The organism is Halomonas sp. BC1, assembly GCF_002078135.1.
GTDB classification, from domain to species: Bacteria; Pseudomonadota; Gammaproteobacteria; order Pseudomonadales; family Halomonadaceae; genus Vreelandella; species Vreelandella stevensii.
Map to the genome: position 1 here is coordinate 88,120 of NZ_LFGS01000008.1, position 55,825 is coordinate 143,944.

At 61.1% G+C, this 55,825-nt stretch carries 52 protein-coding genes, 2 tRNA genes and 1 pseudogene; 31 read left to right on the forward strand and 24 right to left on the reverse strand.

Features of this window, described 5'->3' with window-relative positions; all coding sequences use genetic code 11:
- The coding region (gene smpB, locus B7L72_RS07690) for an SsrA-binding protein SmpB (RefSeq protein WP_081193531.1) at nt 1-493 on the reverse strand (493 nt) is incomplete at its 3' end.
- Between the two features lie 127 nt (nt 494-620).
- On the opposite strand from smpB, the gene B7L72_RS07695 reads away from it, so the two are divergent.
- Both B7L72_RS07695 and B7L72_RS07700 read left to right on the forward strand, forming a co-directional pair.
- A complete protein-coding gene (locus B7L72_RS07695; RefSeq protein ID WP_016915902.1) occupies nt 621-1,055 on the forward strand; it encodes a type II toxin-antitoxin system RatA family toxin in 435 nt (144 codons plus the stop codon).
- Nucleotides 1,045-1,356: an RnfH family protein gene (locus B7L72_RS07700; RefSeq protein WP_016915903.1), complete on the forward strand. Its 312-nt coding sequence runs from the start codon at nt 1,045-1,047 to the stop codon at nt 1,354-1,356. Before B7L72_RS07695 ends, B7L72_RS07700 begins: the two co-directional genes overlap by 11 nt.
- A gap of 3 nt (nt 1,357-1,359) precedes the next feature.
- On the opposite strand, the gene B7L72_RS07705 is transcribed toward B7L72_RS07700, so the two are convergent.
- A complete protein-coding gene (locus B7L72_RS07705) occupies nt 1,360-1,827 on the reverse strand; it encodes an outer membrane protein assembly factor BamE (RefSeq protein WP_016915904.1) in 468 nt (155 codons plus the stop codon).
- Between the two features lie 72 nt (nt 1,828-1,899).
- Between B7L72_RS07705 and fur the strand changes: the two genes are divergently transcribed.
- On the forward strand, nt 1,900-2,352 hold the full coding sequence (fur, locus tag B7L72_RS07710; protein ID WP_016915905.1) for a ferric iron uptake transcriptional regulator: 453 nt from the start codon (nt 1,900-1,902) through the stop codon (nt 2,350-2,352).
- A gap of 151 nt (nt 2,353-2,503) precedes the next feature.
- On the opposite strand, the gene recN is transcribed toward fur, so the two are convergent.
- Complete coding sequence (recN, locus tag B7L72_RS07715; RefSeq protein ID WP_081193533.1) at nt 2,504-4,177, reverse strand: DNA repair protein RecN; 1,674 nt, start codon at nt 4,175-4,177, stop codon at nt 2,504-2,506.
- 200 nt (nt 4,178-4,377) lie between these two features.
- Here recN and grpE point away from each other — a divergent pair, with 200 nt between their 5' ends.
- The 3 genes from grpE to dnaJ all read left to right on the forward strand — a co-directional run bounded on the left by grpE (nt 4,378) and on the right by dnaJ (nt 8,354).
- Nucleotides 4,378-5,007 carry a nucleotide exchange factor GrpE gene (gene grpE, locus B7L72_RS07720; protein WP_081193535.1) on the forward strand — a complete coding sequence of 210 codons (630 nt, stop codon included), beginning with the start codon at nt 4,378-4,380 and terminating at the stop codon, nt 5,005-5,007.
- A gap of 151 nt (nt 5,008-5,158) precedes the next feature.
- The gene (dnaK, locus tag B7L72_RS07725; RefSeq protein WP_081193537.1) at nt 5,159-7,093 is read left to right on the forward strand and encodes a molecular chaperone DnaK; all 1,935 of its coding nucleotides are present in this window, start codon (nt 5,159-5,161) and stop codon (nt 7,091-7,093) included.
- A gap of 109 nt (nt 7,094-7,202) precedes the next feature.
- Nucleotides 7,203-8,354 carry a molecular chaperone DnaJ gene (gene dnaJ, locus B7L72_RS07730; RefSeq protein ID WP_081193538.1) on the forward strand — a complete coding sequence of 384 codons (1,152 nt, stop codon included), beginning with the start codon at nt 7,203-7,205 and terminating at the stop codon, nt 8,352-8,354.
- Nucleotides 8,355-8,421: 67 nt separating this feature from the next.
- Here the strand turns inward: dnaJ and B7L72_RS19095 are convergent, their stop codons facing one another.
- On the reverse strand, nt 8,422-8,751 hold the full coding sequence (locus B7L72_RS19095; RefSeq protein WP_446718561.1) for an HNH endonuclease: 330 nt from the start codon (nt 8,749-8,751) through the stop codon (nt 8,422-8,424).
- The gene (locus B7L72_RS07735) at nt 8,637-9,368 is read right to left on the reverse strand and encodes a hypothetical protein (protein ID WP_081193540.1); all 732 of its coding nucleotides are present in this window, start codon (nt 9,366-9,368) and stop codon (nt 8,637-8,639) included. The genes B7L72_RS19095 and B7L72_RS07735 overlap by 115 nt, the downstream gene beginning before the upstream one ends.
- A 172-nt stretch (nt 9,369-9,540) precedes the next feature.
- On the opposite strand from B7L72_RS07735, the gene B7L72_RS07740 reads away from it, so the two are divergent.
- From B7L72_RS07740 to greA, 5 genes are all read left to right on the forward strand, one after another.
- Entirely contained in the window at nt 9,541-9,822 is a 282-nt protein-coding gene (locus B7L72_RS07740; RefSeq protein WP_081193542.1) for a DUF2218 domain-containing protein, read from the forward strand.
- Nucleotides 9,823-9,935: 113 nt separating this feature from the next.
- Nucleotides 9,936-10,742, forward strand: a complete 807-nt coding sequence (gene dapB / locus B7L72_RS07745) for a 4-hydroxy-tetrahydrodipicolinate reductase (protein WP_081193544.1) — start codon at nt 9,936-9,938, stop codon at nt 10,740-10,742.
- Between the two features lie 387 nt (nt 10,743-11,129).
- Entirely contained in the window at nt 11,130-12,275 is a 1,146-nt protein-coding gene (carA, locus tag B7L72_RS07750) for a glutamine-hydrolyzing carbamoyl-phosphate synthase small subunit (RefSeq protein WP_176212854.1), read from the forward strand.
- Nucleotides 12,276-12,350: 75 nt separating this feature from the next.
- The gene (gene carB / locus B7L72_RS07755) at nt 12,351-15,581 is read left to right on the forward strand and encodes a carbamoyl-phosphate synthase large subunit (RefSeq protein WP_081193546.1); all 3,231 of its coding nucleotides are present in this window, start codon (nt 12,351-12,353) and stop codon (nt 15,579-15,581) included.
- Nucleotides 15,578-16,054: a transcription elongation factor GreA gene (gene greA / locus B7L72_RS07760; protein ID WP_039181387.1), complete on the forward strand. Its 477-nt coding sequence runs from the start codon at nt 15,578-15,580 to the stop codon at nt 16,052-16,054. The genes carB and greA overlap by 4 nt, the downstream gene beginning before the upstream one ends.
- Nucleotides 16,055-16,183: 129 nt before the next feature.
- On the opposite strand, the gene yhbY is transcribed toward greA, so the two are convergent.
- On the reverse strand, nt 16,184-16,510 hold the full coding sequence (gene yhbY / locus B7L72_RS07765) for a ribosome assembly RNA-binding protein YhbY (protein ID WP_016915916.1): 327 nt from the start codon (nt 16,508-16,510) through the stop codon (nt 16,184-16,186).
- A 114-nt stretch (nt 16,511-16,624) separates the two neighbouring features.
- Between yhbY and rlmE the strand changes: the two genes are divergently transcribed.
- The 16 genes from rlmE (at nt 16,625) to B7L72_RS07845 (ending at nt 33,574) form a co-directional block, all read left to right on the forward strand.
- On the forward strand, nt 16,625-17,272 hold the full coding sequence (gene rlmE, locus B7L72_RS07770; protein ID WP_016915917.1) for a 23S rRNA (uridine(2552)-2'-O)-methyltransferase RlmE: 648 nt from the start codon (nt 16,625-16,627) through the stop codon (nt 17,270-17,272).
- Between the two features lie 213 nt (nt 17,273-17,485).
- Nucleotides 17,486-19,480, forward strand: coding sequence for an ATP-dependent zinc metalloprotease FtsH (gene ftsH, locus B7L72_RS07775; RefSeq protein ID WP_081193548.1), 1,995 nt, complete (start codon nt 17,486-17,488; stop codon nt 19,478-19,480).
- A 99-nt stretch (nt 19,481-19,579) separates the two neighbouring features.
- Entirely contained in the window at nt 19,580-20,491 is a 912-nt protein-coding gene (gene folP / locus B7L72_RS07780) for a dihydropteroate synthase (protein WP_081193550.1), read from the forward strand.
- Nucleotide 20,492: 1 nt separating this feature from the next.
- A complete protein-coding gene (gene glmM, locus B7L72_RS07785) occupies nt 20,493-21,857 on the forward strand; it encodes a phosphoglucosamine mutase (protein WP_081193552.1) in 1,365 nt (454 codons plus the stop codon).
- Between the two features lie 77 nt (nt 21,858-21,934).
- Nucleotides 21,935-22,684 carry a triose-phosphate isomerase gene (tpiA, locus tag B7L72_RS07790; RefSeq protein WP_016915921.1) on the forward strand — a complete coding sequence of 250 codons (750 nt, stop codon included), beginning with the start codon at nt 21,935-21,937 and terminating at the stop codon, nt 22,682-22,684.
- 4 nt (nt 22,685-22,688) lie between these two features.
- Nucleotides 22,689-23,048 carry a preprotein translocase subunit SecG gene (gene secG / locus B7L72_RS07795; RefSeq protein ID WP_016915922.1) on the forward strand — a complete coding sequence of 120 codons (360 nt, stop codon included), beginning with the start codon at nt 22,689-22,691 and terminating at the stop codon, nt 23,046-23,048.
- A 30-nt stretch (nt 23,049-23,078) separates the two neighbouring features.
- Nucleotides 23,079-23,165 (forward strand) — tRNA-Leu (locus tag B7L72_RS07800).
- Nucleotides 23,166-23,274: 109 nt separating this feature from the next.
- Nucleotides 23,275-23,351, forward strand: a tRNA-Met gene (locus B7L72_RS07805).
- Nucleotides 23,352-23,633: 282 nt separating this feature from the next.
- Entirely contained in the window at nt 23,634-24,095 is a 462-nt protein-coding gene (gene rimP, locus B7L72_RS07810) for a ribosome maturation factor RimP (protein ID WP_081138051.1), read from the forward strand.
- Nucleotides 24,096-24,163: 68 nt separating this feature from the next.
- A complete protein-coding gene (nusA, locus tag B7L72_RS07815) occupies nt 24,164-25,678 on the forward strand; it encodes a transcription termination factor NusA (RefSeq protein WP_026001951.1) in 1,515 nt (504 codons plus the stop codon).
- Nucleotides 25,679-25,705: 27 nt separating this feature from the next.
- A complete protein-coding gene (gene infB / locus B7L72_RS07820) occupies nt 25,706-28,246 on the forward strand; it encodes a translation initiation factor IF-2 (RefSeq protein ID WP_081193554.1) in 2,541 nt (846 codons plus the stop codon).
- 17 nt (nt 28,247-28,263) lie between these two features.
- Nucleotides 28,264-28,677, forward strand: coding sequence for a 30S ribosome-binding factor RbfA (rbfA, locus tag B7L72_RS07825; protein WP_016915926.1), 414 nt, complete (start codon nt 28,264-28,266; stop codon nt 28,675-28,677).
- Nucleotides 28,677-29,597: a tRNA pseudouridine(55) synthase TruB gene (truB, locus tag B7L72_RS07830; protein WP_016915927.1), complete on the forward strand. Its 921-nt coding sequence runs from the start codon at nt 28,677-28,679 to the stop codon at nt 29,595-29,597. Before rbfA ends, truB begins: the two co-directional genes overlap by 1 nt.
- A 118-nt stretch (nt 29,598-29,715) precedes the next feature.
- Nucleotides 29,716-29,985, forward strand: a complete 270-nt coding sequence (rpsO, locus tag B7L72_RS07835; RefSeq protein ID WP_016915928.1) for a 30S ribosomal protein S15 — start codon at nt 29,716-29,718, stop codon at nt 29,983-29,985.
- A 137-nt stretch (nt 29,986-30,122) separates the two neighbouring features.
- Nucleotides 30,123-32,285 carry a polyribonucleotide nucleotidyltransferase gene (gene pnp / locus B7L72_RS07840; protein ID WP_081193556.1) on the forward strand — a complete coding sequence of 721 codons (2,163 nt, stop codon included), beginning with the start codon at nt 30,123-30,125 and terminating at the stop codon, nt 32,283-32,285.
- 119 nt (nt 32,286-32,404) lie between these two features.
- Entirely contained in the window at nt 32,405-33,574 is a 1,170-nt protein-coding gene (locus B7L72_RS07845) for an MFS transporter (protein ID WP_016915930.1), read from the forward strand.
- Nucleotides 33,575-33,637: 63 nt separating this feature from the next.
- On the opposite strand, the gene B7L72_RS07850 is transcribed toward B7L72_RS07845, so the two are convergent.
- The 11 genes from B7L72_RS07850 to dksA form a co-directional block, all read right to left on the reverse strand.
- Nucleotides 33,638-34,816 carry an acetyl-CoA C-acetyltransferase gene (locus B7L72_RS07850; RefSeq protein WP_016915931.1) on the reverse strand — a complete coding sequence of 393 codons (1,179 nt, stop codon included), beginning with the start codon at nt 34,814-34,816 and terminating at the stop codon, nt 33,638-33,640.
- Nucleotides 34,817-35,040: 224 nt separating this feature from the next.
- Nucleotides 35,041-35,421 carry an aspartate 1-decarboxylase gene (panD, locus tag B7L72_RS07855; RefSeq protein ID WP_016915932.1) on the reverse strand — a complete coding sequence of 127 codons (381 nt, stop codon included), beginning with the start codon at nt 35,419-35,421 and terminating at the stop codon, nt 35,041-35,043.
- 32 nt (nt 35,422-35,453) lie between these two features.
- Nucleotides 35,454-36,314 carry a pantoate--beta-alanine ligase gene (panC, locus tag B7L72_RS07860; protein ID WP_016915933.1) on the reverse strand — a complete coding sequence of 287 codons (861 nt, stop codon included), beginning with the start codon at nt 36,312-36,314 and terminating at the stop codon, nt 35,454-35,456.
- 21 nt (nt 36,315-36,335) lie between these two features.
- Nucleotides 36,336-37,127: a 3-methyl-2-oxobutanoate hydroxymethyltransferase gene (gene panB / locus B7L72_RS07865; protein WP_016915934.1), complete on the reverse strand. Its 792-nt coding sequence runs from the start codon at nt 37,125-37,127 to the stop codon at nt 36,336-36,338.
- A gap of 147 nt (nt 37,128-37,274) precedes the next feature.
- Nucleotides 37,275-37,799 (reverse strand): 2-amino-4-hydroxy-6-hydroxymethyldihydropteridine diphosphokinase, encoded by a 525-nt coding sequence (folK, locus tag B7L72_RS07870; protein WP_081193558.1) that lies wholly within the window; start codon nt 37,797-37,799, stop codon nt 37,275-37,277.
- Nucleotides 37,796-39,181: a polynucleotide adenylyltransferase PcnB gene (gene pcnB / locus B7L72_RS07875; RefSeq protein ID WP_081193560.1), complete on the reverse strand. Its 1,386-nt coding sequence runs from the start codon at nt 39,179-39,181 to the stop codon at nt 37,796-37,798. The genes folK and pcnB overlap by 4 nt, the downstream gene beginning before the upstream one ends.
- Nucleotides 39,182-40,001: 820 nt before the next feature.
- Entirely contained in the window at nt 40,002-41,387 is a 1,386-nt protein-coding gene (locus tag B7L72_RS07880) for a sigma-54-dependent transcriptional regulator (RefSeq protein ID WP_016915937.1), read from the reverse strand.
- Nucleotides 41,365-44,310: an ATP-binding protein gene (locus B7L72_RS07885; protein WP_081193562.1), complete on the reverse strand. Its 2,946-nt coding sequence runs from the start codon at nt 44,308-44,310 to the stop codon at nt 41,365-41,367. Before B7L72_RS07885 ends, B7L72_RS07880 begins: the two co-directional genes overlap by 23 nt.
- Entirely contained in the window at nt 44,300-44,476 is a 177-nt protein-coding gene (locus B7L72_RS18530) for a hypothetical protein (RefSeq protein WP_016915939.1), read from the reverse strand. Before B7L72_RS18530 ends, B7L72_RS07885 begins: the two co-directional genes overlap by 11 nt.
- Nucleotide 44,477: 1 nt before the next feature.
- Complete coding sequence (gene gluQRS, locus B7L72_RS07890) at nt 44,478-45,377, reverse strand: tRNA glutamyl-Q(34) synthetase GluQRS (protein WP_081193564.1); 900 nt, start codon at nt 45,375-45,377, stop codon at nt 44,478-44,480.
- Between the two features lie 120 nt (nt 45,378-45,497).
- On the reverse strand, nt 45,498-45,935 hold the full coding sequence (dksA, locus tag B7L72_RS07895) for an RNA polymerase-binding protein DksA (RefSeq protein ID WP_016915941.1): 438 nt from the start codon (nt 45,933-45,935) through the stop codon (nt 45,498-45,500).
- 201 nt (nt 45,936-46,136) lie between these two features.
- On the opposite strand from dksA, the gene B7L72_RS07900 reads away from it, so the two are divergent.
- Together B7L72_RS07900 and sfsA are read left to right on the forward strand one after the other, a co-directional pair.
- On the forward strand, nt 46,137-47,297 hold the full coding sequence (locus tag B7L72_RS07900; protein WP_081193566.1) for a pyridoxal phosphate-dependent aminotransferase: 1,161 nt from the start codon (nt 46,137-46,139) through the stop codon (nt 47,295-47,297).
- On the forward strand, nt 47,294-48,022 hold the full coding sequence (sfsA, locus tag B7L72_RS07905) for a DNA/RNA nuclease SfsA (RefSeq protein ID WP_081193568.1): 729 nt from the start codon (nt 47,294-47,296) through the stop codon (nt 48,020-48,022). Before B7L72_RS07900 ends, sfsA begins: the two co-directional genes overlap by 4 nt.
- Here sfsA and B7L72_RS07910 read toward each other — a convergent pair.
- The 6 genes from B7L72_RS07910 to B7L72_RS07935 form a co-directional block, all read right to left on the reverse strand.
- Nucleotides 48,019-48,480 (reverse strand): DUF4426 domain-containing protein, encoded by a 462-nt coding sequence (locus B7L72_RS07910; RefSeq protein ID WP_081193570.1) that lies wholly within the window; start codon nt 48,478-48,480, stop codon nt 48,019-48,021. The genes sfsA and B7L72_RS07910 overlap by 4 nt on opposite strands.
- A 12-nt stretch (nt 48,481-48,492) precedes the next feature.
- Nucleotides 48,493-49,092, reverse strand: a complete 600-nt coding sequence (gene metW, locus B7L72_RS07915) for a methionine biosynthesis protein MetW (protein WP_081193572.1) — start codon at nt 49,090-49,092, stop codon at nt 48,493-48,495.
- The gene (gene metX / locus B7L72_RS07920; RefSeq protein ID WP_081193574.1) at nt 49,092-50,288 is read right to left on the reverse strand and encodes a homoserine O-succinyltransferase MetX; all 1,197 of its coding nucleotides are present in this window, start codon (nt 50,286-50,288) and stop codon (nt 49,092-49,094) included. The genes metW and metX overlap by 1 nt, the downstream gene beginning before the upstream one ends.
- Nucleotides 50,289-50,343: 55 nt before the next feature.
- Entirely contained in the window at nt 50,344-50,937 is a 594-nt protein-coding gene (locus B7L72_RS07925) for a YggT family protein (protein ID WP_081193576.1), read from the reverse strand.
- 87 nt (nt 50,938-51,024) lie between these two features.
- Nucleotides 51,025-51,852: a pyrroline-5-carboxylate reductase gene (proC, locus tag B7L72_RS07930; RefSeq protein ID WP_081193578.1), complete on the reverse strand. Its 828-nt coding sequence runs from the start codon at nt 51,850-51,852 to the stop codon at nt 51,025-51,027.
- Nucleotides 51,853-51,919: 67 nt separating this feature from the next.
- Nucleotides 51,920-52,618, reverse strand: a complete 699-nt coding sequence (locus B7L72_RS07935; RefSeq protein WP_081193580.1) for a YggS family pyridoxal phosphate-dependent enzyme — start codon at nt 52,616-52,618, stop codon at nt 51,920-51,922.
- Between the two features lie 34 nt (nt 52,619-52,652).
- On the opposite strand from B7L72_RS07935, the pseudogene B7L72_RS07940 reads away from it, so the two are divergent.
- Nucleotides 52,653-52,988: pseudogene (locus tag B7L72_RS07940) on the forward strand (ATPase, T2SS/T4P/T4SS family); the annotation flags it as partial.
- Between the two features lie 99 nt (nt 52,989-53,087).
- On the opposite strand, the gene B7L72_RS07945 reads toward B7L72_RS07940, so the two are convergent.
- Nucleotides 53,088-54,230 carry an anhydro-N-acetylmuramic acid kinase gene (locus B7L72_RS07945; RefSeq protein ID WP_081193591.1) on the reverse strand — a complete coding sequence of 381 codons (1,143 nt, stop codon included), beginning with the start codon at nt 54,228-54,230 and terminating at the stop codon, nt 53,088-53,090.
- A 115-nt stretch (nt 54,231-54,345) separates the two neighbouring features.
- Between B7L72_RS07945 and tyrS the strand changes: the two genes are divergently transcribed.
- A complete protein-coding gene (tyrS, locus tag B7L72_RS07950) occupies nt 54,346-55,545 on the forward strand; it encodes a tyrosine--tRNA ligase (protein WP_081193582.1) in 1,200 nt (399 codons plus the stop codon).
- Nucleotides 55,546-55,825: the final 280 nt, after the last annotated feature.

The following is a 55,825-nucleotide window of genomic DNA, read 5'->3' on the forward strand; positions in this document are numbered from 1 at the left end:
CCTTGTTATGTTCCCGCATAATTCGGCCTTTCTGGCGATTCCAGTCGCGGTCCTTCTCGGTGGCGCGCTTGTCATGGATCTTCTTGCCCGTCACCAGCGCCAGCTCGCACTTCACCTTGTTGCGCTTCCAGTACAGCTTGAGCGGTACACAGGTGTGGCCCTTGTCCTGCGTGACCGAAAAGATCTTGGCGATCTCCTTACGGTGCAACAGCAGTTTTCGGGTGCGGGTGGGGTCGGCTATTTCGTGGGTGCTGGCCGTGTTCAGTGGCGTCACATGGCTGCCCAGCAGGTATGCTTCGCCGTTGCGAATCACAATATAGGTGTCGGTGAGCTGCGCTTTTCCGGCGCGCATGCTTTTGACTTCCCAGCCTGCCAGTGCCAGACCCGCTTCGAAGGTTTCGTCGATATGGTATTCAAATCGCGCCTTCTTGTTCTGGGCAATCACGCTGCTGCCGGGGCCCTTGCTGTTACCTTTTTTAGTTTTAGTGGCCATGGAACCTCATCGTTGATCTGTCGTGCGGACCCCCTTCGTTATGCGGGGAGGCGTGATACTATTCAAGGTCTGTAACTATAATTTCCCATGATACGCTTTGGGCACTGTGAAGTCAGCGGAGAGGTCAATGCCAACCGTCAATCGTACCGCTTTGGTGCGCCATACCCCCCAGCAAATGTTCGACCTGGTCAATGACTTCGAACGCTATCCCGAGTTTCTGCCGGGATGCCGCCGCGCGCGTTTGCTGGAGAGAGACGAGCTACATCTGGTCGGAGAAATGACCCTGGGCCGGGCGGGGGTCGAGCAAACCATCACTACGCGCAACGACCTGCATGCTCCAGAGCGGATCGAGCTTTCGCTGGTCAAAGGGCCCTTCAAGCAGCTCAAAGGTCGCTGGCTGTTTATCCCCATGGGGGATGATGCTTGCAAGGTTAGTCTGGAAATGGAGTTCGTTTTCGCCAATCGATTACTAAGCATGGCGTTTGGCAAGCTGTTTCAACAAATCGCCGGGCAACTGGTCGATGCCTTCACCAAGCGCGCCAACGAACTGTATGGCCGTTGATGACATTGCCGTCGAGGTGGCCTTCGCGCTGCCTCACAAGCAGCGTATCGTCGCGCTGAAGGTACCCAGCGGCACCACTGCCAGAGCAGCCGTTGCCATGGCCGACCTGCCCAGCCTGTTTCAGGAACTGCCCGCCGAGACCTTCGAGCAGGCGCCGCTGGGCATCTTCGGCAAGGCGTTGCGCCACCCCGATAAGGAGCCGCTGCGCGAAGGCGACCGGGTAGAAGTCTACCGGCCGCTGCAGATCGACCCCAAGGCGGCCCGCCTGGAGCGGGCCAAACGTCAGGCCAGCGGCCAGTAGCCGTTACTGAGCAATCGGTACTGGCTGGGGCTCGGGGGCGGTCTCAGGCGTGGGGGCCTGCTGGGTTGGCTGCATGCTGTCCATTGGGTCAGTGCCTTCGACGGCAGGCCCCATGCCACGGTCAGAGCTGACCGGCAGGTCGCCAGAAAGGTCGCCTTGCTGCTCGACGTTCACCAGTCGGCCAGCGTTATCGAAGGTGAGCGTGACGCGACGCTGTTCCACGCCCCCGTACGCTTTATCGAGGCGGTATACATAGTCCCACTGGCGGGCATCGAAGGGCGCTTCCAGCAGCGGCCTGCCCATCACATAGGTAACCTGTTCCTGGGTCATGCCCGGCTGGAGCTGGCTGACCATCTCCTGGGTGACCAGGTTGCCCTGAGGGATGTCGCGCTTGTACACGCCGACGTAACTGCAGCCGCTAACGACGGTCAGGGCAACGGAAAGAGTAATGATACGAGTCAATTTTTGCATTTGAGCCTGTTCTTCACTATCGTGGTTTCGGTCGATGATACCCGACCTAACCTGTTACTGCGAAGAGCAACCATGGCCGATCAGAACCATGAACTACGCAAAGCCGGGCTGAAAGTGACCCTGCCGCGCGTCAAGATCCTGCAGATTCTCGAAAATGCTTCGGGCCAACACCACCTTAGCGCAGAAGAAGTGTATAAAACACTGATTGATGCGGGCGAGGATGTTGGTCTGGCGACCGTCTACCGCGTGCTGACTCAGTTCGAGTCGGCAGGCCTTGTGATTCGTCACAATTTCGACGGTGGCCATGCGGTCTTCGAGATGACCCAAGAAGACCACCATGACCACATGGTGTGTCTGGAAAGCGGTGAAATCATCGAGTTCGTCGATGACATCATCGAGCGTCGCCAGCAAGAGATCGCCGAAGAGCACGGCTACGAGCTAGTGGACCACGCTCTGGTGCTGTACGTACGCCCCCGTGGGTCGGACGTCACGCGCCAGGACAGTGGCCCCACGAACCGCAAGTAGTCCGCTGCTACATGAAAACGCCCCTGGGGTGCCAGAGATGACTGTCTGGCGCCCCAGGGGCGTTTTTTTAGGCAAGATGTGGATGAAAGGCGCTGCCTTCACCCGGCGAAGGGCAAAGGCTTGGCGTGAGTTTGGTTGAGTTTGGTTGAGCCTAGTGAGGAGGGCGCTGGCTGGCGTGCAGCATCTCACGGGCATGGGCCAGGGTCTGGTCGGAAAGCGTGACTCCGCCCAGCATGCGGGCCAGCTCGCTGATGCGGCCTCGCTCATCCAGCAGTGCCATATGGGTCAGAGTGGTATCGCGTTTGGCGCGTTTTTCGATGTGCAGATGCTGATGTGCCTGGGCGGCCACCTGCGGCAGGTGGGTCACGGTCATCACCTGGCCGTTTTCGCCCAGCTTGCGCAGCAGCTGGCCGACGATTTCGGCCGTCGCACCGGAAATGCCCACGTCCACTTCATCGAAGACCAGGCTGGGAATGGTAGAGTGCGAGGCCGCCACGACCTGAATGGCCAAACTGATACGCGACAGTTCACCGCCGGATGCCACTTTCGCCAGCGGGCGCGCAGGCTGGCCAGGGTTGGCGCTGATCAGGAACTGGACGTGATCCAGCCCTTCTGGGGTGGGCGTGTCGCGAGGGGTAACGTCGACATCGAAACGCGCCTTGCCCATGGCCAGAAAGGCCAGCTGCTGCTGAACTTCCTTGCCTAGCCGCACCGCCGCCTTTTGGCGAGCTTCACTGAGCAGCTTGGCATTGCTGCGGTAGCGCTCCCGGTAGTCGGCCACCTGGCTGCTCAGGGCTTCCAGGTCATCGTCACTGGCTTCCAGTTGCGCCACTTCCTGACGTAGCTGGGCATGCAGGGCGCAGATTTCTTCCGGGGCGACATGGTGCTTGCGCGCAATGCGGTGCACGTCGCCCATGCGCTCCTCGACCCAGGCCAGTCGCTCGGGGTCCAGTTCGGTGGTGCTGGCCAGGCGCTGCAGCTCGCTGGCGGCTTCTTCTACCTGAATGCGCGCATCGCTGAGCATGGCCAGGGTGTTGGCCAGCGTGCCCTTATCGCTGCCGGGCAGGGCGCTCAAGTGTGCGTAGGCCTGGTTCAGCAACGACAGCGCACCGCCCTCATCGTTTTCACAGCAGTCGGCGGCAAACTGGGTTTCTCGCAGGGTCTCTTCCGCGTGGGCCAGCGTGTGTTGCTCTTCTTCCAGGGTTTGCAGTTCGCCTTCGGCGAGGCCCAGCTGGTCGAGCTCTTCCACCTGATAGCGCAGCAGCTGGCGCTTGGCCTCTACCTCGCTGCCCTCTTCACTGAGCTTTTTCAACCGACGACGGGCATTGCGCCATTCACGGTAAGTCTCGGCCAGCTGCTGGCTGCGCTCACGAAGCCCGGCGTAGTCATCCAGTAGCGCCAGGTGGGTTTCTTCGCGCATGAGCGCCTGGTGGGCGTGCTGGCCATGAATTTGAATCAGCTGTTCGCCCAGCGATTTCAGGTCGGCAATGGTGGCCGGGTGGCCGTTGATCCATGCTTTGGAGCGCCCGCTGGCGGTAACGACGCGGCGTAACAGGCACTCGTCGGTAGGCAGTTCCCGGGCCTGCAGCCACTCGATGGCGGCGGGCAGGTGTTGAATGTCGAAGCGGGCGGAAAGGTCGGTGCGCTCGCAGCCGTGGCGCACGCTGCCTGCGTCGGCGCGCTCGCCCAGGCAGAGCCCTAGCGCGCCCAGCAGTATGGATTTACCCGCCCCGGTTTCCCCCGTGATGGCGGTCATGCCACGGCTGAGGTCGAGTTCAAGGCGGTCAACAATCGCGTAATCCTGGATCGCTAGCTGTGTCAGCATGAGGCCTCCTGAGGCGGTGCATCCCGAGTGCTGGATACTTATCCAATAATTGTTGTTTTATACAGTAGTCGATAACTCACTTCAATGCCCCTCTTGAGATGGCTTCGATGGCCCCCATATAGCTTTTATCCGTGGTCTAAATCCCGCGAATCAACTCAGGTGGCCGCCAACGGCACCGCTACGTATTTCAGGAGCAAGGCATGGCTAAAGAACCGCAAACCCCGTTGGATGAAGAGCTGGCGCGTCAGGAGCAGGAAGCCGAAGTCACGGAGCCAACGGCAGAAGAGCGCCTGGTAGAAGGTGAGCTGGAAGGGCTGATCGACGACGAGCCGGTGGCGGACGCAAACATAGGTAACCCTGAAGCCGACGTGCTGGCCGCCCGGGTAGAAGAGCTGGAGCAGAGCCTGGCCCAGGCCAAGGACCAGGCCCTGCGCGCCGCCGCTGAAGCACAGAACGTGCGCCGTCGCGCCGAGCAAGAGGCCGAGAAGGCGCGCAAGTTTGCGCTGGAGAAGTTCGTCAAGGAGCTGCTGCCCGTGGTGGACAGCCTGGAGAAAGCCCTGGAAAGCATGCAGCAAGACGCTTCCGACGTGCATCGCGAAGGCGTCTCCATGACCCTGAAGATGCAGCTGGACGTGCTGGCCAAGTTTGGCGTCGAAAGCATCGAGCCCCAGGGCGAGCCCTTCGACCCGCAGATGCATGAAGCCATGGCCATGGTGCCCAATCCCGAGCTGGAGCCCAATACGGTAATGGACGTCATGCAGAAGGGCTACTCCCTGAATGGCCGTCTGGTGCGTCCCGCGATGGTGGTGGTCAGCCAGAAAGCCGGTTAATCCGATGACGCATTGCAGAAAAAAGCCCTTGAAATGCGCCAGCCGGCCCCCAAATAAAGGGCAACCCGCGAGAATGCTCGCAAACGCCTTAAACAGTTTTGACGGCGTAAACCACTAGTTTTTTGTTTCAACCGAATTCGAGGTTTTTGCTATGGGACGCATTATTGGTATCGACCTGGGCACCACAAACTCTTGTGTAGCCGTGCTCGATGGTGACAGCGCTAAAGTCATTGAAAACGCCGAAGGCGGTCGTACCACGCCTTCCATCATTGCCTACACCGATGACGGCGAAACCCTGGTAGGTCAGGCGGCCAAGCGTCAGGCCGTGACCAACCCGGAAAACACCCTTTACGCCATCAAGCGTCTGATCGGTCGTCGTTTCAAGGACGACGTCGTTCAAAAAGACATCAAGATGGTGCCGTACAAGATTGCCGAAGCCGACAACGGTGACGCGTGGGTAGAAGTCAAAGGCAAGAAGATGGCTCCCCCGCAGGTCAGCGCCGAAGTGCTGAAGAAGATGAAGAAGACCGCCGAAGACTACCTCGGCGAGCCGGTGACCGAAGCGGTCATCACCGTACCGGCCTACTTCAACGACAGCCAGCGTCAGGCCACCAAGGATGCGGGCCGTATTGCCGGTCTGGACGTCAAGCGCATCATCAACGAGCCGACTGCCGCAGCGCTTGCCTACGGCATGGACAAGTCGCGTGGTGACAAGACCATCGCGGTCTACGACCTGGGCGGCGGTACCTTCGATATCTCCATCATCGAAGTCGCCGACGTTGACGGTGAAACCCAGTTCGAAGTACTGGCCACCAACGGTGACACCTTCCTGGGCGGTGAAGATTTCGACCTGGCGCTGATCAACTACCTGGTCGACCAGTTTAAAACCGACAGCGGCATTGATCTGTCGGGCGACAACCTGGCCATGCAGCGCCTGAAGGAAGCCGCCGAGAAAGCCAAGATCGAGCTTTCCAGCGCTCAGCAGACCGACGTCAACCTGCCGTACATCACGGCAGACAACACAGGCCCGAAACACCTGAACGTCAAGGTGACTCGTGCCAAGCTGGAGTCGCTGGTAGAAGACCTGGTGCAGCGCTCTCTCGAGCCATGCAAAACGGCTCTGAAAGATGCTGGCCTGTCCGCGTCTGAAATCGACGAAGTGATCCTGGTCGGCGGCCAGACTCGCATGCCGATGGTTCAGAAGAAAGCGGCAGACTTCTTCGGTAAAGAAGCCCGTAAAGACGTCAATCCCGATGAAGCCGTCGCCGTAGGTGCCGCAATTCAGGGTGGCGTACTGGGCGGCGACGTGAAAGACGTTCTGCTGCTGGACGTCACGCCGTTGACCCTGGGTATCGAAACCATGGGTGGCGTCATGACGCCGCTGATCGACAAGAACACCACCATCCCCACCAAGAAGACTCAAACCTTCTCGACGGCGGATGACAACCAGACGGCGGTGACCATTCACGTCGTGCAGGGCGAGCGCAAGCAAGTGTCGCAGAACAAGTCGCTGGGTCGTTTCGACCTCTCCGACATTCCGCCGGCACCGCGTGGCGTACCGCAAATCGAAGTGGCTTTCGATCTGGATGCCAACGGTATCCTGAACGTATCGGCCAAGGACAAGGCGACGGGCAAAGAGCAGTCCATCGTGATCAAGGCGTCCAGCGGCCTGACGGAAGAAGAGATCGAGCAGATGGTTCGCGACGCCGAAGCCCACGCCGACGAAGACAGGAAGTTCGAAGCGCTGGTGCAACTGCGCAACCAGGCGGACGGCATGATTCACGCCACCCGCAAGACCGTGCAGGAAGCAGGTGACAAGGCCACCGATGACGAGAAACAAGCCATCGAGACGGCCATCGCCGAACTGGAAGAAGCGGTCAAGACCGATGACCAGGACAACATCCAGAAGAAACTGGATGCGCTGACCGAAGCCTCCGGCCAGCTGGCGCAGAAGATGTACGCCGAGCAGGCAGACGCTGCCCAGCAGGCGGGCGCAGAAGGCGCGGAAAGCACCAACGCCAAGCAGGACGACGACGTGGTTGACGCCGAGTACGAAGAAGTCAACGACGAGCAGAAGAAGCAGTAACCCACCTCTTTCTGCCAAGGAAAGCGGTGACGCGGGAGGCAACTCCCGCGTTGCTGTTTCCGCGGCCGAGACGCCAATAGTGCGTAGCTAACCAGGAGGCGTAGGACCCATGTCCAAGCGCGATTATTACGAAGTCCTGGGTGTCGAAAAAGGGGCCGATCAGAAAGAGATCAAAAAGGCCTATCGCCGTCTGGCGCAAAAATTCCACCCTGATCGAAACCCGGACGATAACACCGCAGCGGAAAAATTCCGTGAGGTGTCTGAAGCCTACGAAGTCTTGAGCGACGGCGAAAAGCGCGCCGCCTATGACCAGTTTGGTCATGCCGGTGTGGATGGCCAGGGCGGTGGCTTTGGTGGCGGCGGCTTCGGCGGCGGAGCCGGTGATTTTGGCGACATTTTTGGCGATGTGTTCGGCGACATCTTCGGGGGCGGCGGTGGCCGTCGGCGGGGCCCCAATGCGCCCGCGCGAGGGTCCGACCTGCGCTACAACCTGGAGCTGGACCTCGAAAGCGCCGTGGCCGGTACCACGGTGGATATTCGCGTTCCGCGCCATATCGAATGTGACCGCTGTGACGGTGGCGGTGCCGAGCCAGGCTCCTCCAAGGAAACCTGCCCCACGTGCCACGGCCATGGCCAGGTACGCATGCAGCAGGGCTTCTTTGCGGTTCAGCAGACCTGCCCCACGTGCCATGGCAGCGGCCAGCACATCAAAGTGCCGTGCCACAAATGTAATGGCGAAGGGCGTGTACGCGAAACCCGCACTCTCTCGGTGAAAATTCCGCCGGGTGTCGATACCGGTGATCGCATTCGCCTCAATGGCGAAGGCGAAAGCGGCGTGAATGGCGGCCCAGCGGGCGACCTGTACGTACAGGTGTCCATCAAACCTCACCATATCTTCCGCCGCGACGGCAAACACCTGCAGTGCGACGTGCCGATCAATTTCGTGGACGCCGCGCTGGGAGGCGAGCTGGAAGTGCCGACGCTGGATGGACGCGTGAAGCTGAAGATCCCACCGGAAACCCAAACCGGCAAGCTCTTCCGCCTGCGCGGCAAAGGCGTGAAGCCCGTTCGTGGCGGCACCCCCGGCGACCTGCTGTGCAGGGTAGTGGTGGAAACGCCCGTCAATCTCAACGACGAGCAGAAAGACCTGCTTCGCCAGCTGCAAAAGAGCTTTGATGACAGCAATAGTCATAGCCACTCGCCGAAGAAGACTGGCTTCTTCGACAGCGTGAAGAAGTTCTTTGAAGAGATGAAGCCGTAAGGGCGTATAGCGTCACTACGTAAAATGCCTCAGCACTTCAGTGTGCTGGGGCGTTTTTGTATCTGCTTCAGCGCAAAAGGTGATCCATTCGCCACGCTAAGGCCTGTTGATCGGGCTGCCAGCGTTTGGCTCGGGGCAGCACCACCGCTTGACCATGCAACTGCTGAAGCCATGCGTTATCTGGCATAAAGTCATCAAGAGTTGGGCTGACATGCCATTTATGGTCCGGCCCCGGCGCGATCAATCGGTTATCCATCGCCCAGTGTAAATTGGGCGTCAGTGCTAAGCCATTTGTAGGGCGGTCGTCGTAGCTTTCGGAGAGAAAGGAATTAAGTGGGCGGCTTCTACCAGATAACGGTAGTCTGGCGTGATAAAGCGCAAACGAGTGGCGGCACAGCGGTAGTCGTAGGCTTCCAATACCAGAGTGCGAAAAGCGGCTGAGCGTGCCTGCTGTTGATGTGTCTCCTTAACTTTGCCCACTAAGCTATCGGGGTGCTTTTCGTAATCGCCGCTCTCTAGTGCATTGGCTAAATAGGTGTTCAGCGCGTGCTGCTGAGGGTCTTCAGCGAAATAGTGAGCCACGATCAGTGCGCTGGCGTTATGAGCCATTTGTTTATTCTGAAAGGCACTAAATAGAGCGCTATCTAGCACTGCCTGTGTGAAGAGTGCCTTTAAGCCCTTAAGCGATTTAGGCTGGCCTAAGCTATTGGCAACGTGAGCGATGCTGCTATCAAACACCGGATCCCAAAGTGCGCCAGAAACGCCTTGGTCGCCCTTTAGGTGCCAAAGTGGCAGGTGAGGGTTAGCCGACTGACGGTCGCCGGTGGCGGCTTCATACAAATCGAAATAACGCGCTAGTAGCCGGTCATCAATGGCAACCGTCGGCGTGTTAATGTGCCCGTTTTGGATTTCACAAATAATCGCCAGCAGTAAGCAGGGCTTATTTGCTGCTAGTCGGCCTCGGCTGCGGCCTACCCGTAGGGCGGTCAGGCTTTTTAGCGTCTCATCTGTCATTGTTGTCTCTAAAATTGCTTAGGCTTGGTTAGAGATTACCACGGCTTTTGATAGTAAGGGCAGTGAGTAGCCGAACACACCGTTGCAAGGAATTCTCATTCGCTGCTTGGCTCTTTTCGCTGTGAGGATTAGGCTAGTAGGTAATCACTTCTATTAAATTGGAGAGAGCCGCATGCCTTTATCCCGAGCAGAAATTGCCACCCCATCCGGCGCGCGGTTGATCAACCGCCTGTGTAAACACTGGGCGCATAAGCTTGAGGTGGAGCACAGTGAACAGGACGCCAGGATCGTGTTTGCCAGCGGCACCTGCCTGATGCACGCGGAGCCCGAGCGCCTGGTCGTCTCCATCGAAACCCTCGAAGAAGAGCATCTGGACCAGCTGGAAGGCGTGGTGGAAAGCCATCTGGTGCGCATGGCGAAAGATGAGCCGCTGGAGATCGTCTGGGAGAACTGAGCGCCATCCGCCGTGCTTCCGTCAGCACCGCATCCCGTCAGGTGGTCTGCTATAATCGCGGCCACCTTTTTTGTTTCTCGCTGATGCCGAACGGCACACGCACAGGAGTTCCCATGACCCGAATTGCCATTGTGGGCGTAGCTGGCCGTATGGGCCGCACGTTAGTCAACGCCATAGAACAGGATGCCGGTGCCCAACTGGCCGGGGGAATCGTCGAGCCGGGCAGTTCGCTGGCAGGGGCGGATATCGGCGAGCTGGCAGGCGTAGGCAAGCGGGGAGTGGTGGCGGTGGACTCGTTGGCGGCCATCGTGGACGACTTCGACGTGCTGATCGACTTCACGGCACCCAAGGTGACGCTGGCGAACCTGGCGTTTTGTGCCGAGCACGGCAAGCGCATCGTGATCGGCACGACCGGCATGAACGATGACGAGCTGGCCGAGCTGGACAGCTACCGCGACCGCGTAGCGATGGTATTTGCACCCAACATGAGCGTCGGCGTGAACCTGACCCTGAAACTGCTGGAAACGGCGGCCAAGGCGTTGGGCGACGAAGGCTACGACATCGAAGTGATCGAGTCTCACCACCGCCATAAGGTCGATGCGCCGTCCGGAACGGCCATCAAGATGGGCGAAGTGGTGGCGGAGAGCCTGGGGCGCACCTTGAAGGAGCACGGCGTTTTCGAGCGCGTGGGGCAGTGTGGCCCGCGTACCGATAAAGAGATCGGTTTTGCTACCGTGCGGGCAGGCGATATCGTCGGTGAGCACACGGTGATGTTCGCCACCGAAGGCGAGCGCATCGAAATCACCCACAAGGCGTCCAGCCGCATGACCTTCGCCAAAGGGGCCGTGCGGGCGGCACGCTGGGTGGCCGCTCAGCCGCATGGCCGTTATGACATGCAGGACGTGCTGGCGCTGAGCTGAGCCATTGGCTTTTGTTAGACCAGGGTCGGCATAAAACGCTGGCCCTGGTGCGCTAAATGCTGTAACATTCCAAAAATTTTGGCCCAGTGGCTGCAAAAAGCAGCACCATATCGGCAGTCAAGCACCAGGCTGTCGAAAGAGCACCGCGCTTGTTGCACTGGTCGTCAAGTGGGAAAAGTAGTCAGCGACATGCTGCGCCATGGCCAACACCGTTATGAAGGCCACGGAAAGAGAACAACAAGCGGGATGAAACCGATTTTTTTATTGTCGGCTTCGTCCCGCTTTTTTACGACCCGACGTTTGTACGCAAACGCCGTAACCGGATCGCCGAGCCTGCGCCCACAGGCTCCCACCAGCATGGGAGAACGTGTTTTGAATAACCCCGCATTGAGCAAACCCGCGATATTGGCCCTGGAAGATGGCAGTGTGTTTCATGGAACGGCCATCGGCGCGGAGGGAATCACGAGCGGTGAGGTGGTGTTCAATACAGCCATGACCGGCTATCAGGAAATTCTCACCGACCCCTCTTATACCCGCCAGATCGTCACCCTGACCTACCCGCATATCGGCAATACCGGCATCAATTCCGAAGACATCGAGTCCGCGTCCATTGCGGCGGCGGGCCTGGTGATTCGTGATCTCCCCCTGCTGGCCAGCAGCTTCCGTTCCGAACAGAACCTTTCCGATTATCTGGTCAGCCAGAACGTGCTGGGCATTGCCGATATCGATACCCGCCGCCTGACGCGCATTCTGCGTGACAAGGGCGCCCAGAACGGGGCGATTCTGGCAGGTGCCGAGGCCGAAGGTGATGATGCCGTCGAGCGTGCGCTGGCGGCGGCGAAGGCGTTTCCGGGCCTGAAGGGCATGGACCTGGCGAAAGAAGTCTCCTGCAAGGAGGCCTATGAGTGGTCGGAAGGCGAGTGGACCCTGGGCGAAGGTTACGCGGATGCCAGCCAGGGTGAGCGCCCCTACCATGTGGTGGCCTTCGATTACGGCGTGAAATTCAACATCCTGCGCATGCTGGCGGCCCGTGGCTGCCGCTTGACGGTGGTGCCTGCGCAAACCCCTGCAGCAGACGTGCTGGCCATGAACCCGGACGGTGTCTTCCTGGCCAACGGCCCCGGCGACCCCGAGCCCTGCGATTACGCCATCAAGGCGATCCAGGAAGTGCTGGAAACCGACACCCCGGTGTTTGGTATCTGCCTGGGCCACCAGCTGCTGGCGCTGGCCTCTGGCGCGAAAACCGTCAAGATGGGCCACGGCCACCACGGCGCCAACCACCCGGTTCAAGACCTGGACACCGGTACGGTGATGATCACCAGCCAGAACCATGGCTTTGCCGCCGATGAAGCCTCCCTGCCCAGCAACGTGCGCGCCACGCACCGTTCGCTGTTCGACGGCACCTTGCAGGGAATCGAGCGCACCGACCGCCCGGCCTTCAGCTTCCAGGGCCACCCGGAAGCCAGCCCCGGCCCGCGCGATGTAGCGCCGTTGTTCGATCGCTTCATCGCGATGATGCAGGCGCGCCGCTAAGTCAGCCGCGCTGCCGCTCATTGCCCAGTTACGTCGCCTCGATGCTCATCGCCACCACTTTTTGCGGGAACCGTTATGCCTAAGCGTACCGATATCAACAGCATTCTCATCATTGGCGCTGGTCCGATCGTCATCGGCCAGGCCTGCGAATTCGACTACTCCGGCGCCCAAGCCTGTAAAGCGCTGCGCGAGGAGGGCTACCGGGTCATTCTGGTGAACTCCAACCCGGCCACCATCATGACCGACCCGGCCATGGCCGATGCCACCTACATCGAGCCGATCACCTGGCAGGCGGTAGAGAAGATCATCGAAGCCGAGCGCCCGGATGTGATTCTGCCCACCATGGGCGGCCAGACGGCGCTGAACTGCGCGCTGGACCTCGACAAGCACGGCGTGCTGGCCAAGTACGGCGTCGAGATGATCGGTGCCAACGCCGATGCCATCAACAAGGCCGAAGACCGCGACCTGTTCGACAAGGCGATGAAGAACATCGGCCTGGAGTGCCCCAAGGCCAAAGTGGCGCACACCATGGACGAGGCCTGGGAGATTCAGGCGGAGCTGGGCTTTCCGACCATCATTCGTCCTTCCTACACCATGGGCGGCTCCGGCGGCGGCGTGGCGTACAACAAGGAAGAGTTCGAAGAGATCTGTACCCGTGGGTTCGAGCTTTCCAACAACCACGAGCTGCTCATCGACGAGTCGCTGCTGGGCTGGAAAGAGTACGAGATGGAAGTGGTGCGTGACCGCAACGACAACTGCATCATCGTCTGCGCCATCGAAAACTTCGACCCCATGGGCGTGCACACCGGTGACTCGATTACCGTCGCGCCTGCCCAGACGCTGACCGATAAAGAGTACCAGATCATGCGCGACGCCTCTCTGGCCGTGCTGCGCGAGATCGGCGTGGAAACCGGGGGGTCGAACGTGCAGTTCGGTATGGACCCGAAAACCGGTCGCATGGTGGTGATCGAGATGAACCCGCGGGTGTCGCGCTCCTCGGCGCTGGCGTCCAAGGCCACCGGTTTCCCGATTGCCAAGATCGCTGCCAAGCTGGCGGTGGGCTACACCCTGGACGAGCTGCAGAACGACATCACCGGCGGCCAGACCCCGGCCTCGTTCGAGCCCTCCATCGATTACGTGGTCACCAAGATTCCGCGTTTTACCTTCGAGAAGTTCCCCCAGGCCAACGACCGCCTGACCACCCAGATGAAGTCGGTGGGCGAGGTGATGGCCATTGGGCGTACCTTCCAGGAGTCGCTGCAGAAAGCGCTGCGCGGCATGGAAACCGGCAACGACGGCCTCGATCCGATCATCACCGAGTTCACCGACGAAGCCATGGCCCAGATCAAGGGCGAGCTGCAGGCAGCGGGTGCCGAGCGCATCTTCTTCGTCGCCGACGCCATGCGGGCGGGCATGAGCGTGGATGAGATCTTTGCGCTGACCAACATCGACCGTTGGTTCCTGGTGCAAATGGAAGACCTGATTCTCACCGAAGCCGCCGTATCCAAGCGCGCCTTGGCAGAGTTCTCGGCGCGTGAGCTGTTCCAGCTCAAGCGCAAGGGCTTCTCCGATGCGCGGTTGGCGAAGCTGCTGGGCGTCTCCGAGAAGGAGTTCCGCAAGACGCGTCAGGCAGCAGGGATTCGCCCAGTCTATAAGCGCGTCGACACCTGTGCCGCCGAGTTTGCTTCCGATACCGCCTACATGTACTCCACCTATGAAGAGGAGTGCGAAGCGGACGTGTCGGATCGCCAGAAGATCATGGTGCTGGGCGGTGGCCCGAACCGTATCGGCCAGGGTATCGAGTTCGACTACTGCTGCGTGCACGCCGCCTTCGCCATGCGCGACGACGGCTATGAAACCATCATGGTCAACTGCAACCCGGAAACCGTCTCCACCGACTACGACACCTCCGACCGCCTCTACTTCGAGCCGGTGACGCTGGAAGACGTGCTGGAAATCGCCGACAAGGAGAAGCCGGTGGGCGTCATCGTCCAGTTCGGCGGCCAGACGCCGCTGAAGCTGGCTCGTGAGCTGGAAGCGGCAGGCGTGCCGATCATCGGTACCACGCCGGATGCCATCGACCGCGCCGAAGACCGCGAGCGCTTCCAGGTGATGATCGACAAGCTCGGCCTGAAGCAGCCGCCCAACGCCACGGCCCGCAGCTTCGAAGAAGCCTTCACCGGGGCCGAGAAGATCGGCTACCCGCTGGTCGTGCGTCCCAGCTATGTGCTGGGTGGCCGTGCCATGGAGATCGTCTACGACGCCTCCGAGCTCGAAAACTACATGACCAACGCGGTCAAGGTCTCCAACGACTCGCCGGTGCTGCTGGATCACTTCCTCAGTGCGGCAGTGGAAGTAGACATCGACGCGGTCTCCGATGGTCAGCAGGTGGTCATCGGCGGCATCATGCAGCACGTCGAGCAGGCAGGCGTTCACTCTGGCGACTCTGCCTGTGCGCTGCCACCCTACTCGCTGCCCGCCGACGTGCAGGACGAGATGCGCGCACAGGTCAAGAAAATGGCCGTCGAGCTGGGCGTGAAAGGCCTGATGAACGTACAGCTGGCCTGGCAGGATGGCGAGATCTACGTGATCGAGGTCAACCCGCGTGCTTCGCGTACCGTGCCTTTCGTTTCCAAGTGCATCGGCACCTCGCTGGCGCAGATTGCCGCCCGCTGCATGGCCGGCAAGACTCTGGTGGAACAGGGCTTCGAGCGTGAAATCGTGCCGCACTTCTATAGCGTCAAGGAGGCCGTTTTCCCGTTCAACAAGTTCCAGGGCGTGGACCCGATCCTCTCGCCGGAAATGAAGTCCACCGGTGAAGTCATGGGCTCGGGCGATACCTTCGCCGAAGCCTTCTTCAAGGCGCAGCTGGGCGCGGGTGAGGCGATTCCGGCACTGGAAGGAGACCGCAAGGCGTTCCTGTCGGTACGCGAGCCGGACAAGCAGGGGATTATCGAAGTGGCTCGTTCTCTGCTAACATTGGGCTTCACGCTATGTGCAACACGCGGTACCGCTGCGGCCCTCGAAGCCGCCGGGCTGCCCGTGGAGCACGTCAATAAAGTCAATGAAGGCCGTCCCCATATCGTCGATCTGCTGAAGAACGACGAAATCGCCTACATCGTGAATACCACCGAAGGTCGTCAGGCAATCAACGACTCTTCGATCATTCGCCGTACTGCTCTCGCGCGCAAGGTGCCCTATGCGACCACCTTGGCGGGCGCTAATGCTGTTTGCATGGCGCTGGAGTACGGTAGGGAGATTACGGTGCGGCGCCTTCAGGATCTGCACGCAGGAGCAACGCAATGAACAAGGTCCCGATGACGGTTGCGGGAGAGAAGAGCCTTCGCGATGAGCTCAACCATCTGAAGAGCGAAGCTCGCCCTCAGGTGATTGCCGCCATCGCCGAAGCGCGTGAGCACGGCGATCTCAAGGAGAACGCCGAGTACCACGCTGCGCGCGAACAGCAAGGCTTCATCGAAGGCCGTATTCAGGAAATCGAGAGCAAACTCTCCGGTGCCCAGGTGATCGACGTCACCAAGCTGCCGAAAACCGGCAAGGTGATCTTTGGCGTCACCGTGTCACTGCTGAACCTGGACAGCGACGCCAGCGTGACGTACCGCATCGTGGGTGAAGACGAAGCGGACATCAAGGCCGGGCGCATTTCCGTGACATCGCCCATTGCCCGCGCGCTGATCGGCAAGGAAGAGGGCGACGTGGTGGTGGTGAAAACCCCCGGTGGCGACGTGGAGTACGAAATCGAGAGTGTCGAGCACCTCTGATCACGTTCCGCTAGCGCCATGAAAAAGGCCCGGTGCAGTTTCCTGCATCGGGCCTTTTCGTCTGGCGCTGTTTTATGATGGGCGCCAGATCCGTTCAGCCAAGCGTCCGCTCAGCCAAACGCTCCTGCGTCAGTGCCGCCCGTGGTGGTTCTCGAAGCGGGTCACGTTGGAGAGCTTGGGGTTGGCCTTGGGGTTGCGACGGTACAGCAGCGCCATCTTGCCGATGGTTTGCACCAGCTCGGCCTTGCTGTCAGCCAGCAGCTCGTTGATCATCGCGGCGCGATCATCCCGCTCGGGCAGGGCGAGCTTCACTTTGATCAGCTCGTGGTCGTTGAGCGCGCGGCTGAGTTCTGCGAGCAGGTTTTCGGAGACGCCGTTCTCAGAAACGGTGACCACGGGGTTCAAATGGTGGCCAATGCTACGAAATGCTTTCTTTTGTGCCTGTGACAAGCTCATGGTATCTTGCGGTATCCCGGTTAGCGCTTAACGTTCCATCTTACGGTGAAATGCCGTCAAGTGAAAGCAATCCCGTCAATGCGCCCATCTCTTATTCCAGCGTCAGATGCCCCTATGCAGCAAAAGCCTCCAAGCCGTAAACATTCAGTGAGCAAAACCAGCAACAACTGGAAGAAAGAACATTTCGACGACCAGTACGTGAAACAGAGCTGGCAGGATGGCTACCGCTCCCGGGCAAGCTACAAACTGCTGGAGCTGGATGAGAAGGACAAGCTGTTTCGCAATGGCATGACGGTGATCGACCTGGGGGCAGCGCCCGGCGGATGGAGTCAGATCGCCGCCGAAAAGGTTGGCCCGGAAGGTGTCGTGATCGCCTCCGACATTCTGGAGATGGACGCCCTGGCAGGGGTCGACTTCATTCAGGGCGATTTCACCGAAGAGCGTGTACTCAATGCGATTCTCGAGCGGTTGGGAAATCGACCGGTAGACCTTGTTATGTCCGACATGGCCCCCAATATGAGTGGGATGGCCGCCATCGACCAGCCACAGGCCATGTACCTTGTCGAGCTTGCTCTGGAGCTGGCGCGTGAAACGCTCTCGCCCAAGGGGCGTTTTCTGGTCAAAGTATTTCAGGGGGAGGGCTTCGACACCTATTTGAAGGAGCTGCGCGGCAGCTTTCAGCGCGTCGTGACCCGTAAGCCGGATGCTTCACGGGCCCGTTCACGAGAAGTCTATTTTCTGGCCGAAGGCTTTCGCGGTTAGCAAGTGACCGCGTGCATGGCCACGATAGCGACGATTTATCACCACGATTGCCAGACAGGCAGGCGTAAGGTGTGTCACATTATGCACATTGGACGAGCGTGACACAGATGGCCCAGGGCGTTATGCGCTTTGGCAATGGTTGAACGTTAAACTCTAGTGTAAGGTCTGAGTATTAACGGTTAACTGACGGATTCTTGTAATGAGGGTAGCCCCTTGAACGATATGGCGAAGAACCTGATTCTGTGGTTGGTCATCGCGGCCGTTCTGCTGACAGTGTTCAACAATTTCAGTACGGAAAGCGCGCCGCAAAGCACCAACTACTCCCAGTTTGTGCAGCAGGTGCAAAATCAGCAGATCCGCAGCGTCACCATCGATGGGTATACCATCACCGGTGAGCGGACCGATGGTTCGCAGTTTCAGACCATCCGCCCTGCCGCAGAAGATCCCAAGCTGATCGACGACCTGCTGAGCAACAATGTCACGGTGGTCGGCAAGGCGCCGGAGCAGCAAAGCATCTGGACACGGCTGCTGATTGCCAGTTTCCCGATCCTGCTGATCCTGGCGATCTTCATGTTCTTCATGCGCCAGATGCAAGGCGGTGCCGGTGGCGGCAAGGGTGGCCCGATGAGCTTCGGCAAGTCGAAGGCCAAGCTGCTCTCACAAGACCAGATCAAGACCACCTTTGCTGACGTGGCGGGCTGTGACGAGGCCAAGGAAGAGGTGGAAGAGCTGGTCGACTTCCTGCGCGACCCTAGCAAATTCCAGCGTCTGGGGGGCACCATTCCCCGTGGTGTGCTGATGGTCGGTCCTCCCGGTACCGGTAAGACGCTGCTGGCCAAGTCCATTGCCGGTGAGGCCAAGGTACCGTTCTTCTCCATCTCGGGTTCCGACTTCGTCGAGATGTTCGTGGGCGTGGGTGCGTCCCGCGTGCGCGATATGTTCGAGCAGGCCAAGAAGCAGGCGCCCTGCATCATCTTCATCGACGAGATCGATGCCGTGGGTCGCTCGCGTGGCACCGGCATGGGTGGCGGTAACGATGAGCGCGAGCAGACGCTGAACCAGCTGCTGGTCGAGATGGACGGCTTCGAGGCCAACGAAGGCATCATCGTGATTGCGGCCACCAACCGTCCGGACGTACTCGACCCCGCGCTGCTGCGCCCGGGCCGCTTCGACCGTCAGGTAACCGTGGGCTTGCCGGATATCCGTGGCCGTGAGCATATTCTGGGCGTTCACCTGCGCAAGGTGCCGCTGGCAGATGACGTGAAGCCGCAGCTGATTGCCCGTGGTACGCCTGGTTTCTCCGGTGCCGACCTGGCCAACCTGGTGAACGAGGCTGCCCTGTTTGCGGCGCGTCGTAACAAGCGCCTGGTGGGCATGGAAGAGCTTGAGCTGGCCAAGGACAAGATCATGATGGGCGCCGAGCGCAAATCCATGGTCATGTCCGATAAAGAGAAGCTCAATACCGCTTACCACGAGGCAGGTCACGCGATCATTGGTCTGGTCATGCCCGAGCACGACCCGGTCTACAAGGTCACGATTATTCCCCGTGGCCGCGCTCTGGGTGTGACGATGTTCCTGCCGGAAGAGGATCGTTACAGCCTGTCGCGCCAGCAGATCATCAGCCAGCTCTGCTCACTGTTCGGTGGTCGTATTGCCGAAGAGATGACGCTTGGGCCCAACGGTGTCACCACGGGTGCTTCCAACGACATCAAGCGCGCCACGGAGCTGGCCCATAACATGGTGGCCAAGTGGGGGCTTTCGGACGAAATGGGTCCGATCATGTACGACGAGGACGAGTCTCACCAGTTCCTTGGTGGCCCGGGTCAGGGTGGCGGCAAGCTGAGGTCCGGCGAAACCACCACGCGCCTCGATAAGGAAGTGCGCAAGATCATCGACGAGTGCTACGAACAGGCTCGCCAGATTTTGCATGACAACCGCGACAAGCTGGATGCCATGGCCGAAGCGCTGATGAAGTACGAGACCATCGATGCGCATCAGCTGAAAGACATCATGGAAGGGCGTGACCCTCGCCCGCCGGAAGGCTGGGGTGACGGTGACTCTTCGGGTGGCGGCTCTCCGGTAGGTGGCGACAAGCCGGAAGTGAAACCAGAAGAGCCTGAAGCTTCCTCGGAAGGCGATAGCGAAGAAGACGATGACGAGCCGCGTCGTCGCCCTTCGGACCCGTTGGGTGGGTCGGCGGGCTCTTGAGCCAGGCCATCACGCCAACCAGCAAAGGCGCCCCAGCGGGGCGCCTTTTTGTTATCCTGTGGCCAATGACAGTGAATTTTTTTGATTTCAGGCGGCAAGATGAACCCGATCGTTGACCCTATCTCGGCTCCGCACGTCCCGGAAGATGCGTTTCACCTGCGCTGTGGTCGCCATTCGCTCGATCTCTCGTTTCCACGGGTGATGGGCATATTGAACGTTACCCCGGACTCGTTTTCCGACGGTGGGCAGCATGTGGCCCTCGATGATGCGCTGCGCCATGCCGAGCGCATGCTGGCGGAAGGCGCGGCGATGATCGATGTGGGGGGAGAGTCGACCCGCCCAGGTGCCACGCCGGTCACCGAACAGCAGGAGCTGGACCGGGTGGCTCCGGTGGTAGAGGCGCTGGTGCGTGAGCTGGATGCGCTGGTGTCGGTGGACACCAGCAGCGCCCTGGTCATGCGTGAGGTGAGCGCGCTGGGAGCGGGCATGATCAACGATGTGCGTGCCCTGGAGCGCGATGGCGCTCTGATGGCGGCGGCCAGTAGTGGCCTGCCGGTATGTCTGATGCATCGCCAGGGTGAGCCGCAGGATATGCAGCACTCGCCTGGCTACGATGTGCCGGTGGAGCAGGCCGTGGCGGCCTACCTGGCGGAGCGGATCGCGGCCTGCGAAGCGGTGGGGCTGCGTCGTCATCGGCTGCTGCTGGACCCCGGTTTTGGCTTTGGCAAAACCGTCGAGCATAACCTGCAGCTGCTGAAGCACATGGCCTCGCTGAACGAGTTGGGCCTGCCGCTGCTGGTGGGTATGTCGCGCAAGAGCATGATTGGTAAAGTGCTGGGCCGTCCTGTGGAAGAGCGCCTGGCGGGAGGGCTGGCGCTAGCTGGCATGGCGGTGGAGCGCGGAGCCAAAGTGATTCGGGTGCACGACGTAGGGCCCACGGTGGATGCCGTGAATATGGCCTGGGCCGTACTGCAAGAAGGCTGTGAGCCGTTCGTGAAGAAGGAGCTGTAACATGACGCGTCGTTATTTTGGCACTGACGGAATTCGTGGCACGGTAGGGCAAGCGCCCATTACGGCCGATTTCATGCTCAAGCTGGGCTGGGCCGCCGGGCAGGTGTTGCGTCGCGAAAAAGGCCGCACCCGGGTGTTGATCGGTAAGGATACGCGTATTTCCGGCTATATGTTCGAGTCGGCGCTGGAAGCGGGGCTGTCTGCTGCTGGGGTGGACGTGGCGCTGTTGGGGCCGATGCCCACGCCGGGTATTGCCTACCTGACGCGCACCTTCCGCGCGGATGCCGGGATCGTCATTTCAGCCTCGCACAACCCCTTCGATGACAACGGCATCAAGTTTTTCTCTGCCGAAGGCAAGAAGTTGCCCGATGAGATCGAAGACCGTATCGAAGCCATGCTGGAAGCGCCGCTGACCACGGCCGAGGCCGCGCAGCTGGGCAAGGCGACGCGTATCGACGATGCGGCGGGCCGCTATATCGAGTTCTGTAAATCCACGCTGCCGGACAGGCTGAGCCTGCATGGCCTGAAAGTGGTGCTGGATTGCGCTCATGGGGCCACTTACCATATCGCCCCCAGCGTATTCCGCGAGCTGGGGGCCGATGTCAGCGTGATTGGGGCGTCTCCCGACGGATTGAATATCAACCAACAGGTGGGGTCCACCCATCCCGCTGCGCTACGTGCCGCGGTCATTCAGCAAGGGGCCGATCTGGGCGTCGCCTTCGATGGCGACGGCGACCGTGTGCTGCTGGTGGATGCCGATGGCCGAGAAGTGGATGGCGATGACATTCTCTATCTGATCGCCCGTGACCGTTTCGAGCGTGGCCTGCTGGACGGTGGTGTGGTGGGCACCCTGATGAGCAATTTTGGGCTGGCCATGGCGCTGGAGCGGCTGGGTATTCCTTTCCAGCGTGCCAAGGTGGGCGACCGCTTCGTCATGGAGATGATGGCTGCCAACGGCTGGGAGCTGGGGGGCGAGGCTTCGGGGCATATCGTGTGTGGCCATGTGCAGAGCACCGGCGACGGCATCGTGTCCGCGCTGCAGGTGCTGGCCTTGATGGTTCGCGAGCAGAAGCCGCTGCCAACCCTGCTCAAGGGGCTCGAAAAAGTCCCCCAGTCGCTGGTCAACGTGCGGCTACCGGCCGGCTCCGATGCTCGCCAGGTGATGGCAGCTCCACCCTTGCAGGAAGCCGTGGCGGCGCTGGAAACCGAGTTGGGCGACCAGGGGCGCGTGCTGCTGCGCGCCTCGGGGACGGAGCCACTGATTCGGGTCATGGTAGAAGGCCGTGCCCATCTGGATGTCGACCGCCTGGCCAATCGGCTGGCCCAGGAGGTCCAGGCGCTGCTCGGTGACGACGCCAGCAAATAACGCAGGACGCGTCACAGCGGTTGTCTTGACAAGGCGGCTCCTATACCATTTCGCTCCACCTGGATTGAGGATTACCCATGCGCACGCCCTTGATTGCCGGTAACTGGAAAATGAACGGTTCGGCGGCATTGATCGAGTCGTTTGGTAAAACGTTTGCTTCCGCCACGCTACCGGAAGGTGTCGAGGTGGTGATTATTCCGCCCTTTCCTTACCTGGACATGGCGCGTCAGGCCTTTGGTGATACGCCGCTGAAGCTGGGGGCGCAAACGCTCAATCCTCAGCACGCCGGGGCGCATACCGGTGAAGTCAGTGGCCGCATGCTCAAGGAGTTTGGCGTTGGCTACGTGCTGGTGGGCCACTCCGAGCGCCGTCAGCTCTACCGTGAAAGCGACGAGCAGGTATTCAATCGCCTGGTGGCCGCTCTGGATGTCGGCTTGACGCCGATTCTATGTGTTGGTGAATCCCTTGAAGAGCGCGACGCTGGTCAGACCATGGATGTCGTGCTGCGCCAGGTGGGCTATGCCATGGCGCGACTGGAACCAGAGCAGCGTCGTCAGGTGGTGATTGCCTACGAGCCTGTTTGGGCCATTGGTACCGGGCGCACGGCCTCGCCGGAGCAGGCTCAGGAAGTCATGGCAGGTATTCGTGCCTACCAGGCAGGATTCGATGCGTCGCTGGCCGAGCAGTTGAAACTGCTTTACGGCGGCAGCATGAATGCAAGTAATGCGGCAGAGCTGCTTGCTCAGCCGGATATCGACGGCGGTTTGGTGGGCGGTGCCTCGCTTAAAACCGACGATTTCTACGCCATTTGTCAGTCAGCAGGATAACGCCATGCAAGTTGCAATTCTTATGGTTCATGTGGTGATTGCGGTCGCCCTGGTAGTACTCATCCTGCTTCAGCAGGGTAAAGGCGCTGAAGCGGGGGCTGCCTTCGGTGGTGGCGCATCGCAAACGGTGTTTGGCTCACGGGGTAGCGGTAACTTCCTTTCTCGCACCACGGGTGTGCTGGCAGCCGGTTTCTTCGTCACCTCCATGGCGCTGGCATACTTTGCCACCCAGGCGGGCCAGGCACCGGAAGCGGGGATTCCCGACGCACGCCTGATCGAGCAGCAGCGTAGCATCCCTACGCTTGACGACAGCCCTGCAAGTATGGATAATACCGCGCCAGTGCTCGAGGAAAGCGGAGAGTAATCAGCCGCCTTTTCTTTAGCCTCCCCTGATGCCGAAGTGGTGGAATTGGTAGACACGCTATCTTGAGGGGGTAGTGACCGTATGGTCGTGCGGGTTCAAGTCCCGCCTTCGGCACCATCTGATTCGCTGGTTTGCCAGCTTCCCAGAATATCAGGATTGGCACCTGAGACGAAAACAGCACTTGACGTCAGTAGTTTAAGTGTCTATTATCGTCGACCTAGATTGATGCGGGGTGGAGCAGTCTGGTAGCTCGTCGGGCTCATAACCCGAAGGTCATCGGTTCAAATCCGGTCCCCGCTACCATTTATTTAGCAGCTTGTAGTGCCGTGAAGCAGTTCGCAATGTGCTTCGAGGCAGCGGAAAAATCGCAGCATGTTGCTAAAATGGTATTACAGGTTTCTTTCGAAAAGCCCCTTCCTGTGAAGGGGCTTTTTGTTAGTAGCTTTTTTGCGAGCCAAGAGTGTCTCACGCGCGGACGTTGTTCAGTAGCCAGAGACACATTCCCAGGTAATGCCAATCAGCCTCCTGGCTTTTATCAAGACTCCTGGCCAGGTGCCTGATGCAACGGCTATAGGAGCTTTGTCTGTGGCCACAAAACACGCTGCGCTTCATGCGCTTATCGAACCCATCGTTGCCGCCATGGGCTTCGAGCTTTGGGGCATCGAGCATGTTTCCCAGGGCAAGCATTCGCGGCTGGTCATTTATATCGAGCGCGAGAGCGGTGTCAGCGTGGAAGATTGCGCCGACATCAGCCGTCAAGTCAGTGCCGTGATGGATGTGGAAGATCCGATTCCCGGCGAGTACCGCCTGGAAGTCTCGTCACCCGGTATGGCACGCCCCCTTTACTCTCTGGACCACTTCACCCGTTACCAGGGCCATCAGGTGGCGCTGAAGCTACGTCTCGCTTTCGATGGTCGGCGCAAGTTCCAGGGGCTGCTGGCTGGGGTCGAGGGGGATGAAGTGCTGCTGCAAATGGAAGGTGAGGAGTACTGCTTTCCCATTGAAAGCATTGACGCTGCGCACGTTGTCCCGCAGTTCGAAGAATAACGGGTGGCGGCTTCCGGTAGATGCCGGGTCGGCGCACAAAAGGACAGGTTTTCTGGCGAGGCATACGCATGAGTAAAGAAATCTTAATGGTCGTGGACGCGATCTCCAACGAAAAAGGCGTCCCCCGTGATGTAATTTTCGAAGCGGTAGAAGCCGCGCTGGCCAGCGCGTCGCGCAAGCGTTTCGAGCAGGAAGAAGCCAATGTGCGGGTGCGTATCGACCGTAAAACCGGCGACTACGACACCTTCCGCTACTGGACCGTCGTGGAAGACGATGAGTTCGAGACGCCCGACTACGAAATCAAGCAGAGCATCGCCGAGCAGCGGGATCCGCCGCTGGCGTTGGGCGATGTGGTCGAGCAGAAGATCGAAAACGCCATGTTTGGCCGCATTGCGGCACAAACTGCCAAGCAGGTCATCGTCCAAAAGGTGCGCGAAGCCGAGCGTGCCGAGGTCGTGCGTCAATACGCAGACCGTGAAGGCGAGCTGGTGGCCGGTATCGTCAAGAAAACCACCCGTGATGGCCTGATCATCGACCTGGGCGAGAACGCCGAAGCGTTCCTGCCGCGCAACGAGATGATTCACGGCGAGCGCTACCGCATGAACGAGCGAGTGCGTGCGCTGCTGGTCAAGGTGGACCCGGATGCCCGTGGTGCCCAGCTGCAGCTGTCGCGTACCTGCCCGGAGTTCATCATCGAGCTGTTCAAGATCGAGGTGCCGGAAATCGCCGAGCAGCTGATCGAAATCAAAGGGGCGGCTCGCGACCCCGGCTCTCGGGCCAAGATCGCGGTAAAAACCAACGACCGCCGTATCGACCCGGTGGGCGCTTGTGTGGGTATGCGTGGTTCGCGGGTGCAGGCGGTCTCTTCCGAACTGCAGAACGAGCGCGTCGATATCGTGCTGTGGGATGACAACCCGGCGCAACTGGTCATCAATGCCATGGCGCCTGCCGATGTGGCGTCTATTCTGGTGGACGAAGACGCCCATGCGATGGACGTGGCGGTCGCCCAGGACAACCTGGCCCAGGCCATTGGTCGCAGCGGCCAGAACGTGCGCCTGGCGTCCGAGTTGACCGGCTGGCGTATCAACGTCATGACCGAAGACGAGGCGGAATCCAAGCGCGAGCAGGAGATCGATAGCCTGGTGGACACGTTCGTTCAGCACCTGGAAGTGGACGAAGACGTTGCCCGCCTGCTGGTTGAAGAAGGGTTCACCACCCTGGAAGAAGTTGCCTACGTGCCGCTGGAAGAGATGCTCGAAATCGAAGAGTTCGATGAAGAGCTGGTGGAAGAGCTGCGTGCACGCGCAAAAGACGAGCTGCTGACGATGGCGATTGCCTCGGAAGAAGCGCTGGACGGTGCCCAACCAGCGGATGACCTGCTGGAAATGGACGGTATGGAGCGCCACCTGGCCTTCATTCTCGCCAGCCGCGGCATTGTCACAATGGAAGATCTCGCCGAGCAGTCTGTCGACGATCTGGTCGATATCGAGGAGTTGGACGAAGCGCGCGCAGCGGCACTGATCATGACTGCCCGTGCGCCCTGGTTCGAAACCGACGACACATCGGATTCGAACACACAGTAAACAGGTCACGGGCTGAGGAGGGTCACTATGTCGGATATGACAGTTAAAGATTTTGCAGTGAAGGTGGGCCGCGATGTGCCCCGCCTATTGGAACAGATGAAAGAAGCCGGTTTGCAGCACGCCTCGGAAAGCGACGCCGTGTCTGAAGAAGACAAGCAGACGCTGCTGAGCTTTCTGAAGAAGAGCCACGGCGGCAGCGACAACGAGCCGAGCAAGAACCGCATCACCCTGACGCGTAAAACCCGTAGCCGCATCAAGACCGGCGAGCGCGGTAAAACCATCGAAGTTCAGGTGCGCAAGAAGAAGACCTACGTCAAGCGTGAAGAAGAGAAGCCCAAGGCTGCCGAGCCCCAGCACTCTGGCCCGCGCCAGCTGGTAGGCGACATGGCCGAAGCGGAAGCCGAGCGCAAAGCGCAGGAAGCCCAAGCGGCGGAAGAGAAAGCCGTTGCCGCAAAAGCCAAGGCGGCTGAAGACGCTGCACGCAAAGCAGCGGAAGAGCAAGCCAAGGCCAAGGCGGCAGAAGTGCCGGACATCGCCGTGCCTGACCTGGAAATCGACGATGCACCGACGGGTGAAGACCTGCCGCCTGCACCGCCGAAGGAAGGTCGTACCGACCGTCGCACGGCACCGCCCAAGAAAACCGCTGCCAAGAAAAAAGGCCGCGACGATGACGACGATCGCGGTGATCGCGAAGAGCGCAAGCGTGGCGGTGGCGGCAAGAAGGTCAAGCGTGCCGAGCGCCGTGGTGGTCGTCGTGGCGGCGCCAGCCAGAGCGGCAACGGCAAGCACGGCTTCCAGAAGCCGACTCAGCCGATCGTGCGTGAAGTCTCGATCCCTGAATCGATCAGCGTTGCCGAGCTGGCCGACAAGATGTCGATCAAGGCCAACGAAGTCATCAAGGCCATGTTCACCATGGGCGCGGCGGTGACCATCAACCAGACCATCGACCAGGATACTGCGGCGATCGTCGTGGAAGAGATGGGTCACAAGGTCAAGCTGGTGAAGGATGACGCGCTGGAAACGGAAATGCTGGAAGGCATCTCCTACGAAGGTGAAGAGATCACCCGCTCACCCGTGGTGACCGTCATGGGTCACGTTGACCACGGTAAGACCTCGCTGCTGGACTACATTCGTCGTGCCAAGGTCGCCACCGGCGAAGCGGGCGGTATTACCCAGCACATCGGTGCTTACCACGTGGAAGACAACCACGGCGGTGTCACCTTCCTGGATACCCCCGGTCACGCGGCGTTTACCGCCATGCGTGCTCGTGGTGCCAAAGCCACCGACGTGGTCATCCTGGTCGTGGCTGCCGACGATGGCGTGATGCCGCAAACTGTTGAAGCGATCGAGCACTCCAAAGCGGCTGAAGTGCCCATGGTCGTGGCGGTGAACAAGATCGATAAAACGGGCGCGGACTTCGACCGCATTCGTAACGAGCTGTCACAGCACGGCGTGATCTCCGAAGAGTGGGGCGGTGACACTCAGTTTGTTCACGTGTCCGCCAAAACCGGCGAAGGCATGGAAGACCTGCTGGAAGCGATCCAGCTGGCCTCCGAAGTGCTTGAGCTGACGGCTGTTCCGTCGGCGCCTGGCAAAGGTGTCGTCGTCGAGTCTCGCCTGGACAAAGGCCGTGGCCCGGTGGCTACCGTGCTGGTTCAGAACGGTACGCTGAAGAAGGGCGATATCGTGCTGGCAGGCCTGCACTACGGTCGCGTTCGTGCGCTGACCAATGAGCTGGGTCAACAGGTCGATACCGCTGGCCCCGCCATGCCGGTCGAGATCCAGGGTCTCGACGGCACGCCGGATGCCGGTGACGACTTCATGGTCGTGGCCGACGAGAAGAAAGCCCGTGAAGTGGCCAACTTCCGTCAAGGCAAATACCGCGAAGTGCGCCTGGCGCGTCAGCAGAAAGCCAAGCTGGAGAACATGTTCAGCCAGATGGGCCAGGACGAAGTGGCCAAGGTCAACATCGTCCTCAAAGCCGACGTTCAGGGGTCACTGGAAGCCATCAAGGGCGCTCTGGAAGAGCTCTCCACCGACGAAGTGCAAGTGGCGGTGGTCTCCTCCGGCGTGGGTGGTATCACCGGAACCGACGCCAACCTGGCGCTGGCGTCTGAAGCCATTGTGGTCGGCTTCAACGTACGTGCCGATGCCGCAGCCCGTGAGATCATCGAGCGTGAAGGTCTGGATCTGCGCTACTACAGCGTCATCTACCAGCTGATCGACGAGGTCAAGCAGGCGATGAGCGGTATGCTTGCCCCCGAGTGGAAAGAAGAGATCGTGGGCGTGGCCGAAGTACGCGATGTCTTCCGCGCGCCGAAGATCGGTGCGGTGGCTGGCTGTATGGTCGTCGAAGGCACGGTTTCCCGCAGCAAGCGTATCCGCGTTCTGCGTGACAACGTGGTCATCTACGAAGGCGAACTCGAATCGCTGCGCCGCTTCAAGGACGACGTACAGGAAGTGCGTAACGGCATGGAGTGTGGCATCGGCGTGAAGAACTACAACGATGTTCAGGTCGGCGACAAGATCGAAGTCTTTGACCAAGTGAAGGTCGAGCGCAGCCTGTAAGGCAGCGAGGAGTCAACATGCGCGAATTCAAGCGTACCGACCGGGTAGCCGACCAGCTCCAGAAGGAGCTGGCGGTACTGATCCAGCGGGAAGTAAAAGACCCGCGTCTTGGCATGATCACGGTGAGCGGCGCTGCCGTCAGCCGTGACCTGGGCTACGCCGATATCTATGTCACCCTGCTGGGTGAACAGGAGCCCGAGCGTATCAAGGAAAACCTGCAGGTGCTCAAGCGCGCCTCGGGGTTTCTGAGAAGCCAGATTGCCAAGCGCATCAAGCTGCGCCACGTGCCCGAGCTGCGTTTTCATTACGATGAAAGCGTGGTGCGTGGCCAGCACCTCTCATCGCTGATCGACGAGGCGGTCTCTACCGACCGTGCCCGCCAATCAGATGACGAGGACGACACCGACGCCCAGGGTGAGGAGACGCGCTAATGGCTCGTCGCCGTCGCGGATTACCGGTGAATGGCGTGGTGCTGCTGGACAAGCCCAAGGGCATTTCCAGCAACCATGCACTCCAGCGTGTGCGCCGTCTGTTCGAGGCGCAGAAAGCCGGGCATACCGGCACGCTGGACCCCATGGCAACGGGCTTGCTGCCCATTTGCCTGGGGGAAGCCACCAAGTTTTCCGCACACCTGCTGGAAGCCGACAAGATGTATCGCACCCGGGTCGAACTGGGCGTGATCACCGACACCGGCGATGCCGAGGGTAACGTCATCGAGCGGCGTGAGGTGCCAAGCCTCACCGCCGAGGATGTGGAGGCCGTGCTGGTCCGCTTTCGTGGCGAGATCGACCAGGTGCCGCCCATGTATTCGGCGTTGAAGCACCAGGGCAAGAAGCTCTACGAGCTGGCGCGCGAGGGCAAGCAGGTTGAACGTGCAGCACGGCGGGTTAGCGTGTATGATGCGCGCCTGCTGGCGTTCGAGGGTCATGCCTTCGAGCTGGAAGTCAGTTGCAGCAAGGGAACCTACATCCGAACCCTGGCCGAAGACATTGGCCTGGCGCTGGGGTGTGGTGCCCACATCAGTCAACTGCGCAGGCTCAAGACCGGCCCCTTCGGTGGCGACGCCATGTGGACCCTGGAGGCGCTGGAAGCGCTGGCAAGTCAGGCCCATCGCGAGGCGGAACTGATGCCCGTCGATGTGCTGGTGGATCATCTGCCATCGCTCAGCGTGGACGATGCTGCCTATGACAGGCTGGCCCACGGGCAGTCGGTGCAGCTGGCCAGTGGCGAGTTGGCAGCAGATGCGCTGGCACGACTTTATCACGCCGAGACCTTTATCGGTCTTGGCGTTGTAAAAGGGCCGCAGGAAGTGGCTCCCAAGCGACTGTTGAGTACGGTCGCTCGTTCGTAATTTCGCCGTGAAAACGTTGCAAGGATGCGGCGATTTGCGCGAAAATAGTAGCTTGAGACTGCAAATATGCGTGGTCTCACCCATTCATTTTTAGGCATATTGCTTACTGGAGAGACAGATGGCATTAACCGCTGAGAAAAAGGCCGAAATCGTCAACGAATACGGCCGCGGCGACAACGACACCGGTTCCCCTGAAGTGCAGGTTGCACTGCTGAGCGCCAACATCAATGGCCTGCAGGACCACTTCAAGACCAACAAGCAGGATCACCACTCTCGTCGTGGTCTGATCCGCATGGTAAACCAGCGTCGTAAGCTGCTGGACTACCTGAAGCGTAAGGATTTCGAGCGCTATCAGTCTCTGATCCAGAAACTGGGTCTGCGTCGCTAAGCAGTCACGGCAACGATTCAAAACGGGCAGCTCCTTGCGAGCTGCCCGTTTTTTTGTTTGAGGTAGCCGTCAGCCGCGTCAACGCCTAGAATGGTGGCGAGTCAAAACGACCCAAGCGAAAAGACAAGTAGCTATTAATGTTAAAGGAAGTCGCCGTGAATCCGGTCAAGAAAACGTTCCAATACGGTCGTAGCACCGTCACCCTCGAAACTGGGCGTATCGCTCGCCAAGCCACTGGTGCCGTCATGGTCACCATGGACGAGACCGTCGTACTGTGTACGGTGGTGGCGAAGAAAGACGTCAATCCCGCCCAATCCTTCTTCCCGCTCTCGGTGCACTACCAGGAAAAGACCTACGCGGTCGGCAAGATTCCTGGCGGCTTCTTCAAGCGTGAAGGTCGCCCCACCGAGAAAGAGACCCTCACGTCACGGCTGATCGACCGCCCCATTCGCCCGCTGTTTCCCAAGGGCTTCATGAACGAAGTGCAGGTGATCTGTACCGTTCTGTCGACTGACCGCAACCATGATCCGGATATTGCGGCCATGCTGGGCACCTCGGCAGCGCTGAGCATCTCAGGCGTTCCGTTCAATGGCCCGATTGGCGCTGCGCGCGTGGGCTTCAACGAAGAGCAGGGCTACTTCCTGAACCCCACCGTCGAAGAGCTGACCACCTCCGAGCTGGACATGGTGGTGGCCGGTACCGAAAACGCCGTGCTGATGGTGGAGTCGGAAGCTCAGGAACTGCTGGAAGACGAAATGCTGGGGGCCGTACTGTTCGGCCACCAGGAGATGCAGGTGGCGGTCAACGCCATCAAGGAACTGGCCGCTGAAGCAGGCAAGCCGCGCTGGGACTGGCAGCCGCCCGCCGAAAACGTGGCGCTGAAAACCGCCATGGCCGACGCGTTCGAAGCTAAAGTGGGCGATGCGTACCGCATTACCGACAAGATGGCGCGTCAGGATGCGCTGGCCGAGCTGAAAGAGGCTGCTTTGGCCCAGCTGGTGGCTGAAGAAGGTGACTCCTCGGAAGGCAAGTTCAGTGCCGATGACGTCAAGGGGGCCTTTGCGGCGCTGGAGAAGCGCGTGGTGCGCTCTCGCGTCGTCAAGGGCGAGCCGCGCATCGACGGCCGCGACAACGTCACCGTGCGCCCGCTGGCCATCGAAGTCGGTGTGCTGCCCAAGACTCACGGCTCGGCCATCTTCACCCGTGGCGAAACCCAGGCCATCGCCGTGGCGACACTGGGTACGCTGCGCGACTCGCAGCTGATCGAGTCGCTGGAAGGCGAGCGTAAAGACCGCTTCATGCTGCACTACAACTTCCCTCCCTACTCGGTGGGTGAAGCAGGCTTCATGGGTGGCCCGAAGCGTCGTGAAATCGGTCACGGCCGTTTGGCTCGTCGTGGCGTCCAGGCCATGCTGCCCTCCGAAGAAGATTTCCCCTACACCATTCGCGTGGTGTCGGAAATCACCGAATCCAATGGTTCCAGCTCCATGGCCTCGGTCTGTGGCTCCTCGCTGGCGCTGATGGACGCAGGCGTTCCGCTGAAAGCCCCGGTGGCGGGTATTGCCATGGGTCTCGTCAAGGACGAAGACGGCTACGCGGTGCTGACCGACATCCTGGGTGACGAAGACCACTTGGGCGACATGGACTTCAAGGTAGCGGGTTCTGAAGAGGGTGTTACGGCCCTGCAGATGGACATCAAGATCGAAGGCATCAACGAAGAGATCATGGAAACCGCGCTGCAGCAGGCTCACGATGCGCGTATCGGTATCCTGGCGCAGATGAACGCCGTGATCAGCCAAAGCCGTACCGACGTCTCCGAGAATGCGCCTTCCATGGCCACCATCAAGATCGATCCGGACAAGATCCGTGACGTCATCGGCAAGGGCGGTGCTACCATCCGCAAGATTTGCGAAGACACCGGCGCGTCCATCGACCTCGATGACGACGGCACCGTGCGCATCTATGCCGAAGACAAGGCGGCGGCCAAGAAGGCCATCGATACCGTACTGGCCATCACGGCAGAAGCGGAAATCGGCAAGCTCTACCAGGGCAAGGTCGTGCGCATCGCCGACTTCGGTGCTTTCGTGAACATCATGCCGGGTACCGATGGCCTGGTGCATATCTCGCAAATCGTCGCCGAGCGCGTCAACAACGTGCGCGATTTCCTCAACGAAGGTGACGACGTCGTCGTGAAGGTGCTGGATATCGACAACCGCAACCGCGTGAAGCTCTCGATCAAAGAGATCACCGAGGAAGAGAAGGCCGCGTTTGCCGCTGCCGAGGCGGATATCGCAGGCTAATCGGCCACCCGCGTATGACCACCGCCCCTGCAGCCCCTGGCTGTGGGGGCGGTGTCGTTTGGTAGCCCCGCATATTTGAAGCCCCACGTATTTTGATAGACCCATACAGAGGAAGCAGCATGGAGCAGCAGGAGTCACCGCGCTGGTGGGCGGTGGTCGCCGTGATGATCGGCATCTTTTTACTGGTAACCGCCGAGCAGCTGCCCATTGGGCTGCTCTCGCAGGTTGCCGCAGACATGGGCGTGACCCCCGGCATGGCCGGATTGATGGTTACCGTGCCGGGAGTAGTGGCGGCGTTTTCTGCCCCCTTGCTGCCGGTGGCCGTCGGCCGTCTGGACCGCCGCATCATGCTGACGCTGATGATGGTGGTGATGGTCATTGGCAGCCTGCTGTCGGCCCTGGCCACGACCTTTATCTTTCTCCTGGCCGCCAGGGTGCTGGTGGGGATGAGTATTGGCGGTTTCTGGGCCATTGCTGGCAGCATTGCGCCGCGCCTGGTGCCGGCGCATCAGGTGGCCCGTGCCATGACCATCATCTTCGGAGGCGTGGCGGCAGCCTCGGTGCTGGGCGTGCCTTTGGGGACCCTGCTGGGGGATGCCAGCCACTGGCGGGTGGCCTTCGGCGCCCTTGGCGGCTTGAGCCTGCTCACCGCCGTGGCGCTATGGGTGTGGTTGCCGCCGCTTCCACCCCGGGAGCCGGTGCGCTTGCGCATGCTGGCGCAGCAGCTGCAAAACCGAGGCGTTCGGGTCGCCGTGCTGACCACCGGTCTGGTGGTGGTTGGGCACTTCGTGGCGTACACCTTTATCAGCCCAATCCTGCAGGAGATCAGCGGCGTGGCCCAGCGGCATGTAGGCAGCCTGCTACTGCTCTATGGGGCGGCAGGCATTCTGGGCAATATCGCCGCTGGGGCTTTTGCCGGGCGCCATCCTTATCGGGCGGTGTTGGTCATCCCCAGCCTGCTGCTGGTGGTAGTCGGGCTGTTTCCGCTGCTGGGCGTGCAACCGACCAGCGGTGTGCTGCTGCTGATGCTGTGGGGCGCCGTGTTTGGCAGCGTCTCGGTCAGTATCCAGACCTGGATTCTGCGCACGGCCCCCAATACCGAAGCCGCCACGGCGCTGATGGCGTTTGTCTTCAATATGTCGATTGGCCTGGGCGCCATGGTGGGCGGTCAGGTGGTGGACAGCACCAGCCTGCCGGTGACCATGTGGGCATCGGCGGGGCTGTTCCTGCTGGGGATGTTGCTGGTATGGCGCACCCCCGCGCGCATCGTGGGGGAAAAGCACCGCTAGCCGTCAGGCAAAAAAATGCCCCCGCGTGTGCGGGGGCAGTCATCACAGCGCGAGTGCGCGGTATCAGGGGCGCTCGATGGCCAGCGCCACCCCTTGCCCACCACCGATACACAGGGTGGCCAGGCCCTTCTTGGCATCGCGGGCGATCATTTCGTGGAGCAGCGTGACCAGCACGCGGCAGCCGGAGGCGCCGATGGGGTGGCCAATGGCAATGGCGCCGCCGTTGACGTTGACCTTCGAGGTATCCCAGCCCAGCTCCTTGTTGACCGACAGCGCCTGAGCCGCGAAGGCTTCGTTGGCTTCGACCAGGTCCAGGTCATCCAGGCTCCAGCCCGCTTTTTCCAGGCAGCGGCGGGTGGCCGGTGCCGGGCCAATGCCCATGATGGCCGGGTCGACCCCTGCGTTGGCGTATGCGGCAATGCGTGCCAGCGGCTCCAGGCCCAGCTCTTTGGCTTTTTCAGCGGAGCACAGCATGACCACGGCAGCACCATCGTTGAGCGATGAAGCGTTGCCGGCTGTCACGGTGCCATCTTTCTTGAAGGCAGGGCGCATGCCGCCCAGCTTCTCGGCAGACACTTCGCGCGGGTTTTCGTCAGTATCAAAAACCACCGGGTCGCCTTTACGCTGGGGGACTTCCACCGGCACGATCTGGCCTTTGAACTTGCCCTCTTTGATGGCGGCGGCGGCTTTTTGCTGCGAAGCGGCGGCAAATTCGTCCATCTCTTCCCGGGTGATGGCGTATTTTTCGGCCAGGTTTTCGGCGGTGATGCCCATGTGGTAGTTGTTGAACGCGTCCCACAGGCCGTCGTGGACCATGGAATCGATGGCTTTCCAGTCGCCCATGCGCTGGCCGTTACGCGAATTCGGCAGGATGTGCGGGGAGGCTGACATGTTTTCCTGGCCGCCTGCCAGGATGATCTCGGCATCGCCACAGCGAATGGCCTGAGTGGCCAGGTGCAGCGCCTTGAGGCCGGAGCCACAGACCTTGTTGATGGTCATGGCCGGCACGCTCTCTGGCAGGCCTGCCTTGATGGCGGCCTGGCGAGCGGGGTTTTGGCCAACGCCTGCGGTCAGTACCTGACCCAGCAGCACTTCATCGATCTGTTCAGGAGCCACGCCCGTCGATGCCATGATGTCTTTGATGACCAGCGCGCCCAGGTCGCTGGCAGGAATACCGGCAAGTGAACCGCCAAATGAGCCTACAGCTGTGCGGCGAGCCGCCACAATGACCACGTCTTGCATACATTGACTCCTTGAGTGAGTGTTGCATCGTTCCTATGGCAGATAGACGTGTCGCCTATCTCTTGTTATTAGCGACGTTACTGCGTGTCGTGTCAGGCTTGGCTACCAGCATAGGGGAAGGTTGTGCATTGCGGCAATACGCTTTTTTTGGCAAATAAAAACGGGCCGATCAACGGCCCGCTGGAAACATCGTTTCTGAACTGTCGTTTCTCAATGCATGCGTCTTACGCCAGCTGTACCGGTATGGCATTGCTGGTGTGGCTGACGTGGTTGCCTTCCTGCAGGTAGACCAGCGCGGGCTGGTGCTGCTCCACTTCGGCTTCGGAGTAGTGGGCGTAGCTGCAGATGATGATGCGGTGCCCAGGCGAGGCCAAATGCGCCGCCGCGCCGTTGATGGAGATCAGCCGTGAGCCTTCCTCGCCGCGAATGGCGTAGGTGGTGAAGCGTTCGCCGTTCTCCACGTTGTAGATCTGGATCTGTTCGTTTTCGCGGATCCCGGCCATGTCCAGCAGCTCGCCGTCGATGGCGCAGGAGCCTTCGTAGTTGAGCACGGCGTGGGTGACGCGGGCCATGTGCAGCTTGGCCTTGAGCATGATGGTATGCATGAAAACTCCTGGATGACGAGCCAGCCTAACGGCTAGCTCCGGGCAGCCTTGGGTAGCTGCACACTGATGTTATCGATAAGCCGTGCCGGGCCGAGTTTGGCAGCCGCCAGCAGAACGGCCTGGTGGGTGGACGGCGTGACCGGGCTGAGTTCGGTGTCACGCAGCTCCAGATAGTCGGGCGTAAAGCCGGCATCATACAGCGCAGCCTTGCCGCGTTGTAGTACCTGTTCGGTGGGTTCGCCTTGCCCCAGCGCCTCGCGTAATGCGCACAGCGTGCGATATAGCGCAGGCGCCTGGGCGCGCTCTTCGGCACTGAGGTAGCCATTGCGCGACGACAGGGCCAGACCGTCCTCGGCACGCACGATGGGCACGCCCAGAATCTCGATGGGCATGTGCAGGTCGGCGACCAGCTTGCGGATCACCGCCAGCTGCTGATAGTCCTTTTCGCCAAAGCAGGCGACATCGGGCTGAACCAGGTGGAACAGCATACTGACCACCGTCGAGACGCCATCGAAGTGGCCAGGGCGTGACCCGCCGCATAGCCCTTCGCCCACCACCGGCACGTGAACGCGGGTTTGTGCCGCCAGGCCATTGGGGTAGAGCGCGCTCACCGTGGGGGCGAACAGAACATGGCAGCCCGCCTCGGTGAGCTGGGCCTGGTCGGCCTCGAAGGTGCGCGGGTAGGCATCCAGGTCTTCACCCGGGCCAAACTGCATCGGGTTGACGAACAGGCTGGAGACCACCACGTCCGCGTGCTGCCGGGCGGTGGCCACCAGAGCCAGGTGACCGGCATGCAGGTTGCCCATGGTGGGCACCAGCGCAATACGCTGCCCCTGGCGCCGATATTCGCGCAGCATGGCGCGTAGCTCGTTGATATCTCGCAAAGTGCGCATAGGAAATTCGCAATGACTCGCTTAGAAGCAGTGTTCCGTGGCGGGGAAAGTGCGGTGCTTGACCGCCTGATGGTACGCTTCGAAGGCCCCTTGAATGGAGCTGGCCTCGCTCATGAAGTTCTTCACGAAACGCGGCGTGCGGCCATGGGTAACCCCCAGTACATCGTGCATCACCAGAATCTGTCCATCGGTATCCGGCCCTGCGCCAATGCCGATGACGGGCACATCCAGCGCTTCGGTGACGGCTTTGCCAAGGCTGGCAGGCACGCATTCGAGCAGAATGACTGACGCACCGGCCTCTACCAGTACCCTGGCATCCTCGATGATCTGCGCTGCCTGCTCGGCCTCGCGGCCCTGCACCTTATAGCCGCCCAACTGATAAACGGTTTGCGGGGTCAGACCCAGGTGGGCACATACCGGCACGCCCCGGCGCGTCAGTTCGCGAATGCCGTCGGCCATCCAGGCTTCGCCTTCCACCTTGACCAGCTCGGCACCGGCACGCATCAGCGCTGCGCCATCCTGTAACAGTTGGGCGGTAGTGGCATTACTCATGAAGGGCAGGTCGACCATGAGCAGGCTATGGCCCTTGCCCCGCGCGGCACAGCGGGTGTGGTAACAGATATCGTCGATGGTGACGGGGAGCGTGCTGCTGTGACCTTGCAGCACCATGCCCAACGAATCACCGACCAGCAGCACATCGACACCAGCGGCGCTGGCGGCGTGAGCAAAAGAGGCATCGTAGGCGGTCAGGCAACTGAACGTTTCGCCGGCGCGCTTATAGGCTTGCAGCGTGCTCAGGGTAACGGTTTTCATGGCGTGCTCTCGTTGTTTCTTCATGGGGTCGAGGGCATGGCTGAACGTCAGCGCTGCTCGACCGTTATTATCGCGGCATCCCTGCGTGTGCGAAGGGGTTTAACCGGCAATTGTCACCTGAATGCGGGCATGGTGTCGAGATTTGTGTCAGACGCTAGCCGTCGAGGGGGCGGCCGTATTGGGTAAGCGACGGATGTCGTCCAGCGGAAGTGTCGATGCCCAGTGGTCGAGCGGCTGCCCATGTAGGGTGAGCGATGGCTCCAGCGTGCTGGCAAGCTCTGCCAGCGGCACCAGTACGAAGGCGCGCAAGTGCATTTGCGCATGGGGTACGGTCAAGCGCGGCCATTGGCAGTGCTGTGACCCATAGAGCAGCAGGTCCAGGTCCAGGGTGCGGGGGCCCCAGTGGCGCAAACGCCGCCGCCGATGGCGCTGCTCGAGCGCCTGCAGCTGATCCAGCAGGGCCAGAGGCGAGAGGCAGGTCTCCAGGCAGGCCACGGCATTGATGAAGTCAGGCTGGTCCTGGGGGCCTATCGGCGGGGTGGCGTAGAGCGAGGAGTGCCCCTGCATCTGGCACAGGGGCAGCTCGGCCAGCGCTTCCAGGGCCCGGGTGAGCTGCCCCTTGGGGTCGTCCAGATTGCTGCCCAGGCCAATATAAGCGCGTACCGGGCTCACGCTTCGCCCTTGCGAGATTTACGCTTTTTCTTGCGCCGCCGGTCGCCCTGGCTTGCCGGGTCGCTGCCGACTTTTTGCAGCAAGCGCAGCTGTTCGTGTTCGTCCCCTTTTTGGAAGGCCGTCCACCAGTCGCCCAGGCCACGCGGGATCTCGCCCGCCTGCTCACGGAGCAACAGCAGGTCGTAGGCTGCCCGAAAACGTGGATGCTCGCGGGTCTGGAAGGCGCGCTTGCCCCGCCGCATGGGCAGGCGTGATTGCAGCTCCCAGATTTCCCGCATGGGAATACCGAAGCGCTTGGGAATCGACGTATGCTGCAACTGGCGTGAGACGACCTGCTGGGCGGCGTTTTGCAGCGCGGGCACTGGGGGCATGCCATCGCGTTCGAGCTCTGCCTGACGATGCACCACCGGTGCCCAGAGGAACGCCGCCAGCAGAAACGCGGGCGTGACCGGGCGATCTTCGGCAATGCGTTTGTCGGTATTGATCAGCGCTTGCTCGATCAACTCCTCTGCCCAGGCGGCATCAGCCATGGCCTCTTCGGCTTCCGGGAAGAGCATGCCGAACAGGTTGTAATGGCTCAGCAGGCGGAAGGTAATCAGCCCATGGCCGGACATGAACAGCTTGAGCACTTCGTCGAACAAGCGTGCCGGAGGAATGTTCAGCAGCAGCGGCGCCAGGTCGTACATCGGCGCTTCGGTGGCCGATTCGATGGTGAAGTCGAGCTTGGCAGCAAAACGGACCGCCCGCAGCATCCGCACCGGATCTTCCCGATAGCGCGTGGCAGGGTCTCCGATCAGGCGCAGAGTGCGTGAATCGATGTCCTGCGCGCCGTTGGCGAAGTCGTGAATGGTGAAGTCGGCAATGTTGTAATAGAGCGCATTGACCGTGAAGTCACGCCGTAGCGCATCCTCCTCGATACTGCCCCATACGTTGTCGCGCAGCAGCAAGCCATCGTCGGACTGATGGGCAATGTGATCGCCGTGCTCGTCCTGCGGCTTGCCGCGGAAGGTGGTCACCTCGATGACCTCACGACCAAAGCGCACATGCACGATACGGAAGCGACGGCCGATCAGACGTGAGTTGCGAAACAGGTCACGCACCTGCTCCGGCGTGGCGTTGGTGGCCACGTCGAAATCCTTGGGCATCTTGCCCAGCAGCGCATCACGAATGCAGCCACCCACCAGGTAGGCATCGTAGCCAGCACCATTGAGGCGATAGAGCACCTTCAGCGCGGCTTCACTGATTTGCTTACGAGAAACGGGGTGCTCGGAGCGCGGAATAATGCGTGGGCTGAGCGCGTTGTCAGCGCTCTCTGGGGAATCGAGCAGTGATTTCAAGTGCTCTCCCGGACGATGTAATAAACGGGTAAATCCTTTAAACATGCGGCGATATCGACTCGCAGGGGTATCGATCAAGGCGTTGAGTGTATCCGACCCCCGATAGCTTGCAAAGCGCCGAGGCGGCGTTTGGACGGTAACAGGTGACAAATGCGGAAAGGGGAGGCTACATGAGCCTCCCCCTACTAAGCAGACAATCAGCATCCATGCTGCTGTTTTTATTCATGATGGCACATCGCCCTGAATACGCACCGCAGTCGGTAGGCGTAAGAACCACTCTGATTCCGACCGCCTCGTATTCAAAACAATAATCCAACCGCGAACTTTTCTCTCCCGGCGAATTGTTATTGGCTCCGGGGGTGTACACCTATGCTGCTGTTATTGTTGTTTGGGTGCAGCTTGTTGTGTACGTCGCGTCCTTTTTGGGCACTTGTAGATTGCTGTTGTTTTTGTTGTCGCATCAGGGGCTGCGCCGTGTTTGCAAACCCTGTGCTTACAAGTAGTGAGACTCAAGCCTGTTGTTCTTGTTAGTACCGTTATCTCTGCCTGGCCCTGTTGTTCTTGTTGTGGCTCAGGTCGGGGCGGCGTCATGTTGTTTTTGTTGGCGACTGCCGCGTGGCCCAGTTTGTTCTTCTTGCTGAGTAATATTGCACTCGCTGTGCCACCTATCAGATAACTTTTAGTTTTCATGCGCTTGGCAATTTTCAGGCGGGTCGGGGAACTTATCCGCACAGGAAGTGTTACCCCGAAATTGCCCTTTTTGCCGAGTCGTTGTGTGGGAAGGTAACAGTGAAGGGGTAACGGTTTTTGGATAATTCTTATGCAAATCAATCTATTGGACGTTAGTCTTATTATCGACTTAAGTTTATCGGCGTGTCGTTTTTTTACGGGGAATTCCTAGCCGTTGACGCCTTTCCCAGAGGTTCTTGCGGCTGATGCCCAGCTTCTGTGCCAGCTCCGTTTCGCTCATCTGGTCCTGATGCTCCAGCACGAAGTGCTGAAAATAGTCCTCCAGAGAGAGGTCGTCCTCGTTGGGTTCCGGTTCACCGTCGCTGGCAGGAGCCGTGGGTGTGACGCTGGCGGTGGGGGACGGCGCCGGGCGGTTGGTCACTGGACCAAGCCCCAGGTCGTCAGGATGGATCAGATGCCCCTCGGCCAGAATGACGCCGCGCTCCAGGGCATTTTCCAGCTCGCGCACGTTACCGGGCCATGGGTAGTCGCGCAGGTCCTGGCGTGCCGCCCGTGAAAGCCTCAGCCCCGGCCGCTCATGTCGCTTGCACGCTTTCTCCAGCAGAATGTCGGCAATCTTCAGCACGTCATCCTCGCGCTCCCGCAGCGGCGGCAGCGCAATCTGCATGACGTTCAGGCGGTAGTAGAGGTCGAGCCGGAATTCGCCGCTCCTGGAGAGGGCGCGCAGGTCCCGGTGGGTGGCGGCAATCAGGCGCACATCCACGTGGCGTGTTTCGACCGAGCCAATCTTGCGAATTTCGCCCTCTTGCAGCACCCGCAAGAGCCTGGCCTGGGCGTCCAGCGGCAGTTCACCAATTTCATCCAGAAACAGCGTGCCGCCGTCCGCGGCTTCCACCAACCCGGTGCGGGCGGCGCTGGCGCCGGTAAAGGCTCCCTTTTCATGGCCAAACAGCTCGGACTCGATCAGAGTTTCGGGGATCGCCGCGCAGTTCACGCAGATCAACGGTGCCTTGGCACGCTTGCTTTGTTGATGAATGGCGCGGGCGACCAGCTCCTTGCCGGTGCCGGATTCGCCCTGGATCAGCACGGTGACATCGGCGGGCGCCGTTTTGCGAATGCGCGTATAGACCTGCTGCATGGCGCTGCAATCACCGATCATCGTCTGCCTGCCACCGCCATCGTCGGTGATGTCCGGGGGAGTGCCCTGCTGCATGGATTGCTTGTGCAGAATGCGCTCGACGGTTTCCAGCAGTTCGGTATGGTCAAACGGCTTGGCCACGTAATCCACGGCGCCCTGCTTCAAGGCATCCACCGCCGAGCGCATGCTGGCATAGCTGGTCATGATGAGCACCGGGGCCGGGGCGGCCAGGGCGATCAGCGCCGTGCCCGGTTCCCCTGGCAGGCGCAGATCGCTGATCACCAGATCGAAGTCGCTGGGGGGGAGCTCGCGGGCTTCCTCGACGCTGGCGGCCTCGCTGACGCGATAGTCATGACGCTCCAGCAGGCGCTTGAGGGCGCTGCGAATAATCGCTTCATCTTCAACAATCAGTATCCGGGGCATGGGGCAAGTGATCATCCTGTCGGTAAAGCGGGAGCCATAGCGTGATGGCCGTGCCGCGAGGCTGTCCGGGAGGTGGCGAAGCCACTTCTATGTTGCCTTGGTGCTCATTGATGATTTGATACGCCAACGATAACCCAAGCCCGGTACCTTCGCCTGCCGGTTTCGTGGTGGTGAACGGTTCGAACAGCCGGTGTTTGACGCTGTCGTCGATGCCGTGACCGTCGTCGGTCACGCGCCACCAGGCGTGGTTGGTCTGGCGGCCAGCCTCGATCACCACGCTGCCTTGCGGGGCACAGGCATCCTTGGCATTGCTCAGCAGGTTGACCATCACCTGGGTTAGCCGCTGGGCGTCACCACGCACCACAATGTCATCCGCGCACGCATTGGTAAAGCGCACATCCTCCCCTGAGCGGGCCAGGTGGATCAAGTGCAAGGCATCGTCGCTGACGCTGGCCAGGGCGACCGGAGCGGCGGGCTGGGGCAGGGCAGCTCGGCCGCCATGGGCAAAGCCGACCAGCGAGTTGACGATGCGGGTCACGCGCTGGGTCAGCTGTTGGATCTGGTCGGCGGTTTCCAGCAGTGCTGGGTCCTCGGTGTCGTAGCGCAGGTTTTGGGCCAGCGATGAGATGCCGGTAATCGGATTGCCGATCTCATGGGCCACGCCGGCGGCCAGTTGGCCAATCGAGGCCAGCCGCGCGGCGTGCACGAGTTCCTCTTCCAGCCACTTCATTTCGGTGTGGTCTTCGACCAGCACCACGCTGCCGCCACGGCTGTCATGGCCACTCAGAACCGCTTTATGCAGGGTGAGAAAGTAATCCTTGCCGTGCAGTGAGACGGCCTGTTTGTAAAGCGGGGTCTGGTCTGCTTCCAGTACGCTGCCCAGCAGTTCCGGCCAGGGTGCGGGCAGGCTGTCGCGGCGTGAGCCGATCACGCTGTCTCCACTGATACCCGAGAGCTGCGACAGCGCCTGATTCCACATCAGGAGTTCGTCGTCGTCACCCAGTACGCAAAGCCCGACGGGGAGATACGCCAGCGTCTGGCGGTGGTGGCGGCGCAGACCGTCCAGTTCGCGGGCCAGCCCGGTCAGCCGTGAACGGTAGGCTTCCAGGCGGCTTTCGACGAAGTGAATGTCGTCGGTGACCGGCGCATCGTCGTGGCGATAGGGCAGGTAGCGGTCCACGATGTCGCGCGCCACCGAAGGCCCCATGAGCCCGGACAAGTTGGCCTGGATACGATCACGCAGGCGACGCAGTGCGTAGGGGCGGCGCTCCTGGGGTGTCAGGTTGAGCGCCTTCAGGGCGCGGCTGACCTCACGGCCAGCGGCTTCCTCGCCCAGCGCTTGGGCCAGGTGCGCGGTGAAATCACCGGCGGTGGCGGCCTCCAGCGGCAGGCGCTTGGAACGGATGACCGCGTCCACCGAGCAGGCCTCGGCAGACGAGCTTTCGCCTTCGGACATGCGCGTGAACAGCGATACCACCATCAGCAGAACGATATTGATGGCCAGCGAGACCAGCGTGACGCTGAACCAGGCAGGGTCATCGGCGCTCATCAGCGGGGTGAAGGGCAGGGCGGGCAGCGGGGTGTTGAGCAGCAGGGGCAGCCAAAGCCCCCACAGCCAGATGACGATACCGCCGACCAATCCCGCCAGGGTGCCCTTGCGATTGGCGCCGGGCCAGTAGAGCAGTGCCAGCATGCCCGGCAGGCACTGGGCCATGCCCACGAAGGCGGCCAGCCCCAGGCTGGTGAGGGAGTGATAGCGGCCCAGGCTTTCGGCGAACAACCAGCCACCGGCAATCACCGCAACCACCAACGCGCGACGTAGCCACAGCAGCCAGCCATAGAGGTCGCTGCGCGCTTCCGGCGGCCGGGCTACGAGCACCAGGTGATTCAGCACCATGCCCGACAGCGCCAGCGCAATCATCATCATGGTACCGCTGGCTGCGGCCAGGCCGCCGATGAAGGCCAGCGCACCGACCCACCAGTGCTCGGTCATCAGATAGGCGGCGTAGGCCGCGACGGGAACGTCGGGCTGGGTCGATTGGGCTGCCCATAAGATCAGCGGGACGGGCAGCGCCATCAGCAGCAGAAACAGTGGCAGTGACCAGCTGGCCTGAAGCAGGGTGTGCCGTGAGAGGCTTTCGGCGAAGGTGATTTGAAACAGGTGCGGCATCATGAAGGCGGCGGCAAAAAACAGCAGCAGCAGGGTTCTCCATTGGGGCGCTTCCAGCTGCGGGGTAGCGGCCTGCACGGCGGCCCCCGGGCCTTCCAGCCAGCGCTGCAGGTCCTGGGGGCCATCGAACACCCACCACAGCGCAATCACGCCAAGCCCCAGCATGGCCAGCAGCTTGATCACCGACTCGAAGGCAATCACGGTCAGCAGCGTATCGTGGCGCTGGCGGTGGCTATGGCGGGCACCAAACCGCACCGCGCAGGCAGCGATAGCGGCGCAGAGCAGCAGCGTGACGGCCCCGCTGTAATGGCTGCCCGAGAGCAGCGCAATGGTGTCGCTGAGGGTCTGCACCTGAATGCCCAGCAAGGGCAGGACGGCCGCCAGGCTCAGCAGCGTGACCAGCGTACCGGCCCAGCGTGACCGGTAGCGGAACGCAAACAGGTCGGCCAGAGAAGAGAGCTGGTAAGTGCGGGTGATACGCTGGATGGGCACCAGCAGTACCGGTGCCAGCAAGAAGGCACCGGCCGCGCCCAGGTAGTAGGCCAGGTAGCCGAAACCGGCCTTGGAAGCCATCTCGACGCTACCGTAGACCGCCCATGCGCTGGCATAGACCCCTAGCGCCAGGGTGTAGACCATGGGGTGACGAGTGACCCGAATAGGTACCCGGCCGCGCTCGACGGCCATGCCGCAGGCCAGCAGCAGGCCGAGGTAGCCCAGGCCCAGCAGGGCAACCCCCGCTAGCTCAACGCTCATCCAGCTTCCTCTTCTGTTCGAGCCATAGGGTCAGGGCGATCAGGCCACCCCAGATGGCGAAAGGGCGATACCAGGCCGTGTCCGGGTCGCCCCAGCCGTTCATGAACAGAGGCGACAGCAGATAGCCGCCAAACACCAGAAACAGCATGATGCGGTAAACGTACATGTCAGGACTCCTCGGGCGTGGGCCGGTGGGCGTGGGGCGTCAGGCGCTCGGGCGACCAGTGGGCAATGGCCCACTGCAGTTGAGTGTCGACTGGCTCGCTTGCCAGGGTTGCCGGGGGCGCCTGGTCGAGCAGCGTGAGCGCCTGGTGCAGCTGGCGGCGCACGGCGTCTGGTGCATCGGCCAGCGGCGGGGCCAGGTTCTGTTTGGAGAGCTTCTGGCCATCCGCAGATACCACCAGCGGCAGGTGCAGGTAGCGCGGCGTGGCATGGCCCAGTGCCGCTTGCAGTTGGCGCTGCCAGGGGGTGTTGTCGAGCAGGTCGTAGCCGCGCACGATATCGGTGATGGCCTGGTCTGCATCATCGACCACGACCGCCAGCTGATAGGCCCACAAGGCATCCTTACGCTTGAGCACCACGTCGCCCAGCGCCGCCGGGTCGAACTGCTGGCGACCAAACAGGCGGTCCTGCCAGACGACAGGGCGCTGGCCGAGGTCGCTGCGCAGCCGCCAGGCAATAGGTTTGGTCGCGTCGCGCACGCCGTCTCGGCACCAGCCAGGATAGACGTCGAAATTCTGCCACTGCTTTCTCGAACAGCTGCAGGGGTAGGCGAGGCGCTGGGTGATCAGCTGCTCCAGCGCTCGCTGATAGGCGTCTGAGCGGGTGTGCTGCCAGCAGACCGCTTCGTCCCAATACAAGCCGAACCTTTCCAGCTGCTGCAGAATGGTGCGGTCGGCGCCGTCTGGGCAGCGTGGCGGGTCGATGTCTTCTATGCGTACCAGCCATTGGCCACCGGCGGCACGGGCGTCCAGATAGCTACCCAGGGCGGCCACCAGTGAGCCAAGATGCAAAGGGCCGGAGGGCGTAGGGGCAAAACGCCCGCGATAGGAAGCGGTAGCGGTCATGGCAACCCGTTTCTGGCAATCAAAGAGCACAAGCGTGGAAAGACACAAGATGACAAACAAAAACGGGCACCTCAAGGGTGCCCGTCAGCGGCCGTCACTCATGTTGCGGTGGCCGCGGTGTCAACCGCCCAGCTGCTTCTCTTTCAGCTCGGCCAGCGTTTTGCAGTCGACGCACAGCGTGGCCGTCGGGCGTGCTTCGAGGCGGCGAATACCGATCTCGACTCCGCAGGCCTCGCAGAAGCCGTAGTCGTCTTCATCGATCTTTTCGATGGTTTCGTTGATCTTTTTCAGCAACTTGCGCTCACGATCCCGAGTACGCAGTTCCAGGCTGAAGCCTTCTTCCTGGGTCGCGCGGTCGGCGGGGTCGGCGTAGTTATTGGCGTCTTCCTGCAGGTGGCGTACGGTACGATCCACCTCTTCCATGAGGTCCTGTTTCCAGTCCAGAAGCAGCTGGCGGAAGTGCGCGAGCTGCTTCTCGTTCATATACTCTTCACCCGGTGCCGGCTCGTACGGGATGAAGGACTTGGACGCTTCCGATTTCTTTTCCGCTACTGGCATGGGAGTGCCCCTTACGTTGTGACTACTGAACGTTGTGACTGCTGATCGACCATGTGCGTGTGTCACGATCGCACGCCAAAGGGGTGCTTGTTTAGCTGAAAATTAGTTGCGATGCAAGCATAATAGTGCGTTTTCGACCATGGTCCTACATCTTGTACGCCATGGGTCATGTTTTGACTACTGCTAGGAAAAGGAACCGTTATGGCCTGGAATACGCGTGTGGAACACGTCGCACCTTTTCGCGTGATGCACTTATTGGAAATGGCACAGGCGCGTGAGGCGGCGGGTCATGATGTCATCCACCTGGAGGTAGGAGAGCCCGATTTTGCCACGCCAGCCCCCATCGTGGCGGCAGGGCAGCAGGCGCTGGCGGAAGGCCGTACACGCTATACACCGGCGGCGGGGCTGGCCTCACTGCGTGAAGCGATTGCCGGCCATTATGCCCAGCACTTTGGGGCAACGGTGGACCCGGCGCGGATTCTGGTGACCCCCGGCGCGTCCGGTGCCCTGCTGCTGGCCAGCCAGCTGCTGGTGGAAAGCGGTCAGCGCGTGCTGATGGCCGACCCCAATTACCCGTGCAATCGCCACTTCATGGCGCTGGCCGGTGCCCACATCGACAGCGTACCGGTGGGCCGTGACAGCGGCTGGCAGCTGACCGCATCGCTGGTCGAACGTCACTGGCAGCCCGATACGCGGCTGGCGATGCTGGCCACGCCTTCCAACCCTACCGGGCATACGCTCAGCGCTACCGCGCTAAGGGAGGTCATGCAGACGGTGGCCGCCAAGGGCGGCGATCTCATCGTCGACGAAATCTATCAGGGGCTGAATTACGACGATGCCCCGCTGTCGGCTTTGTCGCTGTCGGAGAATGCATTTGTGGTGAACAGCTTTTCCAAGTACTTCGGCATGACGGGCTGGCGGCTGGGGTGGCTGGTGGCGCCCGAGCAGGCGGTCGAGCCACTCACGCGGCTGGCGCAGAATGTGTTTCTGGCTGCGCCGACGCCCTCCCAGTATGCGGCGCTGGCGGCCTTCACGCCGGAGTGTCGCGATATTCTCGAAACCCGTCGGGCCACCCTCAAGCAGCGGCGTCAGGTGTTGCTGGATGGCCTGGCGGCGCTGGGGCTGGCGCCGGACCTGCCACCCCAGGGGGCGTTTTATGTATGGTTGGATATTTCTCGCTACAGCCGCGACAGCCAGGCCTTTTGCGAACGCCTGCTGCAAGAGGAGAACGTGGCCATCACGCCGGGGATAGACTTTGCCGTCCAGGGCGGAGAGCACCATGTGCGAATCGCGTTCACCAATGAAGTACCCAGGCTTCAGGAAGCCATGGAGCGCCTGGCCCGCTTCGTAGGTCGCTTATGATGCACTACCCCACGCTGGTGCCGGGTACGCTGCTGCGCCGCTACAAGCGTTTTCTGGCCGATGTGCGGCTGGACAGCGGCGAAGAGGTGGTGGCGCACTGCCCCAATACCGGTTCGATGAAGGCGGTCAACGTGCCGGGGGCTCGGGTATGGCTATCGCCCAGCGACAACCCCAAACGCAAGCTGGCCTGGACCTGGGAGTGGATTGCGCTGCCCCAGCCGGACGGCGCGCTGGCGCTGGCCTCGGTGCACACCGGGCGGGCCAATCGCTTGGTCGAGTCGGCCATACTGGCGGGAGACATCCCCCCTCTGGCAGGCTACGCCACGCTGAAGCGTGAGGTGAAAGTGGCCGATGCGCGGCTCGATTTTCGCCTCGACGACCCGGTGAAGGGGGCGGCCTATGTCGAGGTCAAGCAGGTAACGCTCAAGGAGGACGATGGCCATGGCTATTTCCCGGACTCGGTCAGTGAGCGTGGCACGCGGCACTTGCACCACCTGACGGCGCTGGCCCAGCAGGGTGAACGGGCGGTGCTGCTGTTTTGCGTCGCCCATGAAGGGATCGAGGACGTGGCTCCAGCGGCCCACATCGACCCCGTTTACGCGACCGCGCTGGCCGAGGCCATGGCGGCGGGCGTCGATGTGCTGGCCTACGGCATTCGACTCGAGTGGCGCGACGCAGCGCCGTTCACTGCACGTTTGAACCGGGCGCTGACGGTGCGGGCCTAACGCTCGATGTAGAAGCGCTGGATAAAGCTGACCGGCTGCGGGGGCGCATTGCGGTCGTGGCGCACTTCCAGGTCGAAGCGCATGGGTTCGTCATGGCGCAGGCTGAACAGCGCAATGTGGTAGGTGGCATCGCCGTCGCGGACATTGCGAAAGCCGAGAGACTCCCCGGCGTCATTCAGTCCTCCGGCGCTGCCCTGGACGTTGGCCATGACCGGGCGCGTCGTGCCATCGGGCTGGCGCTGGCGCACGGCCACGTTGACCAGCCCGTGCCCGGCGCTGCGCTGGATGCGGTGGGCTTGAGCGACTTCCGGGCTCAGATGCCGCGTGGCGATGGCGCTGTAGTGAATTTCATAATCGCCCACTTCGACCCACTGTTCTGCCGTGGCCTGGGTCGACATCAGCAGCAGACCCAATAGTGTCAGCAGCGCGAGGCTGCGGCGCAGTCTTGCCATCGCCATGGCGGTTCTCCTCTACGATAGGCGGCGGCGAACCCTGAAGATGGCAATTTCGCCAAACAGATTCGGCCACCATTTGGATGTCCAGTGTCCTTTGTGGTCGCCCACGCCCACGGCGCGGTCCACGATCACCAGCCCCTTCTCACCACAGAGGTGCTCGAAGTCATTGAAGGTCGACAGGTGAATGTTGGGCGTGTCGTACCAGGCGTGGGGCAGCGATTTCGATACCGGCATGTAACCGCGCACCCCTAGGTGGACGCGGTGACGCCAGTAGGCAAAGTTGGGGAAGGTAATGATGCCTTCCTCCGCCACCCGCAGCATCTCATCGAGCATCTTGTCCGGGCGGCGCAGTGCCTGCAAGGCCTGCGTCATGATGACCTGGTCGTAGCTGTTGTCGCTGAAGCTGGCCAGGCCGTCGTCCAGGTTGTGCTCGATCACGCTGACCCCCTTGGCCACACACTGGGTGATGCCCTCCGGGTCGATCTCCAGCCCGTAACCGGAGACCTGTTTCTCGTTGGCCAGCCGCTCCAGCAGCGTGCCGTCGCCGCAGGCCAGGTCGAGGATACGGGCGCCGTGGGGCACCCAGTCATAGATCAATTCCAGGTCGGTACGCATTAACGAGCCTCCTTCTTGGCGACGGTGTCGATCTTCAGCTCGCGAGCGACGCGACCCATGAAGGCACTGAACAGCGCGTGGTAGCGGGGTTCAGACAGCAGAAAGGCGTCGTGGCCGTGAGGGGAGTCGATATTGGCATAGCTGACCGATTTGCCCGCCTGGGTCAGGGCATCCACCAGCTCACGGGAACGCGAGGGCGGGAAGCGCCAGTCGGTGGTGAAGCTGACGATCAGGAAAGGGCATTGGGCCGGGGCCAGCGCTTGGGCAAGGTCGCCCCCGTGGCGGGCGGCAGGGTCGAAGTAGTCCAGCGCCTTGGTCATCAGCAGATAGGTATTGGCATCGAAGGCGGTGGAGAAGGTATCGCCCTGATAACGCAGGTAGGACTCCACCTGAAACTCGACATCGAAGCCGAAATTCAGGTCGTCGCTGCGTAGGTCGCGGCCAAACTTGCTGCCCATGGCGTCTTCGGAGAGGTAAGTGATATGACCGACCATCCGCGCCAGCTTCAGGCCCCGCCTGGGCACCGTGTCGTGCTCTGCGTACCAGCCGTCGAAGAACTCCGGGTCGGAGCGAATGGCCTGTCGAGCCACCTCGTTGAAGGCGATGTTCTGGGCCGACAGGCGTGGCGTGGCGGCAATGATCACCGCATTGGCCACCCGCTCCGGGTATGTGATGCTCCACTGCAGTACCTGCATGCCGCCCAGGCTGCCACCCACGGCCGCGGCCCAGCGCTCGATGCCCAGGTGGTCGGCCAGGCGCGCCTGGCTGGCCACCCAGTCGTTGACCGTGATCACGGGGAAGTCAGGCCCCCACTGGCGGCCAGTGTCTGGGTTATGGCTGACGGGGCCGGTACTGCCGTGGCAGCCGCCCAGGTTGTTCAACGACACCACGAAGAAACGGTTGGTGTCGATGGATTTGCCCGGGCCGATATGGGCATCCCACCAGCCGGGCTTGCGGTCCTCGGCAGAGTGGTAGCCCGCCGCATGGTGGTGGCCGGAGAGTGCGTGACAGATCAGTACCGCGTTGGAGCGCTCGGCGTTGAGCGTGCCGTAGGTTTCATAGATCAGCTCGTATTCTGGCAGCGTCTTGCCGCAGGCAAGCGGTAGCGGCGTATCAAATTTGGCAACGTGTGGTGTGACCAGACCCACGGAGTCCGCTGGCCGGTCAGCAAAAGCAAGAGTGTCTGAATCAGGCATCGAAAGCGCTAGTCCTGCAAAATGGATCCTGCTCAAAAAGACGCGACGACCAGCCTCAGAGGCCGACCAGCGCGCCCGAGATTCCCGCCGCGCGGATCAGCGCGCCAACCACCAGCCCATCGACCAGGTTGATGGCGATGAACACCACGATGGGTGACAGGTCGATCATGCCCAGCGGCGGGATGACCTTGCGCACGGGAGCCATGATGGGCTCTACCAGCTGCATGACCAGCAGCGCGCCTGGATGACTGGCATTGGGAGCCACCCAGCTCAGGATGATCATGACGATCATGGCAAAGAAGTAAATCTTCAGGATGGCATTGGCCAGGGCCGCTACCCCGGCAATCAACAGGCCGGGAATCGGCGGCATGCCCAGGTCAATGACCATGAAGATGGCCACGATGCTGACGACCTTCAAGACGAATCCTGCCGCAAGGGTGGCCATGTCGAAGCGACCTGCCACGGGGCCCAGGACGCCCTGGAACAACCCTACCACCGGCTGGGTGATCTTGACCACCGACTGGCTCAGGGGGTTGTAGTAATCGGCCCGTGACGCCTGCAGCAAGAAACGCAGCATCAACAGAAACAGATAGATATTGATCAGTGTATTGACGAGCATTAGCCCCGCGCTGCCCAGTTGGCTTCCCATTACTGCCTCTCCTTCGATCTTGGTATTGGTGTGCAAAATAAACGCTAAAGGCGTATCAGGCACGTCATCCTGTGTGTAACGCAGGCATTATGTGTGTTGGCCGAGCTCTTTGGCCATGGCGTCGGCACGCTGAGCACACGCTTGCATGGCATCAGCGATGATGGTTCTCAGTTCGGCCTCTTCCATGTGGGCAATGGCGCGTTCGGTGGTGCCGCCCGGCGACATCACGTTCTGTTTCAGCGTGGCGGGGTCTTTGTCGCTGTGCTTGGCCATGGTGGCGGCACCCAACGCGGTCTGGATGGCCAGTCGTCGCGCCGTGGCGGCCGAAAGCCCCTGTGCCACGGCGGCTGCTTCCATGGCTTCGAGCATCAGGAAGAAATAGGCCGGTGCACTGCCGGACACGGCGGTGACGGCATTCAGCAGATGCTCTTCTTCGACCCACTCGACGATGCCCACGGCTTCCATCATCTGAGTGGCCAGTTCGCGCTGGGCCTCGCTGACGGCCTGGTTGGCATAGAGACCACTGGCACCCATGCCGACCAGGGAGGGCGTGTTGGGCATGCAGCGTACCAGAGCGTTACCACCCCCTAGCCACTGGTCGATGGTGTCAGCGTCCAGGCCTGCCGCAATCGAGACGACCAGCGGTGCCTGCTGCTGGACGCTATCGCGCAGGGCCTCACAAACGCCACGCATGATTTGCGGCTTGACGGCCAGGACGACCACGTCAGCACCACTCACCGCCGCGTTGTTATCGGTATGGGTATGAATGCCCAGGCGCGAGGCCAGGGCTGAAAGCTCGCTCTCGTTGGGGGCCGTGGCGGTGATGTCGCCAGGCGCGACACCGCTGTCGATCAGGCCGCCGATAATGGCGCTGGCCATGTTGCCTGCGCCAATGAAGGTGATCTTGTTCGCCATGGGGGATCCTTTTTCGCAAATGGCTGCGACGTGCAGCAGTAAATAAGCCGTGTTCGGGGGGTTGCCGTCAACTCCGAGCGCCAAAAATGGCGGTGCCCAGCCGTACCAGCGTGGCACCTTCCAGAATCGCGGCTTCGAGGTCATCGCTCATGCCCATCGAGAGCGTATCCAGAGGGGCATCGGGCAGGGCTGCCTGCAGCGTTTCCAGCAACGCCCGTAGTTCAGCCAACGGTTTGCGCTGCGCTTCCTGCGTTTCCGCTGGGGCAGGAATCGCCATGAGGCCCCGCAAGGCGAGGCTGGGCAGGGGCGCGATTTCCCGGGCCAGGGCTAGCGTATCTTCCGGCAGTACCCCGGACTTGGTAGTTTCGCGACTGATATTGACCTGCAGGCAGATATTCAACGGTGGCAGGTGGGCCGGGCGCTGTTCGCTCAGGCGCTTGGCAATCTTGAGGCGGTCGACGCTGTGTATCCAGGCAAACTGTTCGGCCACGGGCCGGGTTTTGTTGGATTGCAACGGGCCAATGAAGTGCCAGACAATGTCTTCCAGGTCGGCCAACTGCGCCTGCTTGTCCAGCGCTTCCTGCAGGTAGTTTTCGCCAAACGCCCGCTGGCCGTGCTGCCAGGCCAGGCGCACGCTGCTGGCGGGCTTGGTTTTACTCACCGCCAGCAGCGTTGCACCGTTCGCTGGTCGCCCGGCCTGGTCGAGCGCCTGGCCCAGGCGTTCGCGCGCAGCGGCCAGTGACTCGGGAAGCGCGTTGTCTGTCATACTCAAACACCTTACCGCAGCTGGGAAAAGAGAGATGGATATTACCGAACTGCTGGCATTCTCGGCAAAGCAGAATGCGTCCGACCTGCATCTTTCTGCAGGCTTGCCTCCCATGATACGTGTTGATGGCGATATCCGTCGGCTTAATGTGCCCGCCATGGAGAACAGTAACGTTCGGCGATTGATCTACGACATCATGAACGATCGTCAGCGCCACGACTATGAAGAGTATCTGTAAGCCGACTTCTCGTTCGAGATGCCCGGCGTTGCGCGTTTCAGGGTCAATGCCTTCAACCTGGCGTGGGGATTGGTGCTGGTGACAGGGCCCACGGGGTCGGGCAAGAGCACGACGCTGGCGGCCATGATCGATGTCGCTACAGACGCTCCTCAAGCGACAGGGGGGGCACACTGAGCGATGCTCAGGCCCGAGCCAAGGGAACGCTGTTGGTCAAGGAGTAGCGGCGCGGTATCAGGCGGCGTAAATACCGCCCAGTACACGCGGGCCGCTAGCACCCGTCACGGAAGGCAGGTTGCCGGGGAGCCCATGCAGGCGCTGATGGGCCAGCCAGGCAAAGGCACCCGCTTCAATCCAATCTTCCGGCCAGCCCAGCGTGGCCGGTGATACCAGCGCCATGTGCGGTAGGCGAGCCGCCAGCCTCTCCATCAAGTGGTCGTTATGGGCGCCTCCTCCGCAGACCAGCAAGGTCGCTTTTTGATCGCCCAGCGGCAGTTGGGCGATGCCTTGCGCGATACTGGCCACCGTGAGTTCCGCCAGCGTTGCCTGAATGTCGCAGGGCGCTTCGTGGCCGGTGAGGTGGCGCTGTAGCCAATCCAGGTGAAAGAGCTCACGGCCCGTGCTGCGCGGCGGTGGCTGCTGGAAGAAGGGCTCTTGCAGCAGTCGCTCCAGCAGTGCGGTATCCACGCGGCCACTAGCTGCCCAGGCTCCCTGTTGGTCAAATCGGCCGACATGATGCTGGCCAAACCAGGCATCCAGCAGCACATTGGCCGGCCCCGTATCGAACCCCACCACCACCTGCCCTGGTTGGCTCGATAGCCAGGTAAGGTTGGCAAAGCCGCCCAGGTTGAGCACCAGCTGTTCACCCGCCCGTGCTCCGAACAGTGCCTGATGAAACGCCGGAGCCAGGGGCGCCGCCTGGCCTCCTGCAGCCAGGTCACGACGGCGAAAATCCGCCACGACGGCGCAGCCGGTCAGTTCTGCCAGCAGGCTCGGGTTGTCCAGTTGCCAGGTATAGCGTGGCCCGCCCTGATGCCCCTCGGGGGCATGTTCGATGGTCTGGCCGTGGCTGCCGATGGCCGCTATCTGGTGGTGAGCGACGCCATGCTCTGCCAACAGGGTGTTGACGGCCCGTGCTTGCAAGCGGCAGAAAGCATCTTCGGCAGAGGCCAGCTCGGCAAACGTCACCGACGACGAGTGGCATAAATGCAGCAGCTGCCCATGCAGCGCATCGGGCATGGCAACCGCCGTGGTACCGATCAGGGCCGGAGGAGTATGGGGTGTTATTTCGACGAGGGCGGCATCGATGCCGTCCAGGCTGGTGCCCGACATCAGCCCGACATACAAGGTCGGTAACGCGAGAGGTGAAGTTTTCATATCGCCATGCATCCAAAACGGGGTGAAGGCTCAACCAGTGCCTTGGGGCGTGGTAATATCGCCCGCTATCAAGGTTAATCGCCTATATACGGCATATAGTACATGGAGAGAGGCAATGAGTGAGGTGGATCAGGCGTTAGCGCTGCTGTCGCGAGGTACGCATGAAATCCTGGTAGAAGACGAGCTGCGCAAGAAACTGGCGTCGGGCCGCAAGCTGCGCATCAAGGCTGGATTCGATCCTACCGCCCCCGACCTGCACCTCGGCCATAGCGTGCTGCTCACCAAAATGCGCCAGTTCCAGGATCTGGGGCACACGGTGATCTTCCTGATTGGTGACTTCACCGGTCGGATCGGTGATCCCACCGGCAAGAACGTCACCCGCAAGCCGCTGACCGAAGCCGATGTCAAAGCGAATGCGGAAACCTATAAAGAGCAGGTTTTCAAGATCCTCGATCCTGAAAAGACCGAAGTCCGTTTCAATGCGGAGTGGTTCGGTGAGCTGACCGCCGCGAAGATGATCGAGCTGGCCGCCCAAAGCACCGTGGCCCGCATGCTGGAGCGTGACGACTTCGAGAAGCGTTACAAGGCCAATCAGCCCATCGCCATTCATGAGTTCCTCTACCCGCTGGTGCAGGGCTACGATTCGGTTGCGCTGGAAGCCGACATCGAGCTGGGCGGTACCGACCAGAAGTTCAACTTGCTGATGGGGCGTGAAATCCAGAAGCATTTTGGCCAGGAGCCACAAGTCGTCATTACCATGCCGCTGCTGGAAGGGCTGGACGGCGTCCAGAAGATGTCCAAATCGCTGGGCAACTACGTCGGCGTGGACGAAGCGCCGGGGTCGATGTTCAACAAGCTGGTCTCCATGCCTGACAGCTTGATGTGGCGCTACTTTGCATTGCTCTCGTTGAAAACCAACGAAGAGATCGCCGCGCTGAAGCTCAGCGTGGAGCAGGGTGCCAATCCTCGGGATGTGAAGATGGAGCTGGCGCGTGAGCTCATCGCCCGTTACCACGGTGATGAAGCAGCCGCGAATGCGCATAAATCGGCGGGCAACCAGCTGGCCGAGGGTGAGCTGCCGGAAGACCTGCCGGAAGTGACGGTGGATTTCGAAGGCAGCGAGCAAGCGCCCATCGCCGCTGTTCTGAATCGCTCCGGCCTGACAAAGAACAGCGCCCAGGCCAAGGACATGCTGAAAAATGGCAGCGTCAAGGTCGATGGCGAGGTCGTTGCTCAAGATGCCATGCTGGCCATCGGTAAGGTGTACGTCATCCAGGCAGGCAAGAAACGTTACGCCCGTGTGACGCTTGCTTGAACTTTTTGAAAACTTTTTCAAAAAAGCCCTTGCCAACCCGGCAGCGAATCCGTAAAGTACGCATCCGCTGCCGGGGACGCCAAGCGTTACCAGCGGTGAAGAAGGTTGAAAAACCTTCGGTTTGTCAGGAAGTTAGCGTCGTCTGTTGGTTGGATTGATCGCTCGCTTCACTCGCTGAAAACAGCCCTTGACAAACACTACGGAATGCGTAGAATACGCCTTCCTCGCTGAGGCAACACGGTTCAGGTCACCGAGCCAAGCACAGCGAAATGATTACAGT

Bases quoted from the DNA above. Each gene is read 5' to 3' on its own strand.
- tyrS (WP_081193582.1), top strand. From the start codon at position 54,346: ATGAGTGAGGTGGATCAGGCGTTAGCGCTGCTGTCGCGAGGTACGCAT.
- pnp (WP_081193556.1), top strand. From the start codon at position 30,123: ATGTTAAAGGAAGTCGCCGTGAATCCGGTCAAGAAAACGTTCCAATAC.
- metX (WP_081193574.1), bottom strand. From the start codon at position 50,288: ATGCCTGATTCAGACACTCTTGCTTTTGCTGACCGGCCAGCGGACTCC.
- B7L72_RS07850 (WP_016915931.1), bottom strand. From the start codon at position 34,816: ATGCAAGACGTGGTCATTGTGGCGGCTCGCCGCACAGCTGTAGGCTCA.
- glmM (WP_081193552.1), top strand. From the start codon at position 20,493: ATGACGCGTCGTTATTTTGGCACTGACGGAATTCGTGGCACGGTAGGG.
- panB (WP_016915934.1), bottom strand. From the start codon at position 37,127: ATGAAAACCGTTACCCTGAGCACGCTGCAAGCCTATAAGCGCGCCGGC.
- rlmE (WP_016915917.1), top strand. From the start codon at position 16,625: ATGCAGCAAAAGCCTCCAAGCCGTAAACATTCAGTGAGCAAAACCAGC.
- B7L72_RS07880 (WP_016915937.1), bottom strand. From the start codon at position 41,387: ATGCCCCGGATACTGATTGTTGAAGATGAAGCGATTATTCGCAGCGCC.
- B7L72_RS07935 (WP_081193580.1), bottom strand. From the start codon at position 52,618: ATGACAGACAACGCGCTTCCCGAGTCACTGGCCGCTGCGCGCGAACGC.
- proC (WP_081193578.1), bottom strand. From the start codon at position 51,852: ATGGCGAACAAGATCACCTTCATTGGCGCAGGCAACATGGCCAGCGCC.
- panD (WP_016915932.1), bottom strand. From the start codon at position 35,421: ATGCATACCATCATGCTCAAGGCCAAGCTGCACATGGCCCGCGTCACC.
- B7L72_RS07700 (WP_016915903.1), top strand. From the start codon at position 1,045: ATGGCCGTTGATGACATTGCCGTCGAGGTGGCCTTCGCGCTGCCTCAC.
- grpE (WP_081193535.1), top strand. From the start codon at position 4,378: ATGGCTAAAGAACCGCAAACCCCGTTGGATGAAGAGCTGGCGCGTCAG.
- rbfA (WP_016915926.1), top strand. From the start codon at position 28,264: ATGCGCGAATTCAAGCGTACCGACCGGGTAGCCGACCAGCTCCAGAAG.
- pcnB (WP_081193560.1), bottom strand. From the start codon at position 39,181: ATGTTTAAAGGATTTACCCGTTTATTACATCGTCCGGGAGAGCACTTG.
- dnaJ (WP_081193538.1), top strand. From the start codon at position 7,203: ATGTCCAAGCGCGATTATTACGAAGTCCTGGGTGTCGAAAAAGGGGCC.
- dksA (WP_016915941.1), bottom strand. From the start codon at position 45,935: ATGCCAGTAGCGGAAAAGAAATCGGAAGCGTCCAAGTCCTTCATCCCG.
- infB (WP_081193554.1), top strand. From the start codon at position 25,706: ATGTCGGATATGACAGTTAAAGATTTTGCAGTGAAGGTGGGCCGCGAT.
- tpiA (WP_016915921.1), top strand. From the start codon at position 21,935: ATGCGCACGCCCTTGATTGCCGGTAACTGGAAAATGAACGGTTCGGCG.
- B7L72_RS07885 (WP_081193562.1), bottom strand. From the start codon at position 44,310: ATGAGCGTTGAGCTAGCGGGGGTTGCCCTGCTGGGCCTGGGCTACCTC.
- metW (WP_081193572.1), bottom strand. From the start codon at position 49,092: ATGCGTACCGACCTGGAATTGATCTATGACTGGGTGCCCCACGGCGCC.
- secG (WP_016915922.1), top strand. From the start codon at position 22,689: ATGCAAGTTGCAATTCTTATGGTTCATGTGGTGATTGCGGTCGCCCTG.
- B7L72_RS07900 (WP_081193566.1), top strand. From the start codon at position 46,137: ATGGCCTGGAATACGCGTGTGGAACACGTCGCACCTTTTCGCGTGATG.
- rpsO (WP_016915928.1), top strand. From the start codon at position 29,716: ATGGCATTAACCGCTGAGAAAAAGGCCGAAATCGTCAACGAATACGGC.
- B7L72_RS07925 (WP_081193576.1), bottom strand. From the start codon at position 50,937: ATGGGAAGCCAACTGGGCAGCGCGGGGCTAATGCTCGTCAATACACTG.
- dnaK (WP_081193537.1), top strand. From the start codon at position 5,159: ATGGGACGCATTATTGGTATCGACCTGGGCACCACAAACTCTTGTGTA.
- nusA (WP_026001951.1), top strand. From the start codon at position 24,164: ATGAGTAAAGAAATCTTAATGGTCGTGGACGCGATCTCCAACGAAAAA.
- B7L72_RS07735 (WP_081193540.1), bottom strand. From the start codon at position 9,368: ATGACAGATGAGACGCTAAAAAGCCTGACCGCCCTACGGGTAGGCCGC.
- panC (WP_016915933.1), bottom strand. From the start codon at position 36,314: ATGCGCACTTTGCGAGATATCAACGAGCTACGCGCCATGCTGCGCGAA.
- B7L72_RS07945 (WP_081193591.1), bottom strand. From the start codon at position 54,230: ATGAAAACTTCACCTCTCGCGTTACCGACCTTGTATGTCGGGCTGATG.
- yhbY (WP_016915916.1), bottom strand. From the start codon at position 16,510: ATGAGCTTGTCACAGGCACAAAAGAAAGCATTTCGTAGCATTGGCCAC.
- fur (WP_016915905.1), top strand. From the start codon at position 1,900: ATGGCCGATCAGAACCATGAACTACGCAAAGCCGGGCTGAAAGTGACC.
- folP (WP_081193550.1), top strand. From the start codon at position 19,580: ATGAACCCGATCGTTGACCCTATCTCGGCTCCGCACGTCCCGGAAGAT.
- recN (WP_081193533.1), bottom strand. From the start codon at position 4,177: ATGCTGACACAGCTAGCGATCCAGGATTACGCGATTGTTGACCGCCTT.
- B7L72_RS18530 (WP_016915939.1), bottom strand. From the start codon at position 44,476: ATGTACGTTTACCGCATCATGCTGTTTCTGGTGTTTGGCGGCTATCTG.
- carB (WP_081193546.1), top strand. From the start codon at position 12,351: ATGCCTAAGCGTACCGATATCAACAGCATTCTCATCATTGGCGCTGGT.
- B7L72_RS07845 (WP_016915930.1), top strand. From the start codon at position 32,405: ATGGAGCAGCAGGAGTCACCGCGCTGGTGGGCGGTGGTCGCCGTGATG.
- greA (WP_039181387.1), top strand. From the start codon at position 15,578: ATGAACAAGGTCCCGATGACGGTTGCGGGAGAGAAGAGCCTTCGCGAT.
- B7L72_RS07705 (WP_016915904.1), bottom strand. From the start codon at position 1,827: ATGCAAAAATTGACTCGTATCATTACTCTTTCCGTTGCCCTGACCGTC.
- B7L72_RS07910 (WP_081193570.1), bottom strand. From the start codon at position 48,480: ATGGCGATGGCAAGACTGCGCCGCAGCCTCGCGCTGCTGACACTATTG.
- gluQRS (WP_081193564.1), bottom strand. From the start codon at position 45,377: ATGACCGCTACCGCTTCCTATCGCGGGCGTTTTGCCCCTACGCCCTCC.
- B7L72_RS07695 (WP_016915902.1), top strand. From the start codon at position 621: ATGCCAACCGTCAATCGTACCGCTTTGGTGCGCCATACCCCCCAGCAA.
- truB (WP_016915927.1), top strand. From the start codon at position 28,677: ATGGCTCGTCGCCGTCGCGGATTACCGGTGAATGGCGTGGTGCTGCTG.
- sfsA (WP_081193568.1), top strand. From the start codon at position 47,294: ATGATGCACTACCCCACGCTGGTGCCGGGTACGCTGCTGCGCCGCTAC.
- B7L72_RS07740 (WP_081193542.1), top strand. From the start codon at position 9,541: ATGCCTTTATCCCGAGCAGAAATTGCCACCCCATCCGGCGCGCGGTTG.
- dapB (WP_081193544.1), top strand. From the start codon at position 9,936: ATGACCCGAATTGCCATTGTGGGCGTAGCTGGCCGTATGGGCCGCACG.